Here is a 57,671-nt window from a genome sequence, read left to right on the forward strand (position 1 = left end):
GCACGCGCTCGATAATTTCACCGGAGGTGCCGGTAATCAACGACAGCGCCACCGTGGGGAAACGCTGATGGTAGGCGGCAAGCAACGCGGGCAGGCGCGTGGCGGCGGTGCTCTCCATCGAGCCCAGCGCAAAATTGCCGCCGGGTTCGCCGCTATGGGTCATACTCATCGCTTCTTCGCTGAGCGCCAAAATCCGCTGCGCATAGCCGAGAAAGTTGTGGCCCATCGGCGACAGGCGTAAACGCTGCTTCTCGCGGATAAACAGGTCGGTGCCCAGCTCCTGTTCGAGTTGGCGCAGGCGGGTGGTCAGGTTGGACGGCACACGGTGAAGCACTTCCGCGGCACGCGCCAGCGAACCCGTTTCGGCCACCGAACAGAACATTTTCAGCTGGGTCAGATCCACTATTTCTCTTCCCGTAAGCAACTTGGTGATTATTATTCACTTTCCGTGAGTGTAACCATCAGGCAGGATAGCTGCAACACTTTCCCGGCACTGAGGCCGGATTGAACTGAATCAAGGGAGTTACTATGGCTTTTCGCGTCGCGTTTAGCGCGTTTCTGTCGCTGGTGGTGGCGATGGGGATCGGCCGGTTCGCCTTTACGCCACAGGTGCCGCTGATGATTGATGAACATCAGTTATCGCTGACCAGTGCGGGCGTGGTCGCCGCTTTTAACTATCTTGGCTATCTCTGCGGTTCGTGGAACGCCATGCGGGCAACGCAACAGGTTGAGCTGCGCCTGAAGCTAGGGATCTGGGGCGCGGTAATACTGACGCTGCTGTCGGCCTGCGTCACCGGTCCGTGGCTGCATGGGATTATTCGCTTTTTTATCGGCTGGGCCAGCGGCTGGGCGATGGTATTGATTGCGGCGTGGAGCAATGAACAGCTGCACAAGCTGGGACGGCCTGGCCTGAGTGCGGCGGTGTTTGCCGGGCCGGGCACCGGGATTTTCCTCAGCGGCATGCTGGCGGTGATTCTGCATTCACATCAGGTCAACGCCGCCTGGGCCTGGTGTGCCTATGGGGTGCTGGCACTGCTGCTGGTGCTGTTAATCGCCCGTAACCTGCCGCGCCGGGGAAAACTTCATCGCCCGGAAACGGCACCGGAGCCGCTGGTGCTGACCTCAGGGCTGAAAAAGCTGGTCTGGAGCTATAGCCTCGCCGGATTTGGCTACATCCTGCCCGCCACTTTTCTGTCGCAGATGGCGGCTTCCCGTTTTCCCGGCAGCCCGGTTTCACAGTACGTCTGGCCGATTTTTGGCGGCGCAGCGGTGCTCGGCATCCTCTTAGGCATTGCGACCCGGCATTATGGTAACGCCAACAGCCGGTTGGCTCTGGCGCTGTGGGCGCAGGCCATCGGCGTATTCTGCGCCGATATCATTCCAGGCATTACCGGGCTGGCGTTGGGCGCGGCGTTGATCGGCGGCGGCTTCCTCTGTGTGGTGCAGCTTTCTTTGCAGTATGCCCGCGAGCTGGCACCGCGCCATACGCGCTACATGGCTGGACTGCTGACCACCGGTTACGCGGTGGGGCAACTGGTGGGGCCGCTGCTGTCGGCTATCTCGACCGCGTTGACCCATCAGCTCGAGCCCGCGCTGTACGTCGCCGGGGCAGGGCTGGTGGTCGCCGGTGCGCTGGTCTGGCGGCGCGATCCGGCCGCAGAGTGAAACTGTTTCACCGCTGTTTAAATTGATTCACTGGATTAACGGCGCATTGTGTACCAAAATACCGCCTCAGAATTTATGCCGGTCCCGTTCGGGGCCGGAGTTTCATCTGCTGGAGAAGAATCACCATGGCTGCGTTAAGTCAGGAAGCCGCACTCGTTCACCAGGCGCTGTTAGCCCGTGGACTGGAAACCCCGTTACGCCCACCTGCGCGTGAAATGGATGACGAAAGCCGTAAACGTCTGATTGCCGGTCATATGACCGAGATCATGCAACTGCTCAACCTCGATCTGGAAGACGACAGCCTGGCCGAAACACCGCACCGCATCGCCAAGATGTATGTGGATGAAGTGTTTTCGGGTCTGGATTACGGCAACTTCCCGAAAATTACCGTCATCCAGAATAAGATGAAGGTGGATGAGATGGTGACAGTGCGTGACATCACGCTGACCAGCACCTGCGAACACCACTTTGTGATCATCGATGGTAAGGCGACCGTGGCCTATATCCCGAAAGACACGGTGATTGGCCTGTCGAAGATCAACCGCATCGTGCAGTTCTTCTCGTCACGTCCGCAGGTTCAGGAGCGTCTGACGCAGCAAATTCTGGTGGCACTGCAAACCCTGCTGGGCACCAATAATGTCGCGGTCTCCATCGATGCCGTGCATTACTGCGTGAAGGCGCGTGGCATCCGTGATGCGACCAGCGCCACCACGACCACCTCGCTGGGCGGATTGTTCAAATCCAGCCAGAATACCCGCCAGGAATTCTTGCGTGCGGTACGTCATAGCTAAGGTTTAAACAGAGATCCCCGGCATGCCACGTATTCATACTCTGGATTTTATCCGTGGCCTGGCCATTCTGGGGATCCTGCTTCTCAATATTGTCGCCTTTGGGCTGCCGTCGGCGGCCTATCTTAATCCTGCCTGGCAGGGAACCCCGCCGCCGCTAAGCGAAATCATCACCTGGGCCGCGACCGATCTGTTTGCCCAGGTTAAATTCCTCTCGCTATTTGCGTTGCTGTTCGGCGCCAGTCTGCAACTGTTACAACCACGCGGTAAGCGCTGGCTCCAGTCACGCCTGATCTGGCTGATGGCGATCGGGCTGTTGCACAATCTGCTGTTATGGGATGGCGATATCCTGCTGGATTACGGCCTGGTCGGGCTGGCCGTCTGGCGGATGATCCGCGACGTCAGTTCTTCCCGACTGCTGCTGAATACCGGGGTGATGCTGTACGTCGTCGGCAGCGGTGTGCTGCTGATCCTCGGGCTGGGCACCGGGCCGGAGCCTAACAGCTCGTGGCTACCCGGCATGGCCAACGTGCAGTACGAAACCTTCTGGCATATTCAGGGCGGATGGCAGGCGATTCAGGGCCGGATGGACCGCTTTAGCGGCAGCCTGATGGCGCTGGCGGCGCAATATGGCTGGCAACTGGCCGGGCTGATGATGATAGGTGGCGCGCTGATCGGCAACGGCTGGCTGAAGGGTGAGCGCAGCCTGCCACAGTATCGCCGCAGCGCGGTAATGCTGATCTCCCTTTCGTGGCTGATTCAACTCCCCGGCTTGTATCTGCAATGGAGCACCGGCTGGAGTTTCCGCTGGGCCGCTTTCTTCCTTCAGGTGCCGCGCGAACTCGGCGCGCCGTTGCAGGCGCTCGGTTATGCCGCCTTGTGTTACGGCTTCTGGCCCACGCTCAGCCGGCTGAAAATGACTCACGCCATCAGCTGCGTGGGGCGGATGGCCTTATCCAACTACCTGTTGCAAACCCTGATTTGCACCACGCTGTTCGATCGTCTCGACTTATTTAACCAGCTGGACCGACTGCAGTTGCTGGCGGTGGTGCCTGCAGTGTGGGCGGTCAATATCCTGTTGTCAGTGCTGTGGCTGCGTTACTTCCGTCAGGGCCCGGTTGAATGGCTGTGGCGTCGACTCACCGAACTGACGGGCGGTAAGCCGCTGAATCGGGCTGAAGGATGACATCCGTCACAAATGTTGCTGATTTGTATGTAACCGTTTTCATCAGTGTGACGAGATTCACGTAGCCCCGCGTTGACCCCTGCCAGAATAGCCCCCAGAACACTGTGTCAGGAAGGGCTATGCAAATCTTATTCTCCACCGGTAATCCCCTATGATTACCATTCGTGATGTGGCCCGAGAGGCCGGCGTATCGGTAGCAACGGTGTCCCGCGTGCTCAATAACAGCGCCGCAGTGACCCCTGAAACCCGCGAAATCGTTCTGAATATCGTAGAAACGCTGGGCTACCGGCCGAATGCCAATGCGCAGGCGCTGGCCACCCAGGTCAGTGACACCATCGGTGTGGTGGTGATGGACGTTTCCGATCCCTTCTTTGGTGCGTTGGTGAAAGCGGTGGATACCGTTGCCCAACGCATGCAAAAACATGTACTTATCAACAACTCCTACCATCAGGCAGACAAAGAGCGCCATGCGATTGAAGTGCTGATCCGCCAGCGTTGTAACGCGCTGGTGGTACATGCCAAGGCGCTGGGCGATGAAGAACTGGGTTCATTAATGGATCAGGTTCCCGGCATGGTGCTGATCAACCGAACCGTGCCCGGCTATGCCCACCGTTGCGTCTGTCTGGACAATATCAGCGGCGCGCTGATGGCGACCCGCATGCTGCAACAGCAGGGCCACCAGCGCATAGGTTATCTGGGATCCAGTCATCCGATTGAGGATGTGGGCGAACGTCGCCAGGGCTGGCAGCAGGCGCTGGCAGAGCAGGGCGTGACGCCTTCCGAGAGTTGGATCGCCAGCGGCGAGCCGGATATGCAGGGCGGTGAAGCGGCGATGGTTGAGCTGTTAGGGCGCAATCTGCACCTGACGGCGGTGTTTGCTTACAACGACAGCATGGCTGCCGGTGCGCTTGCGGCATTGAAAGATAACGGCATTGCGGTGCCACAGCATTTATCCGTGGTCGGCTTCGACGACATCCCAATTTCCCGTTACACCGACCCTCAGCTGACGACAGTACGCTATCCCATTGTTTCTATGGCGAAACTGGCCACTGAGCTGGCGCTGAAGGGTGCAGCGGGCGAACTGGATGAAACGGCACAGCACTGCTTTATGCCGACGCTGGTTCGCCGTCATTCCGTCGCCACACGGCAAAATGTGGCCCCGATCACTAACTCAACCGATTCTGCGGTGTAACCGTTTTCAATCTGTGAGTAAATTCACAGTTAATTAACATCAGCTTCTCTATGATGACAGTAACTTACAAAGGGTGAAACATTATGTAACGTTGATGGGGCCAGCTATAGCGGCAACCTCACCCCTTGTGAAACAGTTTATTACACAGCTTTCAGGAAGCGTTACCGTACAGGGAAGTCGGGTTTGATTTAACAAATAATCGGCTTTGCGTAACGTTTCCACCTTATGCCTTGCCGGAAAAATAAACGTCGGGTCCTCCCCTTACAGGAGCGCACCGGACGTTGCGTAAGACCCTACAAAAAAACCGGAGATACCATGAATAAGAAGGCTTTCACGCTCACTGCCCTGGTTGCCAGCATGATGTTTGGTGCAACAGCTCACGCTGCGGACACCCGTATCGGCGTGACCATCTACAAATACGATGACAACTTCATGTCTGTCGTACGTAAAGACATTGAGAAAGATGCGAAAGACAGCCCGGGTGTGCAGCTGTTGATGAATGACTCACAGAACAGCCAGTCTACCCAGAACGACCAGATCGACGTACTGGTTGCTAAGGGCGTGAAGGCGCTGGCCATCAACCTGGTTGACCCGGCAGCAGCGGCCGTGGTGATCAGCAAAGCGAAAGCCAACGAAATCCCAATCGTGTTCTTCAACAAAGAGCCAACCGCGAAAGCGCTGGCCAGCTACGACAAAGCTTACTACGTCGGCACTGACTCTAAAGAGTCAGGCGTTAAGCAGGGCGAGCTGATTGAGAAGCACTGGAAATCGACCCCAGGTTGGGATCTGAACAAAGATGGCGTGATCCAGTTCGTGCTGCTGAAAGGCGAGCCAGGTCACCCGGATGCGGAAGCCCGTACCAAATACGTTATTGATACCCTGAACAAAGACGGCCTGAAAACGCAGCAGCTGCATCTTGATACCGCCATGTGGGACACCGCTCAGGCGAAAGATAAGATGGATGCCTGGTTGTCTGGCCCGAACGGTAACAAAATCGAAGTGGTTATCGCCAACAACGATGCGATGGCAATGGGTGCGGTAGAAGCGCTGAAAGCACACAACAAATCTTCTGTACCGGTATTCGGTGTGGATGCCTTGCCAGAAGCGCTGGCGATGGTGAAATCGGGCGCAATGGCCGGAACCGTGCTGAACGATGCGGAAAACCAGGCCAAAGCGACCTTCGAGATGGCGAAAAACCTGGCAGCGGGCAAGCCTGCGACCGAAGGCACCAACTACAAGCTTGACGGCAAAGTGGTTCGCGTTGCTTACGTGCCGGTTGATAAAGAAAACCTGTCTCAGTTCGTTAAATAATAAGCGTTACCTGTACCGGGCGCAGCGTGCTGCGCCCACTCCCAGGCTTGCTATCGGGCTCGCCTGATTTCACGCCACTTTCAGCCGGGTAGAATTATGGGCAGTGATAAAGTGCCAACACAGCGCGAATATCTGCTGGAGATGACGGACGTCAGTAAGTCATTTCCTGGGGTTAAAGCACTGGACAATGTGAATTTAAAAATTCGCCCCCACTCTGTTCACGCCCTGATGGGTGAGAACGGCGCAGGGAAGTCCACGTTATTAAAATGCTTATTTGGCATTTACAGTAAAGATACGGGGAGCATCCTTTTCCAGGGCAAGGAAATCGATTATAAAAGTTCGAAAGAGGCGCTGGAAAACGGCGTTTCAATGGTTCACCAGGAATTAAACCTGGTTCTGCAGCGCACGGTGATGGATAACATGTGGCTGGGACGTTACCCACGTAAAGGGATCTTTGTCGATCACGATAAAATGTACCGTGATACCAAAGCCATTTTTGATGAACTGGATATTGATATCGATCCGCGCGACAAGGTAATTAACCTTTCCGTCTCGCAGATGCAGATGATCGAAATCGCCAAAGCGTTCTCCTATGATGCCAAAATCGTGATCATGGATGAGCCAACGTCGTCGTTAACGGAAAAAGAGGTGAACCACCTGTTCACTATTATCCGTAAACTGAAAGATCGTGGCTGCGGCATTGTTTATATCTCACACAAGATGGAAGAAATTTTCCAGCTGTGTGATGAAATTACCATCCTGCGTGATGGTCAGTGGATCGTGACTCAGCCGCTTGAAGGGCTGGATATGGATAAGATCATCTCGATGATGGTAGGGCGTTCGCTGAACCAGCGATTCCCGGATAAAACCAACGTCCCGGGTGAGACTATCCTCGAAGTGCGTAACCTGACTTCTCTGCGTCAGCCGTCGATTCGGGATATCTCGTTCGACCTGCGCAAAGGTGAGATTCTGGGCATAGCGGGGCTGGTAGGCGCGAAGCGTACCGACATCGTTGAAACCCTGTTTGGTATCCGTGAGAAGTCTGGCGGCACCATCAAGCTGCACGGCAAAAAGATCAATAACCACAGCGCTAACGAAGCGATCAACCATGGCTTTGCGCTGGTGACCGAAGAGCGTCGTGCGACCGGTATTTACGCGTTCCTGGATATCGGCTTTAACTCGCTGATCTCCAATATCCGTAAATATAAAAACAGCATTGGCCTGCTGGATAATAACCGGATGAAAAGTGATACCCAATGGGTGATTGACTCAATGCGCGTAAAAACGCCGGGCCATCACACCTCAATTGGTTCACTGTCGGGAGGGAATCAGCAAAAGGTGATTATCGGTCGCTGGTTATTAACGCAGCCGGAAATACTAATGCTGGATGAACCGACGCGCGGTATTGACGTCGGGGCGAAGTTCGAAATCTATCAGTTAATTTCAGAGCTGGCGAAGAAGGATAAAGGCATCATTATTATCTCTTCTGAAATGCCAGAGCTCTTAGGCATTACCGACCGGATTCTGGTAATGAGTAACGGCATGGTTGCGGGCATAGTAGAAACAAAAACGACAACGCAAAACGAAATCTTACGTTTAGCATCGTTGCACCTTTAATAGGGTAAGGGCTGTTACCATGAAAGCAGTGAATAAAAAAAGTGCACTCACCTGGTTAAAAGAAGGTGGGATCTACGTTGTGTTGCTGGTACTGCTGGCAATCATTATTTTCCAGGATCCAACTTTCTTAAGTTTGATGAACCTGAGTAACATTTTAACCCAGTCTTCCGTGCGTATTATTATTGCATTGGGCGTGGCCGGGTTAATCGTCACCCAGGGTACTGACCTGTCAGCCGGCCGTCAGGTGGGTCTGGCCGCGGTGGTTGCCGCCACGCTGTTGCAGGCGATGGACAATGCCAACAAAGTCTTCCCGCATATGGACACGGTGCCAATTCCATTGGTGATCCTGGCAGTCTGCGTGATCGGCGGCGTCATTGGTCTGGTCAACGGCCTGATCATCGCTTACCTGAAGGTGACGCCATTTATCACCACGCTGGGTACGATGATCATCGTTTACGGTATTAACTCCCTGTATTACGACTTTGTCGGTGCCTCACCGATTGCCGGCTTTGACGAGAAGTTCTCGACCTTTGCCCAGGGCTTTGTGCGCTTAGGTGATTTCAAGCTGTCTTACATCACCTTCTATGCAGCGATTGCGGTGTTCTTTGTCTGGGTGCTGTGGAACAAAACCCGCTTTGGTAAAAACATTTTTGCCATCGGCGGTAACCCGGAAGCGGCACGTGTGTCAGGTGTTAACGTTAACTTCAACCTGATCCTGATTTATGCGCTGTCGGGTGTGTTCTACGCCTTCGGCGGGATGCTGGAAGCGGGCCGTATCGGCTCGGCAACCAACAACCTCGGCTTTATGTATGAGCTGGATGCGATTGCGGCCTGTGTGGTAGGTGGCGTGTCGTTTGCCGGTGGTGTCGGTACCGTGGCAGGTGTGGTAACCGGTGTGCTGATCTTCACCGTTATCAACTACGGTCTGACCTATATCGGCGTTAACCCTTACTGGCAGTACATCATTAAGGGCGGCATCATCATCTTCGCCGTGGCACTGGATTCACTGAAATACGCCCGTAAGAAGTAACCCTTCTCCGGCAGACAAAAGGTCAGGCAGCGCAAGCTGCCTGACCTTTTTTATTGCCAGTGTGTCTGCCCGGGTTTGATCTGACCAAATGCGCATCTCAACCTCACCGTAGTTTGCCCATGGCGTTGAATGAGAATAATTTATAACCCGAGTAACTCCGTTGCATGCTGGGGTTATTGGAGTTATTATTCTTGCGCCAGGACGCAATGGGGTAAAAGGATGGATAGCAGGACGTTAATCGCTGAAATCAAAGCTGACGGTTGGGAACTGATTAGGGTAAATGGAAGTCATCATCATTTCAGGCACCCCACCAAAAAAGGGGTAGTGACTATCCCCCATCCAAAGAAAGATTTACCCATAAAAACGATAAAGAGTATTAAGAAACAAGCGGGGATGTAATCCTCGTTTTCATCGAGAGAGGGTAATTCATGCTATATCCAATTGCTATTGAGAACGGTGACGAGCACCATGCTTACGGCGTGACCGTGCCAGATTTGCCCGGTTGTTTTTCTGCCGGAGAAACGTTAGAAGAAGCCGTGAACAATGCCAAAGAGGCGATTACTGGACATATTGAATTGCTTATCGAGCTGGGTGACGATATTCCGGCCGTATCCTCCCTGAGCGCTCTTGTTGCCGATAGTCAGTATGCTGGCTATACCTGGGCGCTTGTCGATGTGGACCTGGCCCGGCTCTTAGGGGGCACTGAGAAAATCAACGTGACTTTACCGAAGTCACTTATTGACCGTATAGATCGCTGTGTGGCCACACACCCTGAGTTTAAAAGCCGTTCTGGTTTCCTTGCTCAGGTGGCGATTGAGCGTATTGCGAAAGGCGTTTAACCCTCCCCATTTCAGCAAAAAGGTGCCTCAGTGCCCTGACTCTTCGATTAAATCTGCTATTACGGCCCGGAAGGGACTTCGGCTGGCTGTGCGGGTGAGGGCGGCGCCGGTTTTGGCGAGTCAGGCTCTGCGGGTTTGCCACTGTCTTCAGGCGGTTGCGGCGGCGTTTGCTGCTGCTGAAGTTTGGCAGCGGCGGCAGCTTTCGCCTGAGCCTCAAGCTTCTCCTGCAGCTCCAGCAGTTGCTCAGGCGTGACCGCCGGATAGCTTTGCGTATCTTCCGGCACTTCCACCCGCGCTGGTATCGGGATCAGCGGCCCGAGGAAGTGCGGCTCGCGCTTCATCACATACAAATCGGCCAGCGCGCCCAGCCGCGCACCGACTTCGCGAACCCGGATATTCAGCATGTTTTTCGGCGAAGGAACCGCGTAACACTGTGCCTGAATACCCATATGCAGGGCGATAAACAGCGCGCGTTCGCAGTGGAAGCGTTGGGTGATTATGATGAAATCGTTGGTATCGAACACTTTGCGGGTACGCACAATCGAATCCAGCGTCCGGAAACCGGCATAATCCAGCACGATATCGGCCGGATCGACGCCGGCGGCGATCAGATCCTTGCGCATGGTCATCGGTTCGTTGTAGCTGTGCAGGGCATTATCACCGCTCAGCAACAGGTAATTGACCTTGCCGCTGTTATAGGCGTTCAGCGCGCCCTGCATGCGATACAGGTAGTATTGGTTGATGCCGCCGCCGCGATAATATTTGGCCGTACCGAGCACCACACCGACCTGGCGATGCGGCAGCGATTTCAGATTTTCGTAGATATAGGGAGCGGTTTTCCAGCTCATCCAGCGATCGAGGCCGAGCGCGGTCAGTACCATCAACGTCATGATGATAATCAGACCATAAATCAAGCGTTTTACCATGCCAGAGAGCGCTCAGACTTGCAGAAAAAGGGTGAATCAAGGCTACTTGACCCGGCGGGGTGAAGCAAGCAACAGCGCACCGGTTGGCGGATTTTCGCACAAATCGCCGGAAGAAAAGGGCAAAGTTGAGAGCCGGGTGCAGAAAGCACCCGGCCGCGATCAATCAGATTGAGGTCCGACGATAGTTACGGTATTGCGGCAGCCAGAAATTGGCCGCAATTGACTTGGACAGCACGTCTTCAGAGGTAACGACCGCCACGCCTGCTAACTGTGCGGCTTTGCCGACAGCCATAGCGATCAGTTTCGATACGCCCTGGATATCTTTCACTTCTGGCAGCACCGGGCCGACGCCATCGTTAACCAGCGGTGAGCAGTCGGCTAAGGCACGGCTGGCGGCCATCAGCATGCTGTCGGTGACGCGGGTAGCGCCGGACGCAATCACCCCAAGGCCAATGCCCGGGAAGATATACGAGTTATTGCACTGGGCGATAGGGTAGGTTTTCTCTTTCCACATCACCGGAGAGAATGGGCTACCGGTTGCCACCAGCGCGGCACCATCGGTCCAGGCCATAATGTCCTGCGGCGTGGCTTCAACCCGTGACGTCGGGTTGGACAGCGGCATGACAATAGGGCGCGGGCAGTGCTTATGCATCTCGCGGATAATCTCTTCGCTGAACAGACCCGGCTGGCCGGAAACACCGATCAGGATATCCGGCTGGGCGTGACGCACCACGTCCAGCAGCGAAATGGCGTCGGAGCTGGCATGCCAGTCCGCCAGGTTTTCGCTTTTCTGCACCAGCTTGCTCTGGAAGTTCAGCAGGTTAGGCAGCTTGTCGGTCAGCAGACCGAAGCGGTCCACCATAAACACGCGGGCGCGGGCTTCTTCATCGCTCAGGCCTTCGGACTTCATCTGCGCGATAATTTGCTCGGCGATGCCGCAGCCGGCAGAACCTGCACCGAGGAATACCACTTTCTGCTGGCTCATGGTGCTGCCCGCCGCACGGCTGGCGGCAATCAGCGTGCCCAGCGTAACGGCGGCGGTGCCCTGAATATCATCATTGAAGCAGCAAACTTCGTCACGGTAGCGTTCGAGGATCGGCATCGCATTTTTCTGTGCGAAGTCTTCAAACTGCAGCACCACGTTCGGCCAGCGGCTCTTCACCGCCTGAATGAACTCGTGGACGAAGTTATCGTACTCTTCGCCGGTGATGCGCGGATGACGCCAGCCCATATACAGCGGGTCATTCAGCAATTGCTGGTTGTTGGTGCCGACGTCCAGCACGATTGGCAAGGTGTACGCCGGGCTGATACCGCCACAGGCGGTGTACAGCGAGAGCTTACCAATGGGAATGCCCATGCCACCGATGCCCTGGTCGCCCAGGCCGAGAATGCGTTCGCCGTCGGTAACCACGATCACTTTGACATTCTGCTTGGTGGCGTTTTGCAACATATCTTCGATGTTGCCGCGGTTCGGATAGGAGATAAACACGCCACGGGCACGACGATAGATTTCGGAGAAGTGTTCACAGGCCGCGCCGACGGTGGGGGTGTAAATAATCGGCATCATCTCTTCAAGATGGTTGTCCAGCAGACGGTAGAAGAGGGTTTCGTTGGTGTCCTGGATATTGCGCAGATAAACGTGTTTGTCGTTATCGTTTTTGAAGTCCTGAAACTGCTTCCAGGCACGCTTGGCTTGCTCTTCGATGGTTTCCACCGTTTCAGGCAGCAGGCCGCGCAGGTTAAATTCATTTCGCTCTTCTACAGAGAAGGCGCTTCCCTTATTCAACAACGGGAATTCCAGCAAAATAGGGCCGGCATAAGGAATATACAGCGGTCGTTTACTTTCGTATTCGAGTTCCATGCAATCAATACTCATTCGGATCGGGATGTTGTGGGCCAATCCTAAAATAATTAGTCTGAAAGTACAGCTTTTGTTAACGGGTTATAACAAAAGGAACGGTTTTTATTCAATTTTTGCGAAAGCTGAACAGGATGCAGCGTAACGCTGCATCCTGGCGTGGAAGGGATCAGTCCAGCGGAACGGTGGTCAGATTGGCGCAGCCCAGCGCGTGCAACGTCGCCTGAGTTGCCTGGCGCTGAATGACCCTGGCATCTGGCGCTTCTGCCAGCACCGCGCGCTGAATGGTCAGCACATCATGGCCGGCAAGGCTGAGCAGGTTGAGGGCGGCTTGCAACGGCGGCAGGCTGGGGTTGAAGGCGGCATTTTCCGCGTAGCTACCGGCGAAGATCGCGCCGTCTGCGGATTGCAGCGCCACGCCGCTCCAGGCCTGAGTATAAGGTGCATGACTGCGGTTGGCGGCCTGCAGCGCGGCCTGCGTCAGCGCATCGCCTTTGATGCTCAGCTGGTGGTCGACATCATCCAGCAGCAGCGTTTTGATCTCCAGATCGCGCGGGCCGAAGGCATCGGGCAGATAGTCTCCCAGCGTGGCCGGTGCGCGGCCCGGAAGATGAATGTTCAGCGCGGTGCCGCTGTTTAGCTCATTCATAAACTGGCGGCAGTGACCGCAAGGCGTGTAATTGACGGTGATGGCTTCCAGCGAGGCTTCGCCGCGCATCCAGGCGTGGGTGACCGCACTTTGTTCGGCATGCACGGTTTGCTGCATGGTCGCGCCAACAAACTCCATATTGGCACCGAAATAGAGGTGTCCGCTTTTGCCTCTTGCCAGCGCGCCAACATTAAAGTGGGAGAGGGGCGCCACAGCGCAGGCGGCAGCCAGCGGCAGCAGGGCAAAAGCCAGCTCACGATCGTCCAGGCCAGATGCGGATTTAACGTCAGCCACCTGCTCTGGCGTCAGGAATGCCTGAAAGTCAGCAGCGGAAAGGATCGGCAGCAGGGCGGTTTGCAGGGCTGTCGGCAGCGTGGCAAACGCGGCTTGAAAACGTGGGTGCATTATCGGGCCTCTTTAACTGGTTCGGCCGCTAAGTGTAGCGGGCAGTTGCTGAGTTATATGTGATTGATATCACGCAAGCAATGCAATTTATGAAAGCGAATTACAAAATGCGCGACGCATCGCAAATTTTAACCCCAAAGGTGCATCAGCAACGGGAACAGGAACGGCGCCAACAGCGAGGTAATAATCCCGCAGATCACCAGCGCCAGCGAGCTGTAAGCCCCTTCCTGATAATCCAGTTCCGCACAGCGCGCGGTGCCCAGCGCATGGGAGGCGTTGCCAATCGCCAGCCCGCGCGAAGGCTTGCCGGTAATCTTCAGCAGGTTCAGCAGCATATGACCAAATACCGCTCCCAGCACGCCGGCGATCAGCACACAGATCGCGCTGATTGCCGGAATGCCGCCTAAGGTGCCAGATACGGCCATCGCGATCGGCGTGGTGACCGACTTCGGCATAATGGTGGCGGCAATCTGCGGCGTGGCACCCATCCACAGCGCAATCGCCGTCCCGGAGACCATCGCCGTCATGCTGCCCATAAAGCAGACGCCAATAATCGACTTCCAGCGCGCGCGGATCTGATGCATCTGCTCATACAGCGGAATGGCTAACGCCACGACAGAAGGCTGAAGAAGATGGTTAAGCACCGAACTGCCCTGGAAATAGCGCGCATAGGGCATCTGGATCAGTAACAGCAGCGGGATGATCACCGCCATCGATACCAGCAGCGGATTGACCAGCGAGATTTTCACCTTTGCCGCCACGCGACGTGCGGCAAAAAACACCATCACCGTCAGCGGCAGTGACCACCAGATATCACTCATCGCCGGCTCCTGGTTTGATCAGCGGACGGCTGTGTAACCGGTGTGACACCAGCCCGACGGTCAGCAGCACGATAAAGGTACTCAGCACGCAGGAGACCACAATCGGGCCAAACTGCGCGCTCAGAATATCGGTGTAGCTCATGATGCCGACGCTGATCGGCACAAACAGCAGGCCCATATAGCGGATCAACAGGGTGCTGCCGGGTTTCACGTAGTCCACCGGCAGGATCTGCAATGCCAGCAGACCAAACAGGATCAGCATGCCAATAATGCTGCCGGGGATCGTCACGGGCAGCAGGCCAGCCAGGGCTGTTCCGGCATAAAGACAGAGGTAAATGATGACAAAGGCGCGAAGATATTGCCAACCAAGGGACAGGGCGGTACGCATGATAAGCTCCTGGTTTTAAGAACGTTAATCATACGATGAAATGCTAAAACGTGCTATCGGTCACACTGGGCAGAAGAGACAAACAAAAAAGGGGCGAACCTGGATTCGCCCCTTAAACATCTTAACGCAACGGGAAGTTATTTAACCTGCATACCCGGCTGAGCGCCGCTGTCGGCACCGAGGATAAACAGATCTTTGCCGCCAGGGCCGGCAGACAGCACCATGCCTTCTGACACGCCGAAACGCATTTTGCGCGGTGCCAGGTTGGCCACCACCACGGTCAAACGACCTTCCAGCACCGATGGGTCTGGATAGGCGGCGCGAATACCGGAGAAGATCTGGCGCGTTTCGTCGCCACCCATATCCAGCACCAGACGAAGCAGCTTGTCAGAACCCTCCACCAGCTCAGCGGTTTTGATCAACGCCACGCGCATATCCACTTTGGCAAAGTCATCAAAGCTGATGGTGTCGCCAACGTCGGCATCGGCTGAAGCAGCCGCTACCGCAGGTTTTGCCTCGGCGGATTTTTTCGCTTTGCTGTCTGCAACCGCAGGCGCATTGGCCACCGCAGCATCTTCTTTCGAGGCTTCAATCAGCGCGTTGACTTTGTCCATCTCAATGCGGCTGTACAGCGCTTTAAAGGCCGAGATTTTATGGTCCAGCAGCGGCTGCTGAATGCCATCCCAGCTCATTTCCACATTGAGGAACGCTTCGGTGCGTTCAGTCAGTGATGGCAGCACCGGTTTCAGCCAGGTCATCAGTACGCGGAACATGTTGATGCCCATCGAGCAGATCGCCTGCAGATCGGCATCGCGGCCTTCCTGCTTGGCGACAACCCACGGTGCCTGCTCGTCGACGTAGCGGTTTGCCACATCGGCCAGCGCCATGATTTCGCGCACGGCACGACCGAACTCGCGGCTGTTCCAGGCTTCGCCAATGCTGGCGGAGGCATCGGTGAAGGTTTTGTACAGCTCAGGATCGGCCAGCTCCGCGGAGAGTTTGCCGTCGAAACGCTTATTGATGAAACCGGCGTTACGGGAAGCCAGGTTCACCACTTTGTTAACGATATCGGCGTTCACGCGCTGCACGAAATCTTCCAGGTTCAGGTCAATATCGTCAATGCGCGAAGAGAGCTTCGCGGCGTAGTAGTAACGCAGGCTGTCTGCATCCAGGTGCTGCAACCAGGTGCTGGCTTTAATAAAGGTGCCGCGAGATTTTGACATCTTCGCGCCGTTTACCGTCACATAACCGTGTACAAACAGGTTGGTCGGCTTACGGAAGTTGCTGCCTTCCAGCATCGCTGGCCAGAACAGGCTATGGAAATAAACGATGTCTTTACCGATAAAGTGGTAAAGCTCGGCATCGGAATCTTTCTTCCAGAAGGCATCAAAATCGATGTCGCCGCGCTTGTCACACAGGTTTTTGAACGAGCCCATATAGCCAATTGGCGCATCCAGCCAGACGTAGAAGTATTTGCCTGGCGCACCCGGAATTTCGAAGCCGAAGTAAGGCGCATCGCGGGAGATATCCCACTGCTGCAGGCCAGACTCGAACCATTCCTGCATTTTATTCGCCACCTGCTCCTGCAGCGCGCCGGAACGGGTCCAGGCTTGCAGCATGGCGCTGAACTCTGGCAGGTCGAAGAAATAGTGCTCAGAATCACGCATCACCGGCGTCGCGCCTGAGACCACCGACTGCGGATTGATCAGCTCGGTCGGGCTGTAGGTCGCGCCGCACACTTCACAGTTATCGCCGTACTGATCGGGCGATTTGCATTTCGGGCAGGTGCCTTTAACAAAACGGTCCGGCAGGAACATGCCTTTTTCCGGATCGTACAGCTGTGAAATGGTGCGGTTCTTGATGAAACCGTTCTCTTTCAGACGGGTATAGATCAGCTCGGACAGCTCACGGTTCTCGTCGCTGTGCGTCGAGTGATAGTTATCGTAGCTGATGTCAAAGCCAGCAAAATCTGTCTGATGTTCCTGACTCATCTCAGCAATCATCTGCTCAGGCGCAATACCCAACTGCTGAGCTTTCAGCATGATTGGCGTACCGTGTGCATCGTCCGCACAGATGAAGTAAACCTGATTGCCGCGCATTCGCTGGTAACGGACCCAAATATCTGCCTGGATATGCTCGAGCATGTGGCCGAGATGAATGGAACCGTTGGCGTACGGCAGTGCGCACGTTACCAATATTTTTTTCGCGACTTGAGTCATAGTAAGACTTGCTATACCTGTTTTAAAAGGGGGGATAGATGGTAACCGAAAGGCCGTCCCTGCGTAAACAATCCCGCGATCTCACCGCCGTTTTTTAAGGCCGGTAACATCACCGCCTGCCACTTCTGATATGCTTAAACCCATCTGAACCCATTAAAGAACTGATAAAGAAAACAAGGAGCCGGGATGACGGTACAAGCTCAGGGTCAACATTCACCGGAAGCGCTGCGTGCGATGGTGATGGGCACATTGACCACTTTTGAACATCCGACGCTGAAGCATAACCTCACCACCCTGAAGGCGTTGCACCACTGCGCGTTGATGGACAATACCCTGCATATTGATTTGGTGATGCCATTTGCCTGGCATAGCGGCTTTGAAGCGCTTAAAGAGTCGACCAGCGCCGAGCTGTTACGTCTGACCAGCGCCACCGCCATCAGCTGGCGCTTGACGCACGATATAGCCACGCTGAAAAGAGTGAAAAATCATCCCGGTGCCACCGGCGTGAAGAACATTATTGCCGTCAGCTCGGGCAAAGGTGGCGTGGGCAAATCCAGCACCGCCGTCAATATGGCGCTGGCGTTGGCTGCTGAAGGAGCCAAAGTCGGGCTGCTGGATGCCGATATTTATGGTCCTTCGATCCCCGACATGCTCGGCACCCGTGATGAACGCCCAACCTCGCCAGACGGCACGCATATGGCGCCGATTATGGCGCACGGCCTGGCAACCAACTCGATTGGTTATCTGGTGACGGACGATAACGCCATGGTCTGGCGTGGGCCGATGGCCAGCAAAGCGCTGATGCAACTGCTGAACGAAACGATGTGGCCGGACCTCGACTATCTGGTGCTGGATATGCCGCCGGGTACCGGTGATATTCAGCTGACGCTGGCGCAGAATGTGCCGGTGACCGGTGCGGTGGTGGTGACCACGCCACAGGACATCGCGCTGGTGGATGCCCGAAAAGGTATCGTGATGTTTGAGAAGGTTAACGTCCCGGTATTAGGTATCGTTGAGAATATGAGTATGCATATTTGCAGCAACTGCGGTCACCACGAGGCTATTTTTGGCAGCGGCGGGGCGGAGAAATTAGCAGAGCAATACCATACGCGCCTGCTGGCCCAGCTGCCGCTGCACATTACGTTGCGTGAGGATCTGGATGATGGACAGCCAACGGTGGTGCGTCGTCCGGATAGTGAGTTTACGGCGATGTATCGCCAACTGGCCGGTGCGGTGGCTGCCCAGCTTTACTGGCAAGGGGAAGTGATCCCTGCCGATATCGCCTTCCGCGCGGTCTGAGTCACCTTCTCCCGGTTTCATCGCCGGGAGAGCGTTCAGCGCACAAAATGCATCAGCCAGTACTCACCGTGTTCACTCTCGCCGTCAGAAATTATCGTCCAGCCATGCCGTTGATAAAAGGCCACCGCATGATGATTGGCCTTCATGCATTTCAACGCGCCGGTGGAGGTGAACGCCGCCTGCACGGCGGTCAGCAACAGGCTGCCCACGTGCTTTCCCTGCCAGTCGGGGTCGATAAACAGGCTGTGCAGAAAATTATCGTTAGGTAACACCGCCGCAAATCCGAGGCGGTGACCGTTGTCTTCCGCCACCAGGATGCGCTCGCCCAGCGTGACCCGATCAAAATCTTCCAGCGCCCAGTCACTGCCATCCAGCCAGTGCCAGTTTGCCTTGCGCGACGCAAGAAACAGCGTGCGCAGGAAAGGGCGGTCGGCCTCAGTAAAGGGACGAACGTTCACGACTGGCTCCGGCGCGCGCGGGGATTATCAGACCGGCTTGACATGCCGTTCGCCATCAAGCCCGGTGCCGCGATAGTCGTAGTCAATTTTTCCGGCCTCAAACAGCTCATCAAGCACCTTAAAATTATCCGGTGGCGTCACGTTGCAACGGTGGTTAAGCGTGGTGTCGAGGATAGAAAACCCCCGATCCCCGCGTGAAATCTGTTTCAGGTATTGCAGCATCTTCAGCGCTGCCACGCTGATGCCGTACTGTTCATTAAGCGGTCTGGTCATAATGCGTTGCGTATTGTCTCGGCTCAGGACGGGATGATGCCCAAGAGTAGCGTATTGTTGGCCGTTAGCCAAAAGAGTCCTTGGGCGAAGTTGACGCTTTCCCATCTCCAGGCCAGTGTAAAGAGATTGGGGTTTCATAAGGAAGGCGCAATGACCGCCAGTCAGGACACACAAGAAAATACGCTTAGCCTGCCGGTACTTGCCGCCGGCGCGCTGGGGGTGGTATTTGGCGATATCGGCACCAGCCCGCTGTATACCTTAAAAACCGTGCTCTCTTTGTCGGGCGAAGGACCCACGCCGGAGGTGATCCTCGGGCTGCTGTCGCTGCTGTTCTGGACCATGGTGATGATCACCTCGGTAAAGTATGCCCTGTTTGCGATGCGCATCGATAACCATGGCGAAGGCGGCATTCTGGCGCTGATGTCGCTATTAGTACGAAAGGATAAACGGCGACCGCTGGTGCTGTTTGCCGGGCTTTTTGGTGCGGCGCTGATCTATGGCGACGGTGCGATCACGCCAGCGATCTCGGTACTCTCTGCCCTTGAAGGGCTGACCATCATCCTGCCGGAATCACAACCCTGGATCCTGCCTGGCGCGGTGGTGATCCTGCTGGCGCTGTTTGCCATTCAACCGCTGGGCACGGCGAAGATTGGCAAAGTCTTTGGTCCGATTATGGCGCTGTGGTTCGCGGTTATCGCCGGCCTGGGCATCTGGGGGATTGTGCAGCATCCTGCGGTGCTGGTGGCGCTCAACCCGATGTACGGTATCGACTTTCTCTTCTCCAACGGCATCGTCAGCTTTCTGGTGCTCGGCGGCGTATTCCTTTGCGTCACCGGTGCGGAAGCGCTGTATGCCGATATGGGCCATTTTGGCAAAAAGCCGATCTGGCTGGCCTGGTTTGCTATCGTCTTTCCCAGCCTGCTGCTCAACTACGCCGGACAGGCAGCGTTACTGCTTTCAGGTGCTGACGTGACGCAAAATATCTTCTTCCGGCTTTGCCCGCCGGTATTACAAATCCCGCTGGTGATCCTCGCCACTCTCGCCACCATCATTGCCAGTCAGGCGATTATCAGCGGTGCGTTTTCCATGACCCGTCAGGCAATTCAGCTAGGCTGGCTGCCGAGGCTGCGGGTTAAACAGACTACCGAAGAGAGCTACGGGCAAATCTATATCGGGGCGATTAACTGGTTGCTGATGGTGGTGACCATCTTTCTCGCGGTGTTCTTCAAATCTTCCGACAAGCTGGCAGCAGCCTATGGCATCGCCGTGTCGCTGACGATGATCATGACCTCCGGGCTGTTGTATGTTGCGATGCATGAGGTGTGGCGCTGGAACCGGCTCACCAGCCTGCTGATTGCCGGCGTGTTCTTTGTCATCGACCTGTGCTTCCTGGTCGCCAATATGAGTAAGGTGTTCGAGGGTGGCTATATGCCGCTGATCCTGGCGCTGGTCGTGTACGGCGTAATGCTGCTCTGGCACCGCGGCGTGGAAGCGGCGAGCAGGGCGGTGCACGAAAAATTTATTCCGGTGGACGACTTCCTGGCCATGCTGGAAGAAAAAGCCATACCCAGAGTACCGGGCACGGCGGTGTTTCTGACGCGGGAGAAAGAGGGCACGCCGCCGGTGATGCAGTGGCAGGTGAAGCGAAACGGCTCACTGCATGGGCACGTGCTGTCGCTGACGATCGCTATCGACAACGTTCCGCGCATCAATGCCGACGAGCGCTTAACCGTCACCCAGCTTGCGCCGGGCTTCTGGCACGCGCTGGCGGTGTATGGCTTTATGGAGCGGCCCAACATCCCTGCACTGTTACGCTATCCGCAACTGGATAACTGCGAGCTGGATACCGAGCATGTCACCTATTATCTGGGCCATGAAAACATCATCCCACGCGAAGGTAGCGGCGGCCTGCCGGCCTGGCAGCGCGTGATTTTCAGCTGGATGGCGCGCAATGGCATGCATGTGACCGACTACTACTACCTGCCCAGTGACCGTGTGGTGGAGATCGGTCGCCGCATCCCGGTGTAGCGGTGGAATGTTGATCTGATTAACGCCTGGGGGATGGTAAAGAAAAGCGCCATCCCGTAATCTGGCGGCTGAAAGCACGTAGTAAATGACTCGGGGTGCCGTTTCTTTCCAAAGAAAGGGCTGAGAAAAACCCGTCGAACCTGAACTGGATAATGCCAGCGGAGGGAAGTCAGATGCCTGACCGCATCGCCTTCTTGATCGCCGGTTGGGAGTTGTACCATGAACCAACCTCATACCTTTGTCGCGGCGGATGCCGTGGCGTCGCTCCACCTCTTCCGTGAAAAATCGCCGTTAATTCACTGCCTGACCAACGATGTGGTGCAGACTTTTACTGCCAACGTGTTGCTGGCGCTGGGCGCATCGCCGGCGATGGTGATTGATCCCGACGAAGCCGCGCAGTTCAGCGCCATTGCCGATGCCGTGCTGGTCAACGTCGGCACGCTCACCCATTCCCGCAGTACAGCGATGCTGGCCGCTGTGCACGCGGCCGGAAAGGCGCAGCGTGCCTGGACGCTGGATCCGGTTGCCGTCGGCGCATTGACCTTCCGCACTGAATTCTGTCAGCAGCTGCTGGAACACCGTCCTGCGGCTATTCGCGGCAACGCCTCGGAAATCATGGCGCTGGCGCGCCAGGCAACCTCCGGGCGCGGCGTCGACAGCCTGCATGACTCGGCGCTGGCGCTGGACGCCGCTCGTCTGCTGGCCAGCACCACCGGCGCTATCGTTGCGGTCACCGGGGAAACGGATTACGTCACCGATGGCCAACGGGTGCTGGCTGTGGCTGGCGGTTCGCCGTTGATGACCCGCGTGGTCGGCACCGGCTGCGCGTTGTCGGCGGTGGTGGCCGGATTTGCCGCGCTGCCTGGCGACCGGTTAACGCACGTTGCCAGCGCCTGCCGGATAATGAGCCTGGCAGGCGAACGCGCGGCGATGGCGGCAGCGGGTCCCGGCAGTTTTGTTGCGCTGTTCCTCGACGAGCTGTTCACTCTGGAGGTTCAGGGATGAAGCGCATCAACGCACTGAGCATTGCCGGAACCGATCCCAGCGGTGGCGCGGGCATTCAGGCCGATCTGAAAACCTTCTCGGCGCTGGGTGCCTATGGCACCACCGTGATCACCGCGCTGGTGGCGCAGAATACCTGTGGCGTGCTGTCGGTTTACCGCATTGAGCCCGACTTTGTCGCGGCACAATTACATTCCGTGCTGAGCGACGTGCGCATCGACAGCGTAAAAATCGGCATGTTAGCCAGCAGCGATATCGTCAAGGTGGTGGCTGAAGGACTGAAGGCCTCGTCCGTGCCGTGGATTGTGCTGGATACGGTGATGCTGGCGAAAAGTGGCGATCCGCTGCTTTCGCCGACGGCGGTTGCCACGCTGCGTGAGTGCCTGTTGCCGCACGTTTCACTGATCACGCCAAATCTGCCGGAAGCGGCGGCGCTGCTGGAGTGTCCGGTTGCCACTAACGAAGATGAGATGCGGCGACAGGGAAGGGCGCTGTTAGCGCTGGGTTGCCAGGCGGTGCTGATGAAAGGCGGACATCTGAGCGATGCCGAAAGCCCGGACTGGCTGTTCAGCCGCCAGCTGGAGCAGCGTTTTACCGCGCCGCGCGTGCCAACAAAGCATACCCATGGCACCGGCTGTACGCTTTCCGCTGCGCTGGCCGCGCTGCGACCCCGGCATGATAACTGGGTGTCGACGGTGCAGGACGCCAAGGGCTGGTTACAGGGCGCGCTGGAGCAGGCCGATTCGCTGGAAGTCGGCAAGGGCATCGGCCCGGTGCACCATTTTCATCGCTGGTGGTAGCGGACGATCAGGGCGTCGAGCACTCGGCGGGCGCGTCATTTGCTGCCAATCCACTCTATTTCGATCCAAAGAACATCGTCGAGCTGGCCATCGAGTCGGGCTGTAACTGCGTGGCCTCCACTTATGGCGTGCTGGCCTCGGTGTCGCGCCGTTATGCGCACCGCATTCCGTTTATGGTCAAACTGAACCATAACGAAACCCTCAGCTATCCCACGCAATACGATCAGACCCTGTATGCCAGCGTCGATCAGGCCTTTAACTTAGGGGCGGTTGCCGTGGGCGCCACCATCTATTTCGGTTCTGAACAGTCGCGTCGTCAGCTGGAAGAAATCTCCGTCGCCTTTGAGCGCGCTCATGAGCTGGGTATGGTCACCGTACTGTGGGCCTACCTGCGTAACAATGACTTCAAGAAAGAGGGTGTGGATTACCATGCCAGCGCGGATCTGACCGGTCAGGCTAACCATCTGGCGGCCACCATCGGTGCCGATATCGTCAAGCAGAAGATGGCGGAAAACAATGGTGGGTATAACGCGGTGAAGTTCGGCTCAACCGACGAGCGCGTTTACAGCAAATTAACCAGCGACAACCCGATCGATTTGGTGCGTTACCAGCTGGCAAACTGCTATATGGGCCGTGCCGGGTTAATTAACTCGGGTGGCGCAGCGGCAGGTGAAACCGATACCGCCGAGTCAGTGCGCACCGCGGTGATCAACAAGCGTGCGGGCGGTATGGGGCTGATTTTGGGCCGTAAAGCCTTTAAGAAATCGATGAAGGATGGCGTGGCGCTGATCAATTCGGTGCAGGATGTCTATCTGGCGAAAGACGTCACCATTGCTTAATCGCTAACGATAAGGGGTTGACAATGATTAGCCCCTTATCTTTCACCCTATGTGATTATTTTGTTACAAACTATCGATGCTTAAGCCTCTCCACTCGTGCCTGAAAATCGCTAAAATAGCGCTTTAGTCTGACGTGAGCCGTGAAGTAAATAATGAAGTGGTTATCTAAAAATGCGTGGTTATTTGCCGTTAAAACCTGCATTGCCGCCTTTATCGCCTTATATATCGCGCTGAAACTAAACCTGGATAAACCGGCCTGGGCCATGGTCTCGGTTTACGTGATTTCACAGCTGTATTCTGCCTCCACCCTGTCGAAAGCCTTGTTCCGCTTTCTTGGCACCGTGCTGGGCGGGATCTTTATCTTTCTGATCTACCCGATTACCGTTACCCATCCGATGCTGTTCAGCCTCTGCGTTTCGCTGTGGGTTGCCTGCTGCCTGTATCTGTCGCTGCATGACCGCACGCCGAAGAGCTACGTGTTTATGCTGGCAGGCTACAGCGCGGCGATCATGGGCTTTGCCGATGTCACCACGCCGCTGTCGATCACCTATACGGTGATTTCCCGTATCGAAGAAATTACCGTGGCGATTATCTGCAGCAGCCTGGTGCATATGCTGGTTTTCCCGGTACGGATGCGCAATCTTTTGGAAAACAGCGTCAGTAACTGGTTCGACACTGCAAAGAATGTCTGCACCGAACTGCTGACCATTGAATCGAAAGAGAGCTCGCCCGAAAGGGATCAAATCCTGGTGCAGATGGCGAACTATCCGGTGGCGGTTGAAACCCTGATCACCCATTGCGTGTATGAAGGCGACTCCGCGCGCAAGCTCATCCGTCTGGTCAGCGCGCAGTATCAGCATCTTTCCTATCTGATCCCAACGCTGACCGCGATTGAGAAGCGCCTGAGCCTGCTGGCGGAGCAGGGCATCACCTTCCCGGATTTTGTCGCCGAGTCGTTCAGTCACTTCCTTGTCTGGCTGAACAGCCCGGAACAAAGCGGGCAGGCACAGTCAATTGAGGCAGATATCACTGCCTCGCAGGAGCAGATCAAAGCGCTGTATGGCCGCGGTGAAATGAACGCGGAAGAAGGTTTGTTGCTGATTGGGTTACTGGAAAGGCTGCTGAATTTTATCCGCATAGCCGATTCCTATTTCAACGCCCGCGAGCGCGTCAGCCAGCTGTTGCCGGAGAAAAAGCGCGGCAGGCTTAAGCTGATCAGGAAGCACCGCGATAAAGGGCTGATCCTGCTATCGGCCTTCACCGCGTTCACTGCCACGATGATCGGCTGTATTTTCTGGATTGGCACCGGCTGGAAAGATGGCGCATCGACGCCGATGATAGCCGCGGTTGTCTGTTCGTTCTTCGCGGCGATGGACAGCCCGATCGCTTCGATGAAGGTGTTTCTGAAAGGGGTGTTGATCGCCATTGTGATCAGCGTGCTGTACGTCGGGCTGCTGATCCCGATGACCGTAACCTTTGAATCACTGATTATCTGTCTGGCGCCGGGACTGCTGGCGCTGGGACTGGTCATCGCCAATCCGTCGACCAACTTTATCGGGCTGATTATCGCCACCCAGATCCCCGGTTTTATCGGCATGACGCACGATTTGCAGCCCGACCTGCTGTCGATCCTTAATGCCTCGATCTCAACCGTGGTGGGCATTTTACTGGCGGTGCTGGTCACGGCCATTATCCGTAACAGAAGGCCGGCCTGGTCTGCCAGACGCGTGTTGCGTAAAGGGATTAAGGAACTGCTGCAGTTCACCGGCGAAATCAAAATCAACGCTTCTTCGCTGCTGTCGCGTCAGCAGTATGTCGCCAGCATGATCGATAAAATCAACGTCATCCTGCCGCGTAACCGCATCGATCCTTCGCCCGGCGTGGCGCTGGGGGGCAATCTGATTACCGAAATCTGGCTTGGGGTGAACTGCTACGATTTTTACGCCAGGCATCAGGCGATTATCAAAGACCATCAGCTGGAAACCGATGCGGTGATGTTTGAGATTAATCAGTACTTTAAAAAGCGGCTCAAGGATATTCACCTTGAGCCGCCGCAATCGTTGCTGATGGAGTTGAATCAGCTGCTGGTTAAGACCGAGGCATTGTGTCGTGCAGATATGGCGCTGTTCAGGCCGCTGTTCTATCTGTTCAATATCCGCATGGCACTCTATCCGACGCAGAGATGGCCAGCGTTATAGCGGCTTTTCAAACCACTCGCTGTTTTGCTCAGCAATCGGCGTGATGGAGAAAATCATCTCCTGAAGGTGACGGCGCAGGGCGTGCTCGGCGCCGTCGACATCTTTGGCAACCAGCGCCTGATAAATCTCCTGATGTTGCTGGATCAGGCTTTCCGGCGGGGAGACTTTGCTTAACGTCAGGAAGCGCACCCGATCCATGGCCGCTTTAATGTTTTCGACCGTTTCCCATGACAGCTCGCAGTTTATGCTCTGCGCAATCAGGCGATGGAACTCATCATCGAGCAGTAAAAAGGCCTGGCTGTCATGACGCTCAGCGGCCATTTTCTGCAGCTGAAGATTGTGTTCAAGCTGGGCCAGCGATTCGGCAGAGGCCTCGACAGCCGCCCGGCGGATCACCGCCACTTCTACCGCTTCACGGATAAAACGTCCATCCGCCACGCGCTTGGCCGAAATTTTGCGTACGAAGGTACCGCGCTGGGGCAAAACCTGCACCAGCCCAGCTTCGGCAAGCTTAATAAAGGCTTCACGCACCGGCTGGCGTGAAACGCTGAACCGCGAGGAAACCTCTTTTTCTGACAGCAGCGAACCCGGTGGGATCGCGCAGGTCACGATGTCCTGGCGCAGGAATCGGTAAATTTGCTGATTTACCGGTTCGTTGGCGGTAATGATATAAGCGGTAGACATTGAGTAATATCCCTATACCTTCTGGACGAAAGTCTAAGTCTAAACAGGGCGCTGGCTCTTCGCCAGCGCTTATTCGCTTAAGCCTGCGTCAGGGCAATTTTTACCGTCTCTTTGGCGCCTTTTTCGCGTAAAAGCTGATAGAAATGGTTCACTTTTGCGACGAATGCCGGTTCAGCGGCCAGATCTTCGCCAAATACCGCTTTTAACGACAGCAGGGCGGCAATCCGCGCCTCGCCATCCGCCGTTTCTGCAACGCGTTGCGCCAGCCGATCGCGCATCGGATCGCGGATTTCAATCGGCTGACCCTGCTCATCAACACCGCCGACATAACGCATCCAGCCCGCCACGCCCAGCGCCAGTAAGTCGTAGCTGCCGCCATGCTTCAGGTGCCAGCGAATGCTGTCCAGCCAGCGCTGGGGCAGTTTTTGTGAACCATCGTTAGCGATCTGCGCGGTGCGGTGTTTAATCGCCAGGTTTTCATAACGGGCGATCAGCGAGTTGGCATACGCCGGCAGATCGACGCCTTGAGTGCTCAGGGTGGGCGCCTGTTCGTCCAGCATCAGACTCAGGGCGGCCTGACGATAGTAGGGGTCAGCCATACAATCACTGATGTGCTCATATCCGGCCAGATTACCGAGGTAAGCGAGGAAGGAGTGGCTGCCGTTCAACATGCGCAGTTTCATCTCTTCAAATGGCAGCACGTCGCTGACCAGCTCTGCACCGGCTTTTTCCCATTCAGGACGGCCGCTGACAAAGTTGTCCTCAATCACCCATTGCAGGAAGGGTTCGCACACTACGCTGACCGGATCGTCGCAACCGAGTTTGTCGCGCATCGCCGCATGGGTTTCGTCCGTCATCGCCGGCACAATGCGATCGACCATGGTGGAAGGGAAGGTGACGTGCTGCGCAATCCACTCCGCCAGTTCGTGACTCTGTTTTTCCGCCAGACCAAGCACCACGTTGCGGGTAACGTGGCCATTTTCCGGCATGTTATCGCAGGACATCACGCTCAGCGGCGGCAGGTTGCGTTCGCGACGACGGACGATGCCGGCAAGGATAATGCCCGGCAGGGAAGTGGGGGCGTCGGGATGAGCGAGGTCATGGACAATCGACGGGTGCGCCAGATCCAGCTTGCCGCTGGACGGTTCGTAGCAGTAGCCTTTTTCGGTCACCGTCATCGAAACGATTGCCACGTCCGGCTGCGCCAGCGCTTCAATTACCGCATCAATGCCGTCTGATTTGCCATGCAGAGCGTCCTTCACCACGCCAATCACCCGCAGCGCCATCTGGTCACCGGACATTTCGGCCACGGTATAGCAGTAATCCTGCTGTTTCAGGGCCTGAATTAGTTCGCCGCTGTTGAGGTTAACTTCGCAGTACCCCCAGTCACTGCCGCGTTCGCTGGCCAGTCTGTCGCTACAAACGGCCTGATGTGCACGGTGAAAGGCACCAAAGCCGATATGCACCATGCGCGTTTTGAGCTTCTGGCGGTCGTAATCCGGGCGGACCACGTCCGCAGAAAGATGGTCAAGTGAAAGCATCAATAATCCCTTCTGTTACGGCGCGGGAGAACCCGCGCTGAATGTCACACTGAAACCGCTTTATTTTGCGTCTTCGGGCTTTTGATAACAAAGAACACCAGTACTGCACCGAGTGCTGCGACCGCGCCCGCCAGCACAAAGGCGCTGTCGAACTTGCCGGTGTGGTGGACGATATAGCCGGTCACAATCGGGCCGACAATGCCAGACAGGCTGCCGATCAGATGAATGAATCCGCTGATCCCGCCGACGCGGCTTTTGTGCACCACATCCTGGATAATCGCCCAGTAGATGGCACCGGTGATGTACAGGAAGAAGATCGAAACCGACATCAGCGCCACGGCTGGATAGGTCCCTTTTACAGAACCTGCCAGCGCCACACAAATAGCAGCGGCCAGCAGCGAGACGACCAGCACAATTTTTCGTGAAAGCAGCAGCTTACCGGTGATTTTAAAGATTTTATCGGAAATCAGTCCGCCGAGCGCCAGGCCAACGAAGCCGACGATCCACGGGATCATGGTGGTGATACTCATCGATTTGATATCGAGGTTGTGCGCCTGCACCAGGTAAGCCGGGAACCAGCTCAGGAAGAAGAACAGGATGTAGTTGTAGCAGAAGAAGGCAAATGCGGTAACCAGGATAATCGGCTGGCGCAGGTAGTAACCCAGGCCGTGAGCCGCCTGCGCTAACTCATCTTCCGGCGTGGTTTGTTCTTCTTTCAGCTTGGCAATCAGGGCACGTTCATCCTGACTAACGCGACGGCTTTTCAATGGGTTATCGGAGGCAATCAGGAACCAGGCAATCATCCAGACGATGCCGACCGAGCAAATGATGATGAACGCCGGACGCCAGCCGAATGCCAGTGCCAGATAGCCGATGATTGGGCCAGCGACCGCGCCACCGAGAGGCGAGCCGGCGCTGAGGAAGCCCATGGCCGTGGCGGCCTGTTTTTTCGGGAACCAGCCGTTGATGGCTTTGTTCGCCGAGGCGCAGATCGGGCCTTCAGCCATACCAAACAGCACGCGCAGGATCAGCATTGACCAGAAGCCGGTTGCCACCGCCGTCAGGCCGCAGAACAGAGACCACAGGCCAACCGCCACGCCCATCACGATGGTCGGGCCGAACTTGTCGGTCGCCAGGCCACCGATGAAGTTGAAGATGGCGTAACCGAAGAAGAAGCTGCCGAAAATCAGGCCGAACTGTTCGGCATTCAGCATCAGATCTTTTTCGATCATCGGTACCGTCAGCGAGAGGGCAACACGATCGAGGTAATTGATCATGTAGACCATAAACAGCAGAAGTACGATAGTCCAACGTAGGTTTTTGAACATAGTAATTCCTTGATTATTCTTATAATAGTGGTGACTTTTCTTGCCGGTGAGGCACCGGCAAGCCCGGGTTTATTCCACGGCTAAGATGACTTTACAGCAGCTACGTGGATCTTTTTCGAACAGCGTCATCGCGTGTTCAATTTCTGCGAGAGGGAAGTAGTGAGTGACCAGCTTTTCTGGCTGGATCAGGCCCTGTTCCATCCAGCTAATCACTTCAGGGAAGCGATGGCTGTTGAGACGTGAGGTAAACAGTGACAGTTCCTTGCTGGTCAGGCTTTGCTGAGTAATCGAGCAGGCTTCACCCGAGAAGCCCAGCAGGCCGATACGTCCGGCAGGCGAGGCCAGCGCAGCGGCTTCCGCGAGGATTGCCGGATGGCAGGCGGCGTCAATGATAAGCGTCGGCATTTCGCCTTCGAGCTGAGCAGCCAGCGGGATTTCACTGTTATTCAGCACCACGTCAGCGCCATTGGCTTTCGCCATCGCAAGGCGTTCTGGCAGGCGGTCCGCCACAATCACTTTGCGCACCTTATAGACGCCTTTCAGCACCTGAATCGCGGTTAATCCCATTGGGCCGGATCCAAAGATCAGCGCGACGTCATCAGGCTGCGGCTTAAGGAAAGCGGTGATGTTCGCGGCGATGGTGAACGGTTCGACCAGGCTGGCGAGTTTGTCCGGGATGCTTTCCGGCAGCGTATAGGCATTGGCCGCAGGAGCCACCGCATACTCACTGAACCCGCCATCGCGATGCACGCCAATCACCTGCAGTTCACTGCAAACGTTAGGGCGGCCGATGGAGCACGGGTAGCAATGGCCACAGCTGACCACCGGATCAACGGCGACGCGTTCGCCGATACGGGCCGCATCGACACCTTCACCCACCGCATCAATGCGGCCAAAGAACTCATGGCCGATGACGCGAGGATAGCGGGCAAACGGGTTATGGCCATGCCAGATATGCACATCCGATCCGCAGATGCTGGCGTACTGAACTTTCACTCTGACTTCGCCAGCGGCAGGAGTCAGTTCAGGACGATCCTGGACCTGCAATTCACCCGGGCGTTCGATGACGATGCTTTTCATGGCATTTCCTTATGGACTTAGTATGCTGAAAAAATACGCTCTGGCGTACTACCATACAAGGTGCCAGTGTCGGATGTTCGACGGGGATCACATTTGTTACTGAGGGTGGTGGGTTTGGGGGAGATTGTTAATTGCTAAGGCGGGGACTAAGGGATTAAGGGCAAAGAGGGCTTCGGTGTCATGGCGTCCGCATAGTGCACGTTATCCGAGACGCCGTGAACCCATCCCTGGGGGCTTGGCTGCCGCTTCCCTGCGGCAGACACTCGGCTAACGTGCACTATGCTGCCACCTTATAACATCGGCGTTTTTGTTCAGGTTGATGGTCACACAGGTCAAGAGCAAGGGTAGTGAAAATGCAGTTTATGGAAGATGAGAGGGTTAGATTTTTGTGGGGATTCTTTTGTTAAGGGCAAAGAGGGCTTCGGTGTCAGGGCGTCCGCATAGTGCACGTTATCCGAGACGCCGTGAACCCCTCCCTGGGGGCTTGGCTGCCGCATCCCTGCGGCAGACACTCGGCTAACGTGCACTATGCTGCCACCTTATAACATCGGCGTTGTGAGCTAATTGAGGGGATACACAGGTCAAGGGCAACCGGAAAGTCGATGGCGAAATGAACAGCGACATGGGAAGGGATAACGATGTTGGTTTGGGTATAGATGTTGATTTGTGTGGCCCTTATCAAACAGGCAACAATGAAGCTTAGGGGAAGGGAGAGCAGGGTGATAGCAAAGCATCAGCGGCAGGGATGCCGCTGCTGAGCCCCCAGGGATGGGTGCACGGCGACTTTGCGTTCACCCTGCTCTTCCTGAGCAAACCACCAGATCAGCAAGACAACTTGCTAACGCTCAGCAGTCAAATCTCCCTGAGCAAACCACCCGATCAGCCAGACAACTTGCTAACGCTCAGCGGTCAAATCTCCCTGACCTTGGCACCAGCCAGGCAGGCAACTTATCCCTAAACCCTAACCCTATGCCAGCAGCTCGCACGACGGCGGCAGACGGCAGGCGATGGCGGCGGGCATCACTTCAATGTGGAATGATTTTCCACTCAGCGGTTCGCCGTCGAGGTTAAAAGTCATCTCGTGCGGCGCGGTGATGTCTAACCACGGCAGAGAGGCGCGAATGATATTGGGATTGTCATCATCACCCCCGATCACCGAATTTAACAGCGTTGGCAGGATCTCTTTGGAGGTGACAATGCTGACCTCAATCTTGCCATCATTGATCAGGGCGGCCGGGCACAACCTCTGACCGCCACCCGCCTGACGTCCATTACCGATGCCGATCACCAATGCATCGCCATCCCAACGGAAGTCCGGGCCGCTCAACTCGCAACTGTCTGCTTTTAGCGTATCCATACGCATCAGCCCATGAATAAAGTAGGAGACGCCACCCAATGCGGATTTCAGCTTTTCCGGCGTTTCGGTAGTGATGCGGGTGCCAAAACCACCAGTGGCCATATTGATGAAATAGTGCGTCTGATTTACCCGTGCCAGATCGATCGGGGTCGCTTTGCCGACGATCGCCAGCCGTAACGCATTCTCCATCTCCTGCGGAATACCGGCAGAGGTGGCAAAATCATTGGCGGTGCCTAACGGGATAATGCCCAACACCGGGCGCTGTGAGGCATCGAGTTTCGCCAACGCCGTGGCAATCTCATTGATGGTGCCATCGCCGCCGCCTGCTACCACGGTCTCAGCCTGAATTGCTACGGCTTCGCGCACGTAACGCTCGCCGTCTCCGTGTTCCCAGGTGACGCGGATCTCAATGGGATAACCTTCCTTGCGCAGCGTAAAAATGGCTTCACGCAGGTCTTCATTGCCTGCGCCTTTGCCGTTCAGTATCACCAGCGTAATTGGTTGTTCCATGTCTGTTTTCCCGTCAGTGCTGACCCGTTCAGGCCCAAAAGTGCTTCAGTTATAGCACATTTTGCACCCTCAACGAAAAACCAGGCCGCGCAGGCAAAAGAAAGCCCGTCCGGGGGAGCCGGACGGGCCAAGGAGGTGGTTCCTGATAAAGACTGCCGTTTCGAATTCTCGTTTTTGACAAGGCGCATTCTAGCCAGAAAAGGCCTGGGGTTATGTGATCAAATTCTAATAAAAGTAACCCGAAGTAACTTTATTGCGCTAGCCGGTGCGACCTTCCATCCAGTCTGGAACAATCAACGGGCAGCCGGATCGGCGTAAGCCGTTGATCCAACTGCATCGATCGCCGGTTCTGCCGATGAATCCGGGAAGTTACGCATTAACAGTGCGAACGTCAGATCGATATCTTCCGGCACGCTGATCCAGACAAAATGCCCGTTGCCAGGCGCGACGAGAGTGGGCTGAAGCTTGGTGTTTTCCATCTCAGGCAGATCGAAATTAACGTTTCCTGCTGGGGTCATCAGCTCAAGATTGTCGCCGACGCTGAACTTATTCTTCACCTCAACCAGCACTTTGTCTCCGCGACGCTCACCGGTAAATTCACCAACGAATTGCTGACGGTCAGAGGCAGAATGGCCATAGTCATAATTCTGGTAACTGTCGTGGGTGTGACGGCGCAGGAAACCCTCGGTGTAGCCGCGATGCGCCAGACCGTCCAGCGTGCCGAGCAGCGACTCATCAAACGGCTTGCCCGCCGCGGCATCATCAATTGCCCGGCGATACACCTGGGCGGTGCGCGCGCAGTAGTAATGCGACTTGGTGCGGCCTTCGATCTTCAGCGAATGCACGCCCATTTGCGTCAGACGACCAACATGCGCCACGGCGCGCAGGTCTTTCGAGTTCATAATGTAAGTGCCGTGCTCATCCTCGAAAGCGGTCATCTGTTCGCCAGGGCGCATCGCTTCTTCAATCAAATAGACTTTGTCAGTTGGCTGACCGGCGCCGAGTGTGGGCTCAACGGTCTTCACCGGGATCGGCTGGTATTGCTGCACGATTTGCCCAACATCATCCACCTTGCCTTCCTGCACCTTGTACTCCCAGCGGCAGGCATTGGTGCAGGTTCCCTGATTGGGATCGCGTTTGTTAATGTAGCCGGAAAGCAGACAGCGGCCTGAATAGGCCATGCACAGCGCGCCGTGCACGAAAATCTCCAGCTCCATTTCAGGCACCTGCTCACGGATCTCGGCGATTTCTTCCAGAGACAGTTCGCGCGAAAGGATCACGCGCGTCAGGCCCATCTGCTGCCAGAATTTTACCGTTGCCCAGTTCACCGCGTTAGCCTGCACCGAAAGATGCACGTCCATCTGCGGAAAGGCGTCACGCACCAGCATAATCAGGCCCGGATCGGACATGATCAGCGCGTCCGGGCCCATCTCGATCACCGGGCGCAGATCGCGAATAAAGGTTTTCAGCTTGGCGTTATGCGGCGCGATATTTACCACCACATAAAACTTCTTACCCAGCGCATGCGCTTCGTTAATGCCCAGCGCCAGGTTCTCGTGGTTGAATTCGTTATTACGCACCCGAAGGCTGTAACGTGGCTGGCCGGCATAGACGGCGTCAGCGCCGTAAGCGAAGGCGAAGCGCATGTTTTTCAGGGTGCCGGCGGGGGATAATAATTCCGGTTTCACTATGAGTATCTCTTTAGGTTACCCAATGTCTTTCGGGCTGCAGCTGCGTTGGCTGCTCAGCTCCACCCCAGTCACTTACTTCAGTAAGCTCCTGGGGATGAAGCTGCTTGCCGCCTTGCTGCAACCCGAAATCCAAATGGGTAAGAGTCGGCAGTAAAAAGGGGCAAAAAACGTCGAATGATTGGTTTCTGTTTAGAAACGATAAAGGCCGTCAGTGACGGCCTTACAAAATTTGCGGGAATTGTAGAGGTTGGGATGGGGAATGTAAATTGACCTAGATCAAACGGCAGACATCTGCTTCCCAGCGGTAACCCATACCGTAGACCGCGCGGATAAAGGGCTGGTCGGAATCCAGCAGCTCCAGTTTACGGCGCAGGTTTTTTATATGGCTGTCGATGGTCCGGTCGGTGACCACGCGGTAATCATCATAAAGATGGTTAAGCAGCATTTCCCGGGAGAACACCTTGCCAGGCTCCTGAGCCAGCGTCTTTAGCAGACGAAACTCAGCAGGCGTCAAATCGAGTGGGCCCTGGTCCCAACTGGCCTGGAAGCGATTTTCATCGATGACCAGCAGTGAGGCTTTCTGCGCTTCTTCCGGCGTCCGCTTGCAGCGTTTGAGAATGGTTTTAACCCTGGCCACCACTTCACGCGGGCTGAACGGTTTGCAGATGTAATCATCCGCACCGATTTCCAGCCCAAGCAGACGATCGATCTCTTCGGTTTTGGCAGTGACCATCATGATCGGCAAATCGGAGAAACGGCGAATTTCGCGGCAAACCGTCAGGCCATCCATGCCGGGTAACATCAGGTCCAGCAGGATCATGTCCGGCGGCGTCTGTTTTACCCAGTCCAGCACCTCATCTCCACGCAGAAGATGGTGGGTGCGATAATTGGCCGCCTGAAGATAATCCACCATCAGCTGGCCAAGTTTGGGTTCGTCTTCAACCACTAAAATCAGCGGGGCAAGCGTTTCCTGTTCCATAACACTCATCTGCTTAACAAGAGGTGACACACCTCTTTAGTTAGTATTGCAGGGTAAGTGTACCGTAATTTTCAGTCCTCCGGCATCGGAGTGGTCCGCAACAATGCTGCCGTCGTGAGCTTCAACGATGTTCTGACAGATAGCCAGCCCTAGCCCGGAGCCGCCGCTGGCACGATTTCGCGAACTTTCCGCACGGAAGAATCGCTCGAAAATTTGCTGCCGCTGCTCGTCGGTGATCCCCGGACTGGTATCCTCGAAATGCAGGATCTGCTGGTCCGCTTGTGACACCAGCGTGACGGTCAGACCGCCGCCGGCATCGGTATAGCGCAGGCTGTTTTCCATCAGATTGGTAAATAACTGCATCAGGCGATCGGGATCGCCAAACAGCGGAGCCTGCTCCGGCAGACGGAGATCGAGCGAAAGATTATGGCTCTGATAGCGGCCGTTGAAGTTGCTCGCCACCAGTTCCACCAGCGGCACCAGGTCCGTTTTGCATTTGCGATAAGCGAGGGCACCTTCATCAGACAGGGAAAGCTGATGCACATCGTCCACCAGCTTGGTCAGCGTACTGACTTCTCCCTGTAAGGAAACAATCGACTCCGGCGTCAGCTTGCGCACGCCGTCCTGAATCGCTTCAAGTTCACCGCGCAGGATCGCCAGCGGCGTCCGCAGCTCATGAGAGATATCGGCCATAAAGGCGCGGCGCATACTCTCGTTTTTCTCCAGCGTACTGGCCAGCCGGTTAAAGTCCTGCCCCAGCCGGCCCAGTTCATCGCGGCTGTTGGCCTGCACCCGGCTGGTAAAGTCGCCGGCGGCCAGCTGATGCGTGCCTTCCACCAGCCGCTTAACCGGCGCAAGCAAGCCCCGCGACATCAGCCAGGTGACCAGCGCGGCCAGCAGCATCGCCAGCCCCGAGATGATCCAGCTGGTGCGCTTCTGCTGCTGATCGAAGTTGATATCCGCGCTGCGGGTCAGGCGCTCAGGCGGCGAACCGATCACCCAACCGACAATGTGCCCGTCGCTGGTGGTGATATTGCGGCGCGACCCCTCGGGCGGCACCGGGCCGCGCGGGCCAATCATCACGTGATATTGCTGATCGATAATCCAAAACTGTGTCCGCCAGCCGTGCGGCGGAAGCTGAGAGTTGGAGTCCGGATTTTGCTCCAGCGAATGCAGGATCTGAAACACCAGCTTGTTATTGTGACGCAGGAAATCCCAGTTGCCGTGCTGCTCATACTGATCGGACAACGCATCGCTCAGCATCACCAGCCGCTGCTCGTTGCCTTTCTTGATGTAATCAATAAAGCCATGCTCAAAGCTCAGCCGCACGCCCCAGTGCATGGTGACCAGCACCAGCAGGCAGGTGGAAAAAATCGCCGCGAACAGCTTGGCGGTGATGCCGATACGCAATTTTGCAAACATTAAGACTTCCTCTTGCGGCTCAACACCACGTTTTTACTGACATCCAGCGGCACGCGCCAGAACACCAGCGCGGGCAGAACGATCACCACCGCCATGCACAGATAAGTATAAATAAAGGCCTGATGCACCGCCGCGCTGTCAGTCACCGCCTGATGACCAAAGGTCCCCAGCATCAGCCCGGCCACCGTCACGCCGATACTCATCGACAGCTGCATGATCATCGACAGCAGACTGTTGCCGCTGCTGGCGAGATCGTCCGGCAGCTCTTTCAGCGTCAGGGTATTCATCGAGGAGAAGCGAATGGCATTGACCATGCCCTGCAGGAACAGCACGACCGGCAGCAGGTAATCCCAGCCCATCAATGCCACCGCCGGGAATAACAGCACCACCAGCGCCAGGCCAATGGTGGCGCCCACCAGCACGTTACGGTAGCCAAAGCGGTTAACGATCTGCACCACGATGCGCTTCATCCCCATATTGCCGAGGACCATCGGGATCATCATCAGCCCGGCATGGAACGGCGTGTATCCCATGCCCACCTGCAGGAAGATCGGCGTCATAAACGGCAGCATGCCGCTACCGATGCGACCGGTAAAACTGCCTAACAGCCCAATGGAATAGATGCGGTTATCAAACAGCTTCAGGCTGAACAACGCCCGCTCGTTGCCTCGGGCGTGCATCAGATAGAACAGCAATGAGAACACGCCAATCAGGATAAACAGACAGAGCAACAGCGGCGAAACCCCTAAGCCCCGTTGGCCGTCGAGGGCCAGCGTTAAGGTTGCCATCCCTGCGGCCAGCAGAATAAAGCCGAGAAAGTCGAATTTACGTGGCGGCAGGCTCATATTTTTCATCAGCATCAGGGTCGCAATGGCGCCAATGATGCCCACCGGAATATTGATCAGGAAAATCCAGTGCCAGCTGGCGTACTGCACCAGCACGCCACCCAACGCCGGGCCGAGCAGCGGGCCGACCTGGCCCGGCAAGGTCACAAAGGTCATCGCCGCCATATATTGCTCGCGCGGGACCAGCTTCATCACCGTCAACCTGCCGACCGGCACCATCATCGCGCCGCCAATGCCCTGTACCACACGCGCCATAATCAGTTGATCCAGCGAGGTGGCCATTGAGCAAAACAGCGAGCCGACGCTGAACAGAATGATGGCGCTGAAGAACACGTTCCTCACCCCGAACCGGTCGGCCAGCCAGCCGCTGACCGGCAGCATCACCGCCACCGTCAGCACGTAGGAGACGATCACCGAATGCATATTCAGCGGGTTCTCGTTCAGGCTTACCGCCATCGAGGGCAGGGCAGTGTTGACGATGGTGGTATCCAGCGCCTGCATAAAGAAGCCGAAGGCAACGATCCACAGTTGCCAGCGCACGGTGGAAGGAAGCGTATTCATAACTGGACGAGTTCCTGACGTGGCCGGCGACGCAGTTTATCCATATACAGATAAACCACCGGCGTGGTGTATAGCGTTAACAGCTGGCTCATCACCAGCCCGCCGACAATGGTAATCCCCAGCGGCTGGCGCAGTTCTGCCCCATCACCGGACGTCAGCACCAGCGGCAAGGCACCTAACAGCGCCGCCAGCGTGGTCATCATGATTGGCCTGAAGCGCAGCAGGCTCGCCTGGAAAATCGCCTCGCGGGCGGTCAGGTTGCCGTTACGCTGCGCCTCCAGCGCAAAATCGACCATCATGATGGCGTTCTTTTTGACGATACCGATCAGCAGCAGAATGCCGATCAGTGCAATCAGACTGAACGGCGCGCTAAACAGTTCCAGCGCCAGCAGCGCGCCCACACCTGCGGAGGGCAGCGTGGAGAGGATGGTCAGCGGATGCACGTAGCTTTCATACAGGATGCCTAACACGATATACACCGTGGCGATGGCGGCGATAATCAGCCACACCTGGCTGTTCTGGCTTTGCTCGAAGGCTTGCGCAGTACCGGCAAAGCTGCCCCGCACCGAGGTCGGCACGCCCAGCGTGGTCATGCTGCGGTCAATGGCATCGGAAGCCTGAGAAAGCGACACTCCTTCTGGCAGGTTAAAGGAGATGGTCGAGGCAGCCGACAGTCCCTGATGATTTACCGACAACGGCGCGTTGGCCGGGAGCCATTTGGCAAAGTAAGAGAGCGGAATGGCTTTGCCATCGTTGTTAATCAGGTACATCAAATCCAGCGAGCTGATGTCCTGGGTGTAGCGCGGATCCACTTCCATTACCACTTTGTACTGATTGAGCGGCTGATAAATGGTGGAAATCTGCCGCTGGCCGAAGGCATTGTTCAGCAGGTTATTGGCATCCGTCACGTCAATGCCCAGTCGGGTCATGGTTTCACGATCGTAGGTCAACGCCATTTCCGAGCCTTTATCCTGCTGATCGGAGTTCACATCCGCCAGCTCCGGCAGCGCCGCAAAAGCCTCGCGAATTTTCGGCTCCCAGATCCGCAGGTCGTCGAGATTGTCTGACAGCAGCGTGTACTGATACCCGGCATTCGATTCCCGTCCGCCCACCCGCAGATCCTGTACCGCCATCAGATACAGACTCGCGCCAGGTTCTTTGGCCAGCTTGATGCGCAGCCGGGCAATCACTTCCTGCGCATTTTCACTGCGCTCGCTTAACGGCTTAAGGGAGATAAACATCGATCCGCTGTTGGTGCGCGAGCCGCCGGTAAAGCCGACCACGCTTTCCACCGCCGGATCGTCGCGGACAATCTTCATAAAGCCTTCCAGCTTGCCGCGCATCGCCTGGAACGAAATGCTCTGATCGGCCTGAATAAAGCCCATCACCCGGCCGGTATCCTGCTCGGGCATAAAGGTTTTCGGGATGGAGATATACAGATAAACCGTCAGGCCGATGGTGGCGAGAAACACCAGCAGCGTCCAGCGGGAGTGATTGAGCACCCAGTTTAGCGAGCGGCCGTAGCCTTGCTGAATGGCGTTGAGCACGCGGCCAAAGCCCCGCACCCGGCCTTGCTCGCGTTGCGGATGCGCGCGCAGCAGCCGGGCGCACATCATCGGCGTCAGGGTAAGTGAAATCACCAGCGATATCGCTATTGATACCGACAGCGTGACGGCAAATTCCTTAAAGAAGCGGCCAATCAGCCCGCCAAGCATCAGCAACGGCAGGAAAACGGCAATCAGCGACAGGCTCATCGACAGCACGGTAAAACCCACTTCCCGCACGCCCTGTAACGAGGCCTGCAGCGGCTTCATACCCGCTTCCACATGGCGGGAAATGTTCTCCAGCACCACGATGGCATCATCCACCACAAACCCGGTGGCAACGGTCAATGCCATCAACGACAGGTTATTCAGGCTGAAGCCGCACAGATACATGGCGGCAAAGGTGCCAATCAGCGACACCGGCACGGCCACCGCCGGAATAAGCGTGGCGCGACCCGAGCGTAAAAAGGCAAACACCACCAGGATCACCAGCCCGACCGAGATCGCCAGCGACTGTTCCACTTCTGCCAGCGAGGCGCGGATTGTGGGCGAGCGATCCTGGGCGATTTCCAGATGGATTGAGGCCGGAATGATATTGCTGAGTTCAGGCACTTCGGCGCGGATACGGTCAACCGTATCGATGATATTGGCTTCGGGCAGCTTGCGGATCAGCAACAGGATTGCCGGTTTGGCGTTCGACATCCCGGCGTTGCGGACGTCCTGAACCGAGTCGGTGACGTTAGCCACATCCTGCAAACGCACTGCCGCGCCGGCATTGTAATGCACCACCAGCGGCTGATAATCCGCCGCCTTTTGCAGCTCGTCGTTGGTTTTCAGTTGCCAGCGCTGCTGATGATCTTCAATCGCGCCCTGCGGTCTGCGCTGGTTGGCATTGGCGATGGTTTCGCGAATCGCATCCAGCGAGACGCCCTGATTAAACAGCGCCTGCGGATTGAGGTCGACACGCACCGCAGGCAGCGAACTGCCGCCCACGGTCACATCACCCACACCGTCGATTTGCGACAGCTTTTGCGCCAGTTGCGTAGAGGCGTAGTCATAAAGCTGACCCTGGGAATAGGTGTCCGAGGTCAGCGCCATAATCATAATCGGGGCGTCGGAAGGGTTGGCCTTGCGGTAGGTGGGGCGGCTGGGCATCCCGGTAGGCAACAGGCTTTGCGCGCCGTTGATCGCGCCCTGAACATCCCGTGCGGCACCGTTGATATCGCGATCGTAATCGAACACCAGGATGATGCGGGTGCTGCCCAATGAGCTGGTGGAGGTCATTTCACTGACGCCCGCGATACGTCCCAGCGAGCGTTCCAGCGGGGTGGCCACTGACGACGCCATGGTTTCCGGCGAGGCGCCGGGCAGCGACGCACTGATGACGATCACCGGGAAATCCACCTGCGGCAGCGGGGCGACAGGCAGCAGTCTGAACCCCAATACGCCCGCCAGCAGGATGGCGATGGTCAGTAGAATCGTCGCCACCGGGCGATGGATAAACAGCGCGAAAAACCTCACTGCGCTTCCTCCTGCCTGAAGCGACGACGGGTAGCGTGAGCCAGTCGGTCAAACAGCAGATAAATCACCGGCGTGGTAAACAGCGTCAGTACCTGGCTGACCACCAGACCGCCAACCATCGCCACGCCCAGCGGACGGCGCAGCTCTGCACCGACGCCGGTACTCAGCATCAGCGGCAAGGCACCCAGTAATGCCGCCAGCGTGGTCATCAGGATCGGGCGGAAACGCAGCAGGCAGGCCTGATAAATCGCGTCATACGGCGCCATACCTTGTTCCCGCTCGGCGGCCAGCGCAAAGTCGATCATCATGATGGCGTTTTTCTTCACGATACCTATCAGCAGAATGATGCCGATAATGGCGATCACATCCAGCTCGTGACCGCTCAGCATCAGTGCCAGCAGCGCGCCCACGCCCGCGGTTGGCAGCGTAGACAGAATGGTAATCGGGTGGATAAAGCTTTCATACAGCACGCCAAGGACGATATACATCGCCACGATTGCCGCCACGATAAGCCAGATGGTGCTGGACAGCGCCGCCTGGAAAGCCAGCGTGCTGCCCTGGAACTCGGTCATGATCTCCGACGGCATTGCCAGATCCTGCTCGGTTTTGCTGATGGCATTGACCGCCTGTTCCAGCGAGTAACCGTCGCGCACGTTGAACGAGAAGGTGGTTGAAGGGAACTGATCGAGATGGTTAATGCTCAACGCCCCATGACGCTGCTCAACGGTGGCGATCGCGCTCAACGGTACCACGCCGCCAGAGGTGCTGTTCAGGCGAATGCCATCCAGCGCGGCAAGGCCTGGCGTGGCTGAGGTGTCATGCTCCAGCACCACGCGATACTGATTGGCCTGGGTGTAAATGGTGGAGATCAGACGCTGGCCAAAGGCGTTATACAGCGCGTTATCCACGTCGGCCATGGTGATACCCAGACGGCTGGCGTTATCGCGATCCACTTTGATATAGGCTTCCAGCCCCTGATCCTGCCAGTCGCTGCTGACATCTTTCAGCTCCGGCAAGGTCGACAGCGCAGTAATCAGTTTCGGCACCCACAGGCTGAGGGATTCGAGCGAACCGGCCTGCAAGGTAAACTGATATTGCGTGCGGCTGACCGTGGTATCAATGGTGAGATCCTGCACCGGCTGCAGGTAGAGATTCACGCCGGGCAATTTGGCTATTTCCGTCTGAAGTCGGTCGATCACCACCGGAATGCGGTCATCACGCTGATCCAGCGGTTTCAGGTTGATCTGCAGTCGCCCGCTGTTCAGCGCCGGGTTGGTGCCGTCGACGCCGACGAAAGAGGTCAGGCTTTGCACCGCCGGATCCTTCATGATGATTGAGGCAACCTGCTGCTGGCGCTGCGCCATATTGGCGTAGGAAACCGATTGTGGAGCCTGCAGCGTGCCCTGGATGATGCCGTTATCCTGCACCGGGAAGAAGCCTTTCGGAATGGTGATCCACAGCAGCACGGTGATCGCCAGCGTGCCCAGCGCCACGCCTAGGGTTATCCACGGATGATTCAGCACCCGGCGCAGAAAATGCCCATAACCGGCAATAATGCGGTCAAACATCGCTTCACTGGCGCGCGAGAAGCGGTTCTGTTTGCGTAACGACTCCACGCTCAGCATGCGCGCGCACATCATTGGGGTCAGGGTCAGCGACACCACGGCGGAAATCAGAATGGAGATCGCCAGCGTCACGGCAAATTCACGGAACAGCCGACCGACGATATCGCCCATAAACAGCAGCGGGATTAACACTGCAATCAGCGAGAAGGTCAGGGAAATGATGGTAAAGCCAATTTCGCCCGCGCCTTTTAGCGCCGCGGCCATCGGCTTTTCGCCTTTCTCAATATAACGGGAGATGTTCTCGATCACCACGATCGCATCATCCACCACAAAGCCGGTGGCGATGGTCAGCGCCATCAGCGTCAGGTTGTTGATCGAGAAACCCAGGAAATAAATCACTGCGAAGGTGCCGACCAGCGACAGCGGAACGGCAACGGCCGGAATGATGGTCGCCGGCACGTTACGCAGGAACAGATAGATGATCATCACCACCAGCGCAATCGCCAGCATCAGCTCAAACTGCACGTCATGCACGGAAGCGCGGATATTGGTGGTGCGATCGGTCAGGACTTTGACCTCAACCGATTTTGGCAGTGAGGCGGTCAGCGACGGCAGCATCTGGCGAATACTGTCGGCGGTGGTAATGATGTTGGCGCCAGGCTGACGCTGGATATTCAGCACAATGGCCGGCTGACGATTGGCCCATGCGCCGAGCCAGCTGTTCTCCGCACCCTGCTCAACAGTCGCCACATCGCGCAGCCGCACGGCTGAGCCGTTCTGATAGGCGACGATCAGCTGACGGTAATCCTCAGCGGATTTCATCTGATCGTTGGCCGACAGCGTGATTGAACGCTCGGGGCCGTCAAGGCTACCTTTGGCGGAGTTAACGTTGGCATTCGCGATCGCCGTGCGCACCGTTTCACTGTCCAGATTCAGGGCTGCCAGCGCCTGCGCGTTGAGCTTGACCCGCACCGCAGGGCGTTGACCGCCGGCCAGCGTCACCAGACCGACACCCGAGACCTGAGAGATTTTCTGCGCGACCCGCGTTTCCACCATATCCTCAACCTGGGTCATCGGCATGCTGGTGGTGGTGACGGCAAGGGTCATGATCGGCGGATCGGCCGGGTTAACCTTGCTGTAAACCGGCGGATTGGGCAGATCGGACGGCAGCAAATTGGTGGCGGCGTTAATGGCGGCCTGCACTTCCTGCTCGGCCACATCCAGCGGCAGCGTCAGCTGGAACTGCAAAGTGACCACCGACGCGCCGCCGGAACTCTGCGAAGACATCTGCTTCAGCCCGGACATCTGGCCGAACTGGCGTTCAAGCGGGGCGGTAATCGACGAGGTGACCACATCCGGGCTGGCACCCGGATACAGCGTCACGACCTGAATGGTGGGATAGTCGACTTCCGGCAGGGCTGAAACGGGCAGGGCACGGTAGCCCAAAATACCGGCCAGCAGGATCGCCACCATCAATAGCGTGGTGGCAACCGGGCGGAGAATAAACTGGCGGGACGGGCCGCCGGTAGAGCTCGGTGGCATAACCTGCATCAGGAACTGGCTCCTTTAGACGGCAGAGCGCTTTTTCCTGAGGTCAGCGGCGTGGCCTGCGGTGCCACCACTTCCACTTTGGTGCCTTCGGTCAGGCGGTCAATGCCGTCGGTGACGACACGCTCGCCCGCATCCAGTCCGGCGGTGACCACCACTTTCTGGCTATCCTGTAAGCCGGTAGTGATCAGTTTTTTACTGACTTTATCCTCTGCGTTGACCACCCAGACAAAGTTTCCTTCATTGCCCATTTGAAGTGCCGCAGCCGGGATCACAATCGCATCCTCCAGGGTGTTGACCTTCAGGCGGGCGTTCACGAACTGATTGGGGAACAACATATCGTCGTTGTTACCGAAGCGCGCCTTCAGCTTAACCGTGCCGGTGGTGGCATCAATCTGGTTATCCATGCTGAGTAACGTGCCGCTGGTCAGCAGTTTTTTATTGCTGCGGTCCCAGGCTTCTACCGGGATTGGCTGGCCGCCTTTTTGCGCCATCAGGATGGTGCTGATGTCATTTTCCGGCAGGCTGAACACCAGATCGATCGGATGCGTTTGGGTAATGACCACGATGCCGGTGGTATCGCCGCTGGTAATGTAGTTGCCGACGTCGACCTGCTTGAGTCCGACGCGGCCAGAGATAGGGGAGGTGACGCGGCTGTAAGTCAGATTTAACTGGGCGCTGGCGACGCTGCCTTCATCGGCTTTAATGGTGCCGAGGGTTTCGCTGACCAGCGAGCGCTGGGTATCCATTTCCTGCTGCGAGACCAGATTGGTTTTTGCCAGCTTCTCGTAGCGGGCCAGATCGCGGCGGGCATTTGCCAGCGTGGCCTGGTCTTTTGCGAGCTGTCCCTGCGCCTGAGTGAGGGCGACTTGATAAGGACGCGGATCGATTTCGGCAATCAGCTGACCGGCCTTCACTTCCTGACCTTCGGTAAAATGCAGCGCCATCAGGTCGCCATCGACCCGGCTGCGCAGCGTGACGGTGTTGGCGGCGGTGACGGTGCCCAGTCCGGAAAGATACTGCGGCACGCTCTGGCGCACCGCTTCGGCTGCCTGCACCGGGGATAATGCGGCAGTGCCACCATGACGGCCCCCGCCTTTACCTTCACCGCCCTTATGCTGCTGAGCGTCAGCGGTTTTTTCCGGGGCAGCGCTGCTGTGGCTGCTGTGCCACCAGTACCAACCGCCAGCGGCAACCGCTGCGATAATCAGGATCGGCAAGATTTTGAGGGAACGGCGTTGTGCAGTCATCTTGGTGTCAGCTCTCCGGTGCAAAAATTGTGTCCACGAGGGCCAAAAACGGGGCCCAGAATTTTTCTATTTTAGCGGGTTTATCAACCGCAAAAGTGAAGGAATTAAGGATAACCGTTCAGCTGGTGTAAGTATTCCTGTCGCGCACATCTTTTGCCACAAATCGTCGAAGCGACGCCGGGGATGTTTGCTACGCTCTAAGTCACGTGAGAAACAATTCATATTCAGGAGAGTAATGATGAGTCAATCAGAGCACCGTTCACTGGGCCGCACCGGCATTCAGGTTCCTACCTTAACCTTTGGTGGCAACGTATTTGGCTGGACTGTCGATCAAAAAACGTCTTTCTCCCTGCTGGATGCGCTGGTAGAAAAAGGGCTGTATTTCATTGACACCGCTGATGTGTATTCCCGTTGGGCGCCGGGTAATGAAGGCGGCGAATCTGAAACCATTATTGGTAACTGGCTGAAGCAGAGCGGCAAACGCGACAAAATTGTGCTGGCGACCAAAGTTGGGATTGAGATGGGGCCGGGGAAAACCGGGCTGGCACCGAAATACATTCGCCAGGCGATTGAAGACTCGTTGCGTCGCTTGCAAGCCGACAGCATCGACCTGTATCAGGCACACCGCGACGACAGCGATACGCCGCTGCAGGAAACGCTGGCGACCTTTGATGCCTTAATTAAAGAAGGCAAAGTGCGGGCGATTGGTGCCTCCAACTATTCGGCAGAACGCCTGAGCGAAGCGCTGAAGGTCAGTGAGGATAATGGCTTCGCGCGTTATGAAACCTTGCAGCCTGAATACAATCTTTATGACCGTGAAGGCTATGAAAGTGGTCTTGAGCAGGTTGCCAAAGATAATGGCCTGGCGGTGATCAACTATTATTCGCTGGCCAGTGGTTTCCTCAGCGGGAAATACCGTAAGCCGGAAGATGCCAGTAAAAGTCAGCGTGGTGCAGGTGTGGTCGAGAAATATCTGAACGAGCGCGGCTTACGCATTATTAAGGCGCTGGATCAGGTGGCGGAATCCACCGGTTCAACTCCGACGCAGGTGGCTCTTGCCTGGCAGATTGCCCGCCCGAGTATCACCGCCCCAATCGTCAGCGTCACCTCACTCACTCAGCTTGATGAGTTAACGAAAGCCGCCGCGCTCAAACTGAGCGACGACGACATCCGTGAACTGTCAGAAGCCAGCAGCTACTGAGCTTAGCGGAACATCACCTGCGCCCAACGGGCCAGACCGGCGGTGACGGAACCAAAGTCATCGCCGCTCGCCAGCGGAATGTCCGGCAGCTGCTGTTGCAGTGCCTGACGCAGCACCGGTGAACGGGCGCTACCGCCGGTCAGATAGATCACATCAGGACGGGTGCCGCTGGCATCCAGCGCCATTTTCACCTGTTCCTGAATCCGCTCCAGCGGCTGCGCAATCGCCGCTTCCAGCCCCTGAACACTTATCGCCGTCTCCAGCGACTGCTCAATAAAGGCCAGTTGCGTGGTGACGTTGGCTTGCTCAGACAGCGCAATTTTGCTCTCCTCAGCCGCGCGCACCAGGCGATAGCCCAGACGCTGCTGCCAGACTTTCAGCAGACGCTTCACTTTCTCTGGCTCACGCGCATCGCGGATCAAATCCAGCAGCAGCTTTTTGCTGGCGGTGGCGTAGAAATCGCTTTGGGCAGGAACATCATTAATCGCCACGGCGTTCCACCACGGCAGAGCAGGAAGGGCAGTGCCTTTTTCCGTCGCGCCGCCTAATCCCAGCAGAGGCATCAGCTCCTTAAAGGCCAGCATGATATCCAGATCGTTCCCGCCTACGCGGCAACCGCTGTGCCCTAACAGGCTGGCACTGCGATCGGATTTGTCATGCCATTCCGGGCCCATCAGCAGCATCGAGCAGTCAGTGGTCCCGCCGCCGATATCGACCACCAGCACCCGCGTTTCCTGTTTCAGCGTCGCTTCAAACTCCAGGCCTGCGGCAACCGGCTCAAACTGGAATTCAACGTCTTTAAAACCGGCACGGCTGGCGGCACGCGCCAGAATACCCTGCGCCTGACGGTTGGCTTCATCCCCGCCCAGGCCCTGGAAGTTGATCGGACGACCAATCACTGCCTGGGTGATGCTTTGATTCAGATTCTGTTCCGCCTTCTGACGGATGTGCAGCATCATGGCGCACACCAGATCCTCGAAGAACGCCACCTGCTGCGGCTTTAGCCCGTTGGCACCGAGGAAGGATTTCGGCGACTTAACGAACCAGACATCTTCCGGATCGGCCATATATTGCGCCAGCGACGCCAGTCCAAACTGGACGCTGTTGGGGGTGACCTCAATATCTTCTTCGCGGTTAAAGGCCAGCGCACGGCGTAAAATGGCCTGGTTATCGGCTTCAGGTGTCGGCACCTGATGATGGCGGAATAACCACTCACTGACCGCATCGCGGGTCGGAGCACAAAGCATGGAGGGCAATAAGGTAGAACCTTGCTCCAGCGGCAGCAGTGCAGGCACACCGTCTTTCATAATGGCGACCGAGCAATTTGCTGTCCCGTAATCAAAGCCAATAAACATTTATCCCCCTCAGCTGGAAAAAAGGGGGCGACTTTAGCCCAGGCCCGCATGGAGAGCAAGAACCCATGCGCAATTTATCGCAAAGTGGCGGCACTAGGCCTGATCTTCGTAGTGATTGAGCTGCCAGGGATTGAGGGTGCGCAGGCGTTCCGGATCGTACACCGCCAGCTGCCCCCGCCCGTTGTGCTTGGCGCTGTAGCAGGCCAGATCGGCCTGAGCCAACACGTCGCTGACCGTATGGTTTTCCTTATTGAGTAAGGTGATCCCGGCGCTGGCGCCGACGCGGTGCAGACGGCCTTCCCACAAGAAGTGGTAGTCGTTCACCGCGTTAACGATGCGGGCGATCACTTCCTGCGCCTTATCCTGCGGGCAATCCAGCAACAGAATGCCAAACTCATCACCGCCCAGGCGGGCGAGGAAATCATTGCTGCGCAAATGACGTTGCATCACGCCAGATATTTCACGCAGCAAGGCATCGCCGGCGGCATGACCGGAGGTATCATTGACCGCTTTGAAGCGGTCCAGGTCGACAAACACCAGCGCATGATCTTTTTGCAACAGGCTTGGTGAGAGCAACAGGCTGTCGAGCCTCTGCTCAAAGCTGACGCGGTTGGGCAGGCTGGTCAGCACATCGTGAGAAGCGCTGTAGGTCAGACGACGCATCATTTCGCGCGAGGTGCTGACATCGCGTATCACCATCACGCTGCCGATGTTGTCACCTTCCAGCGTTTTCAACGGCATGATGCTGTAGTGGATATCGTACTGACGGCCCGCGCTGTTATGCAGCACCAGTTCCTGATCTAAATCCGGCGTTGATTTGGTTTGCGGCAGTTCACACAGCAGCAGACTTTCCAGCTGTGGGCCTTTGTGGCCCTGGGTGATGCGCAGAATATCGTTGAGCGGCTTGCCGACAGCATGTTCCTGCGCCCAGCCGGTCATGCTTTCGGCGACCGGATTCATAAAGATGACCCGCATCTCTTCATCGGTACTGATCACCCCTTCACCGATCGCATCCAGCGTAATGTGCATGCGCTCTTTTTCCTGGTAGAGCGCATCGGTCAGCTGGCGGATAGCGGTGATATCCTGGTTAATTCCCAGCATACGTTCCACATCGCCTTTCTCATCCAGCACCATATTGGCCTGGCTGCGGATGTAACGAAGGCCGTCATCGGTTTCAATACGGAATTCAATATCAATCGGTGAGGAGGTTTTTACCGCCGTATCGAAGGCATCAATCGCCGGCTGCCGATCGGCGGGCAGCAGGCTGTTAGCCCAGGTGAGATAGGTCGCCTGGCCATTTTCCGGCAGGTCATAAATGCGGAACATACGTTTGTCCCAGCTCATTTTGCCGGTCACCAGGCTCCATTCCCACACGCCAATGCCGCCCGCTTCATTCGCCAGCGTAATGCGCTGCATCAGGCGGCGGTTGACCTCTTCGGTGGTTTTCAGGTCGGTGATGTCTTCAATCTGCGAGATAAAATAGAGCGGCAGCTGCTCGCTGTCCCGCACCAGCGACACGGTGAGCCGCGCCCACAGAATCTGCTGATCCTTACGCAGATAGCGCTTTTCCATACTGTAGGTTTCAATGTCGCCCAGCAGCAGCGCGTTAAGCTGAAGCAGGTCCGCGTCAAGATCCTCCGGGTGGGTGATCTGCTGGAAATCCATCTTCTTCAGCTCTTTTTCCTGATAATCCAGCAGCTTGCAAAGGGATTTATTGACCTTCAGCCATTTACCTTCCGGCGAGACCAGCGCCATACCAATGGCAGAGAACTCCATCGCATGGCGAAAACGCGTTTCGCTCTCCGAGATATGCTTTTTCTCTTCACGGAAGGAGTGCATGACCAGCGCCATCATATGGCTTGGGATCAACGCCATCAAGAACGGCAGCCAGACGGAACTGGCCAGCGGCCAGCGGCTGTTGAGCTGAATATCCAGTAACCCCAACGCCAGCATTACCGTCATCATCGACAGCGTGGCCAGGAACACCACAAAGGCCTCGAAGCGGGGCAGGCGCACGGCGCTGTAGAACAGCACCACAATCACAAAGGTGAACGGCCACGGCAGGTAGCGCAGCGAGCAGTAACAGAGCACCAGCGTTACCAGCAGGGTCAGCAGCGTTTCAAACAGCACATTCTGATGACGGGCGCGCTGGAAATAATCGTTATTCCACAGCAGGCAAACCGGGCCCAGTGCCAGCATGCCAATCATTTCCGACACCACCCAGGTGGAGAAGAAGCGGAAGCTGCTGTGCCCAGAGCTGCTGAGCACCCAGGCCGCCAACAGGCCGCCCACCAGCGGGGTAAACATACCCACTGTCACCATCATTTTGCTCCAGCTCATCAGGGAGCCAAGCGGCGACTGGCGATCGAGCATCACCCGCAGTAACGATCCGCCAATTATTGCCTGGGTCAGGTTGATCAGCGGATATTTGACGTTGGCGATCCCAGGACCGATCACCAGCGAGTTGGCGAGGGAAACGCCGATAAAACAGCTCAGTAAGGCCAGCGGCAGGGAGGTAAGAGGCAGGCGAAAGATCACCATGGTCATCAGGGCCGTGGAGAACCACAGCGGGGAAATCTGGCCACTGACTTTAATCAGCTCTAAGCAGAACAGCGTTAACGCAAAACTCAGGCCGCCCAGCATGAAGGTCTGAGGCCAGCGGAGGGTGATGCGCTTTACAGAAAAAAGGGTGTCAGTCGTCATTCAAAAATCCAGCGTGGCGCCGGAGGTTTAGATCAACCGAAGGCGCAATCTACGTTACATCAGCGATGCTAACATAACCGTTTATGAATGCTTGCGGTAATTCAAAAGATAGCGGTATTCGGGCGATTGACCTGCATTTTTTCGCCCGATTCCGCTTAATGGTGGGATTACTGACGGAGTTTGAGCAACTCAGCGCGGGTCCAGGCATGGTCGATACCGGAAAGCTGCACCGAAAAGCGCTGCAGGAATTGCTGGGTGGTCGCCAGGCGGCCGTGACTCATCAGCAGCAGTGGCAACAACAGCGCGATGCACAGCTGGGTGGCGGAAAATCCCTGCAGCTCCGAACGACGCTGGCTGACCAGGAACGCGGTGCTCAAGGTAAAGCCGAGGATCAGACCGGCAACCACTTCGCTGGTGGAGTGGTAGTTCAGCACCAGACGGGAGGCGCCGACCATCAGCGGGATCAGGTAACCCACCACCACCGCGCAGGTGCGCCAGGCCGGCTTAAGACGACCGCTGAGTAACCACAGCATGACCGGCCACAGGGTGGCGGACATGGCGCTGTGGCCGCTGAAGCCGGTGAAATTAAAGCGTGCGCTGCCAATGCCGTATCCGAGGAAGGCGATTTTAGACAGGCTGACGATGGCACCCGCGGCGCAAAAAGCCAGCGCCCAATACCAGACGGCGCGACGGTCGCTGTTTTTCCAGGTAATCAGAATGGCCATAATGACCGCCGTGGGGATCAACAGCATGCTGTCGCCGAAATAAGTCAAAATATGCAAAATATGCCAGGACACCGTGTTTCCTTCTTACTGTGTTACCGAGCCGGGCCAGCGTGAGCAGGGGCGGTATACAGATAACTTATTGATTATGCACTTCACGCCTGGCGAAAGCTGCCCGGCTTAAAATGTGAGCTTGGTCTCATTGTTACCAGTTTAACGGGCATTGCCAGGCACGGCTAACGGGAAAGTCCTAAAAGCATTTCCGCGCTTTTCTCTGGCATCAAACCCCCGAAATCCTTATAATTACGCGCGAAATCGTCCTCTCCTTTGTCTCAGACAACCAGTAATCAGGTCTTTAATTTTATGACTGACAAGTCGCACCAGTGCGTCATCGTAGGTATCGCCGGCGCATCTGCCTCGGGAAAAAGTCTTATCGCCAGCACACTGTATCGCGAAGTGCGCGAACGTGTGGGTGATGAAAATATTGGCGTTATCCCCGAGGATGCGTATTACAAAGACCAAAGCCATCTGACCATGGATGAGCGGGTCAAAACCAACTACGATCACCCCAGCGCGATGGATCATAGTCTGCTGCTGCAACATCTGCAGAAGCTGAAAGCCGGTGAAGCGATAGACCTGCCAGTATACAGCTATGTTGATCATACCCGTACTGCACAGACTGTTCAGCTGAAGCCAAAAAAAGTCATCATCCTGGAAGGGATCCTGCTGCTGACCGACGCCCGTCTGCGCCAGGAGATGAACTTCTCTATCTTCGTCGATACGCCGCTGGATATCTGCCTGATGCGGCGTATGAAGCGCGATGTGAATGAACGTGGCCGCTCGATGGATTCGGTCATGGCGCAATATCAGAAAACCGTTCGTCCGATGTTCCTGCAGTTCATCGAACCTTCCAAACAGTATGCTGACATTATCGTGCCTCGCGGCGGAAAAAACCGCATCGCCATCGATATTCTGAAGGCCAAGATCAATCAATTCTTCGAATAGCCGACAGGGAATTTTATCCATGAGATTATGCGACCGCGATATTGAAGCCTGGCTGGACAATGGCCAGCTGGAGATCACCCCACGTCCACCGGTCGAACGCATTAACGGTGCGACCGTTGATGTGCGTCTGGGGAATCAGTTCAGAACCTTCCGCGGGCACACCGCGGCCTTTATCGATCTCAGTGGTCCAAAGGATGAAGTCAGTGCGGCGCTGGATCGCGTGATGAGTGACGAGATTGTCCTGCCGGAAGGCGAGGCGTTCTTCCTGCATCCGGGCGAACTGGCGCTGGCCGTGACGCTGGAGTCGGTCACGCTGCCGGATAATCTGGTAGGCTGGCTGGACGGACGCTCCTCACTGGCGCGTCTTGGGCTGATGGTTCACGTCACGGCTCACCGCATCGATCCGGGCTGGCAGGGCCGAATTGTGCTGGAGTTCTATAATTCAGGTAAGCTGCCTCTGGCACTGCGTCCGGGTATGCTGATCGGCGCACTGAGTTTTGAACCGCTGTCCGGCCCGGCTGCGCGGCCGTATAACCGCCGCACCGATGCCAAATACAAAGGGCAGCAGGGCGCGGATGCCAGCAGGATCGACAAAGATTAGAATAATCTGGCCCGTCAGCGTCTTGCCACTGGGTAACCGTGACGGGAATAAGGGGAAGGCATGAGACGATTTATTACCACGCTGGCTATTTTGCTGGTGGTAATTGTGGCCGGAATGACTGCGCTGGTGTTATTGGTTAATCCCAACGATTTTCGCGGTTACATGGCTCAGCAGGTTGAGCAGCGCAGCGGCTACCGTTTAGCGCTCAATGGCGATCTGCGCTGGCATGTCTGGCCGCAGCTGAGCATTCTTTCCGGTCAGATGACGCTGACCGCGCCGGGTGCCAAACAGCCGGTGGTCAGCGCCAGCAACATGCGTCTTGATGTCAGTCTTCTTCCGCTTATTTCTCACCAGCTGTCGGTGAAGCAGGTGATGCTGAAAGGGGCGGTGTTCAATCTCACCCCGGACAGCGAAGCGCAACGTCCGGCTAATGCGCCCGTCGGCCCGGCGGGGAACAACCCGGACGAAGGCGTGACCCATGGCTGGAAGTTTGATATTGCCGAACTGCGCATTGCCGACAGTTTGCTGATCTGGCAACAGGATAACGGCGAGCAGCTCAATCTTCGTGATCTCAACCTTCAGCTATCCCAGGACAGTAAGCGTCAGGCGCACATTGAGCTGAGCAGCCGTATCAATCGCGATCAGCGCGAACTGCTGCTCAACCTCAACAGCGATCTGGACGTCAGCCGCTATCCTCAGCATCTCACCGCCGCCATTAATCAGCTGGATTACCAGATGACCGGTGCCGACCTGCCGAAAGACGGGCTGAAAGGGCAGATGAAAATGCAGGCCGAGTGGGCGGGAGATAATCAGGCCTTTAGCCTGAAAAATCTCTCACTGACCGCCAATGACAGCCAGCTTGATGGCAGCGCCAGCGGCATGCTCGGCGCCCGTCCGCAGCTGAATGTCGACCTGCACTCACCGTTGCTCAATATGGACTCCTTATTGGGTCTGGAGCCGGACAGTGCCGACGGTGGCCAGACGGTCCAGGCGCAACGTTCGGGCCCTGGCCCGGTCATTTCCCGCCCGGTTGAGCATGATAATGCTAATTCGCCGCTCAATGCGATGGACGGCAACGTTGCGCTAACGGTCGATAAAATGCGCTGGCGGGGCATGGATTTCGATCAGGTTAATCTGCGTGCGTCGAGTAAAGGTGGCTTGCTGAATCTGGCGACCTTAAGCGGTAAAGCCGGCAGCGGTGACTTCTCTCTGCCAGGCAGTATTGATGTGCGCACGGCTGAGACGATGGTTAAGTTGCAGCCGACGTTAAAAAACATTGCCGTGGCACCGCTGCTGAAAGCCTTTGCTCTGCCAGCTTCCCTTAGCGGCGATCTGTCGCTGGCCGGAAACTTCAGCGGCTCTGGCCTGACGGTGCCTTCCTTTAAGCAGGCCTGGCAGGGTAACGCTGAGCTGACGCTGGATAATGCCCAGATGGCCGGGCTTAACTTCCAGCAGATGATCCAGCGCGCGGTAGAAAGAAACAGTAATCGGGTTCGTGGGCCGGCCGATGCGGCGAAGGAAAACAATCTGCAGCAGATTAAAGGTAACGCCTCGCTCAATAACGGCTTACTGACCTTCCCTGGATTGCAGGGACACTCCTCGATGCTGGATTACAGCGGCAAAGGGCAGGTCAACCTGGCGAGCCAGCAGGCGGACATGACCTTCGGTGTAACGGTGACGAATGGCTGGCAGGGCGATGATGAGCTGGTGAAACGCCTGCAGTCGACGCCGGTGCCATTGCGCATTTACGGGCCGTGGTCTGGGCTGAACTACTCATTACAGGTCGACCAGGTGCTGCGCCAGCAGCTGCAGGATGAAGCGAAAAAACGGCTACAGCAGTGGTCGGATCGTAACAAGAGCAGCGATAAAAACAGCTCAGTACAGAAACTGCTTAAAGACATGTAGCAGGAGCCGGGAAGTTGCTCAGACTTCGTAATCCGGCTCTTCAGTCACCGCCAACGGAATGATTTGCACTTTCTGGACGCGGTGGCTGTCTACCTGCAACGTACGGAACAGGAAATCCCCCACCTGAATCTCTTCCCCTTGCTGCGGCACCCGCTGCATATGCTCCATCAGTAACCCTGCCAGCGTGTGATATTCCCGCTTCTCATTCAGCGGTAACTCCAGATACATCACCAGGTCGTCCAGCGGCATATGGCCATTAGCCGTCCAGCTGCCGTCGGTATTTTGCTGAATGTCGTAGCGCGGATCGATCGCTTCACCTTCATTAGGCAGGTTGCCGGCGATGGTTTCCATCACGTCACTCAATGTCACGACCCCTTCCACCGAGCCAAACTCATCCACCACAAAGGCGAAATGCGTCCGTGCGGTGCGAAATTGCTCCAGCGCGGGCAGTAAGGTGAGCTGTTCGGGGAACACCAGGGGCTGGCGGATCAATGCCCTGATATCCAGACTGTCCCCGTGCAGGGACTGTTTCAGCAGGTCGATAACGTGCACCACGCCAAGCGGATCGTCACTGTTATCGGTCACCACGATGCGCGTATGTTGATTCAGATCGAGCAGTGACATGATTTTCTCAGGCGACTCACTGAGGTCCACATGCTCAACATCATGGCGCGAGGTCATAATGCTGCTGACCGTGCGCTGGCCCATGCCGAGCACCCGCGCAATCATCATCCGCTCCTGCTTATTGAAAATCGCCTGGCTTTCAATATTGTCGGCCACCAGTGCCGAGGTCTGCGAGTCCAGTTCGGCCGGTTCATGATTACCGCGTAATAAACGCAGCACCGCTTCTGCGGTTCTCTTCCTTAATGGCGAGGTCGATGAAAGGAAGCGGCGACGGTTAAATTGCGCCAGCTGATTCAGCGCTTCGATGATGATGGAGAAGCCAATCGCGGCATAAAGGTAGCCTTTTGGAATTTCATAGCCAAAACCGTCAGCGACCAGGCTGAAACCAATCATTAGCAGGAAGCTAAGACAGAGGATGACGATCGTCGGGTGTCCATTAACAAATCTTGTTAATGGTTTGCTGGCCAGAAGCATCAGGAAGATGGCCACAATCACCGCGGCCATCATCACCGCGAGGTGATCCACCATGCCGACGGCGGTGATCACCGAGTCCAGTGAAAACACCGCATCCAGGACCACTATTTGCGCGACAACCGGCCAAAATTTAGCACCACGCTTTTGTGGGTTTTCATCCTCATCCTTGCCTTCCAGCCGCTCGTTTAATTCCATGGTGGCTTTGAACAGTAAGAAGATCCCGCCAATCAGCATGATCAGGTCACGTGCACTGAAAGGGTGCCCGATCAGTGTGAAAAGCGGCGTAATAAGGGAGGAGATCCAGGAGATAGATGCCAGCAGCAGCAACCGCATCACTAATGCCAGCAGCAGGCCGGTTACACGGGCTCTGTCGCGCAGGGCAGGGGGGAGTTTTTCCGCCAGGATGGCGATAAAGACAAGATTATCAATCCCCAGGACCAGTTCTAAAACGATAAGGGTGACCAGTCCAGCCCAGATAGAGGGATCGGCGATCCATTCGAACATTACGCACACACCTGCAAAGATTGAAACAGTTGAGATGATGATAGTGAATCGGCAGCGATTCAACAAATAATCGGAAGAGTCAGCTGAAGTGAAAGCTCAGTTTATCGTCACTGGCGGGATAATCATCAAATGAATTTACTAAGATAAATCCGGAGTATTTTGCTGCCGGAGTTTTCAAGACTATTCGCATAGGTTGTGAGCGGAAATTCGGTGATACTTCTCGGCTGACGCAATCCGTTCAGGATTAATCTTAAGAGATCGAATTAATCTGAATTTTATCCAGAAGGGGGAGAGTGTATGCAAGGTATAGACTGGAACGAAAGGTAGTCTTAATCCTAAAAGACAGTGCGGGCAGGGACAGCCTCTTGTAAACAGGCCAGTAATAACTAGTATAGCAACGTGTTAGTAAATGTCTGCGTTAATGACGCAATTTGCGCAGTAACGGCGTCTTAATCTCTTTTTATGTGAACAGCAACACGTTAAGACGGCAAACACGTTAGCCTGAGCCCGGAGAGGACAGGATAAAAACAACAAGGTAAAGCAGCGTTACAGCGCATTGGCAGCTACAAGCCAGGGGCGGTAGCGTGCCAGACCAGGAATGGGCGGGCAAGCTGGGGTGTCACTACCGTTGTTGTTGATTTTACATGTCAATTCTCTTGTCGCTCTGCCAGTTACGATGACCTTTAACACGACTCCCAAATACGTTTCCTGTGTAATAAATGACGTGAGTAAAAAACACGCAATTATTTTCAGTGGTGGAAATTAATAAATCACAGGCTTCCGAAGAAAAAATTAAGAGTTAACTATGCGCGATATAGAGTTCACCTTTAAAGGGTTGTTAATTAAACTATCACTGGCACTTTCAGATTTAGTCTTTTTTAATGCCTCTTTGTTTATTGCAATCTTGTTGATTAATGCATTGCCCGGAAATCTTCTGAGCGATATTTCTCTACAAGCGCTGCAGTTAAAAATAGCGACACACATTATTCTCTCTGTGGTCTGTATCTTTTGGTTCTGGGTTCGCCAGCGCCACTATACTTATCGCAAGCCATTCTGGTTTGAGTTAAAAGAAATATTCAGAACTATTCTGATTTTCTCGGTGATCGACCTGTCGATTACCGCATTATCCAAATGGGAAATGTCCCGTTGGATTTGGGTCACAACCTGGATTCTGGCGTTAATCTTAATTCCAATTGGCCGCGCCATCGTGAAGCGTATTCTTAACCACTACGGTCTGTGGAAAAGACAAACGATTATTATCGGTAGCGGCAAAAACGCCGAAGAAGCCTACCTGGCGCTGCAAAGCGAAGAGGTGATGGGTTTCGATGTTGTGGCCTTCTACGATGTTGATGGCGGTACG

Annotated in this window: 44 protein-coding genes, 1 pseudogene and 1 riboswitch (2 of these 46 running past the window's edge); of the genes and pseudogenes, 20 read left to right on the forward strand and 25 right to left on the reverse strand. The window is 56.2% G+C overall.

Annotated elements, in window-relative coordinates:
• Nucleotides 1-403 carry the 5' portion of a putrescine utilization regulator PtrR gene (gene ptrR / locus AC0IXH_RS02115; protein ID WP_471719869.1) on the reverse strand. Its footprint begins 491 nt before the window's first position, so the window shows 403 of its 894 coding nt (coding positions 1-403); its start codon is at nt 401-403; the stop codon falls past the left edge of the window.
• 125 nt (nt 404-528) lie between these two features.
• On the opposite strand from ptrR, the gene AC0IXH_RS02120 reads away from it, so the two are divergent.
• The 9 genes from AC0IXH_RS02120 to AC0IXH_RS02160 all read left to right on the forward strand — a co-directional run bounded on the left by AC0IXH_RS02120 (nt 529) and on the right by AC0IXH_RS02160 (nt 9,628).
• The gene (locus AC0IXH_RS02120) at nt 529-1,665 is read left to right on the forward strand and encodes a YbfB/YjiJ family MFS transporter (RefSeq protein WP_471719870.1); all 1,137 of its coding nucleotides are present in this window, start codon (nt 529-531) and stop codon (nt 1,663-1,665) included.
• Between the two features lie 125 nt (nt 1,666-1,790).
• Nucleotides 1,791-2,456: a GTP cyclohydrolase I FolE gene (gene folE / locus AC0IXH_RS02125; protein WP_013203003.1), complete on the forward strand. Its 666-nt coding sequence runs from the start codon at nt 1,791-1,793 to the stop codon at nt 2,454-2,456.
• A gap of 22 nt (nt 2,457-2,478) precedes the next feature.
• Nucleotides 2,479-3,639: a DUF418 domain-containing protein YeiB gene (yeiB, locus tag AC0IXH_RS02130; protein ID WP_471719871.1), complete on the forward strand. Its 1,161-nt coding sequence runs from the start codon at nt 2,479-2,481 to the stop codon at nt 3,637-3,639.
• 151 nt (nt 3,640-3,790) lie between these two features.
• Entirely contained in the window at nt 3,791-4,831 is a 1,041-nt protein-coding gene (gene galS / locus AC0IXH_RS02135) for an HTH-type transcriptional regulator GalS (protein WP_013203001.1), read from the forward strand.
• 315 nt (nt 4,832-5,146) lie between these two features.
• Nucleotides 5,147-6,142 carry a galactose/glucose ABC transporter substrate-binding protein MglB gene (mglB, locus tag AC0IXH_RS02140; protein ID WP_013203000.1) on the forward strand — a complete coding sequence of 332 codons (996 nt, stop codon included), beginning with the start codon at nt 5,147-5,149 and terminating at the stop codon, nt 6,140-6,142.
• A gap of 96 nt (nt 6,143-6,238) precedes the next feature.
• A complete protein-coding gene (gene mglA, locus AC0IXH_RS02145; protein ID WP_013202999.1) occupies nt 6,239-7,759 on the forward strand; it encodes a galactose/methyl galactoside ABC transporter ATP-binding protein MglA in 1,521 nt (506 codons plus the stop codon).
• A 19-nt stretch (nt 7,760-7,778) separates the two neighbouring features.
• Nucleotides 7,779-8,789 carry a galactose/methyl galactoside ABC transporter permease MglC gene (gene mglC, locus AC0IXH_RS02150; protein ID WP_013202998.1) on the forward strand — a complete coding sequence of 337 codons (1,011 nt, stop codon included), beginning with the start codon at nt 7,779-7,781 and terminating at the stop codon, nt 8,787-8,789.
• Between the two features lie 219 nt (nt 8,790-9,008).
• Nucleotides 9,009-9,188 (forward strand): type II toxin-antitoxin system HicA family toxin, encoded by a 180-nt coding sequence (locus AC0IXH_RS02155; RefSeq protein WP_105760677.1) that lies wholly within the window; start codon nt 9,009-9,011, stop codon nt 9,186-9,188.
• A 29-nt stretch (nt 9,189-9,217) separates the two neighbouring features.
• Entirely contained in the window at nt 9,218-9,628 is a 411-nt protein-coding gene (locus tag AC0IXH_RS02160) for a type II toxin-antitoxin system HicB family antitoxin (RefSeq protein ID WP_013202996.1), read from the forward strand.
• A gap of 59 nt (nt 9,629-9,687) precedes the next feature.
• Here AC0IXH_RS02160 and sanA read toward each other — a convergent pair whose 3' ends face one another.
• From sanA to metG, 6 genes are all read right to left on the reverse strand, one after another.
• Nucleotides 9,688-10,554: an outer membrane permeability protein SanA gene (sanA, locus tag AC0IXH_RS02165; RefSeq protein WP_338574327.1), complete on the reverse strand. Its 867-nt coding sequence runs from the start codon at nt 10,552-10,554 to the stop codon at nt 9,688-9,690.
• Between the two features lie 163 nt (nt 10,555-10,717).
• Complete coding sequence (locus AC0IXH_RS02170) at nt 10,718-12,415, reverse strand: NAD-dependent malic enzyme (RefSeq protein ID WP_013202994.1); 1,698 nt, start codon at nt 12,413-12,415, stop codon at nt 10,718-10,720.
• A gap of 166 nt (nt 12,416-12,581) precedes the next feature.
• On the reverse strand, nt 12,582-13,466 hold the full coding sequence (gene cdd, locus AC0IXH_RS02175) for a cytidine deaminase (protein ID WP_471719872.1): 885 nt from the start codon (nt 13,464-13,466) through the stop codon (nt 12,582-12,584).
• A gap of 128 nt (nt 13,467-13,594) precedes the next feature.
• Nucleotides 13,595-14,287: a CidB/LrgB family autolysis modulator gene (locus AC0IXH_RS02180; protein ID WP_013202992.1), complete on the reverse strand. Its 693-nt coding sequence runs from the start codon at nt 14,285-14,287 to the stop codon at nt 13,595-13,597.
• Complete coding sequence (locus AC0IXH_RS02185) at nt 14,280-14,675, reverse strand: CidA/LrgA family protein (protein ID WP_471719873.1); 396 nt, start codon at nt 14,673-14,675, stop codon at nt 14,280-14,282. The genes AC0IXH_RS02180 and AC0IXH_RS02185 overlap by 8 nt, the downstream gene beginning before the upstream one ends.
• Nucleotides 14,676-14,812: 137 nt before the next feature.
• Complete coding sequence (metG, locus tag AC0IXH_RS02190; protein WP_041692067.1) at nt 14,813-16,894, reverse strand: methionine--tRNA ligase; 2,082 nt, start codon at nt 16,892-16,894, stop codon at nt 14,813-14,815.
• A 186-nt stretch (nt 16,895-17,080) separates the two neighbouring features.
• Here metG and apbC point away from each other — a divergent pair, with 186 nt between their 5' ends.
• Nucleotides 17,081-18,193 carry an iron-sulfur cluster carrier protein ApbC gene (gene apbC / locus AC0IXH_RS02195; RefSeq protein WP_105760680.1) on the forward strand — a complete coding sequence of 371 codons (1,113 nt, stop codon included), beginning with the start codon at nt 17,081-17,083 and terminating at the stop codon, nt 18,191-18,193.
• Between the two features lie 35 nt (nt 18,194-18,228).
• Here the strand turns inward: apbC and AC0IXH_RS02200 are convergent, their stop codons facing one another.
• On the reverse strand, nt 18,229-18,651 hold the full coding sequence (locus AC0IXH_RS02200; RefSeq protein ID WP_013202988.1) for a GNAT family N-acetyltransferase: 423 nt from the start codon (nt 18,649-18,651) through the stop codon (nt 18,229-18,231).
• Between the two features lie 27 nt (nt 18,652-18,678).
• Complete coding sequence (locus AC0IXH_RS02205; protein WP_013202987.1) at nt 18,679-18,924, reverse strand: hypothetical protein; 246 nt, start codon at nt 18,922-18,924, stop codon at nt 18,679-18,681.
• A 150-nt stretch (nt 18,925-19,074) separates the two neighbouring features.
• On the opposite strand from AC0IXH_RS02205, the gene AC0IXH_RS02210 reads away from it, so the two are divergent.
• The 5 genes and pseudogenes from AC0IXH_RS02210 (at nt 19,075) to AC0IXH_RS02230 (ending at nt 25,791) form a co-directional block, all read left to right on the forward strand.
• On the forward strand, nt 19,075-20,952 hold the full coding sequence (locus AC0IXH_RS02210; RefSeq protein ID WP_346594088.1) for a potassium transporter Kup: 1,878 nt from the start codon (nt 19,075-19,077) through the stop codon (nt 20,950-20,952).
• 81 nt (nt 20,953-21,033) lie between these two features.
• A riboswitch (TPP riboswitch) is annotated at nt 21,034-21,136 on the forward strand.
• A 35-nt stretch (nt 21,137-21,171) separates the two neighbouring features.
• Nucleotides 21,172-21,957, forward strand: a complete 786-nt coding sequence (gene thiM, locus AC0IXH_RS02215; RefSeq protein WP_013202985.1) for a hydroxyethylthiazole kinase — start codon at nt 21,172-21,174, stop codon at nt 21,955-21,957.
• The gene (thiD, locus tag AC0IXH_RS02220; protein WP_471719874.1) at nt 21,954-22,754 is read left to right on the forward strand and encodes a bifunctional hydroxymethylpyrimidine kinase/phosphomethylpyrimidine kinase; all 801 of its coding nucleotides are present in this window, start codon (nt 21,954-21,956) and stop codon (nt 22,752-22,754) included. Before thiM ends, thiD begins: the two co-directional genes overlap by 4 nt.
• Before the next feature lie 5 nt (nt 22,755-22,759).
• A pseudogene (locus AC0IXH_RS02225) lies at nt 22,760-23,593 on the forward strand (class I fructose-bisphosphate aldolase); the annotation flags it as partial.
• A gap of 152 nt (nt 23,594-23,745) precedes the next feature.
• Nucleotides 23,746-25,791, forward strand: coding sequence for an FUSC family protein (locus AC0IXH_RS02230; RefSeq protein ID WP_471719875.1), 2,046 nt, complete (start codon nt 23,746-23,748; stop codon nt 25,789-25,791).
• On the opposite strand, the gene AC0IXH_RS02235 is transcribed toward AC0IXH_RS02230, so the two are convergent.
• The 12 genes from AC0IXH_RS02235 to AC0IXH_RS02290 form a co-directional block, all read right to left on the reverse strand.
• Nucleotides 25,786-26,475, reverse strand: a complete 690-nt coding sequence (locus tag AC0IXH_RS02235) for a GntR family transcriptional regulator (RefSeq protein WP_013202981.1) — start codon at nt 26,473-26,475, stop codon at nt 25,786-25,788. The genes AC0IXH_RS02230 and AC0IXH_RS02235 overlap by 6 nt on opposite strands.
• A gap of 77 nt (nt 26,476-26,552) precedes the next feature.
• Entirely contained in the window at nt 26,553-28,016 is a 1,464-nt protein-coding gene (locus tag AC0IXH_RS02240; protein WP_346594090.1) for a mannitol dehydrogenase family protein, read from the reverse strand.
• Between the two features lie 44 nt (nt 28,017-28,060).
• A complete protein-coding gene (locus AC0IXH_RS02245) occupies nt 28,061-29,344 on the reverse strand; it encodes an MFS transporter (protein WP_134824575.1) in 1,284 nt (427 codons plus the stop codon).
• A 69-nt stretch (nt 29,345-29,413) separates the two neighbouring features.
• Nucleotides 29,414-30,424 carry a Zn-dependent oxidoreductase gene (locus AC0IXH_RS02250; protein WP_346594092.1) on the reverse strand — a complete coding sequence of 337 codons (1,011 nt, stop codon included), beginning with the start codon at nt 30,422-30,424 and terminating at the stop codon, nt 29,414-29,416.
• A 967-nt stretch (nt 30,425-31,391) separates the two neighbouring features.
• Entirely contained in the window at nt 31,392-32,291 is a 900-nt protein-coding gene (gene yegS, locus AC0IXH_RS02255; RefSeq protein ID WP_013202976.1) for a lipid kinase YegS, read from the reverse strand.
• 293 nt (nt 32,292-32,584) lie between these two features.
• The gene (trhP, locus tag AC0IXH_RS02260; RefSeq protein WP_471721108.1) at nt 32,585-33,982 is read right to left on the reverse strand and encodes a prephenate-dependent tRNA uridine(34) hydroxylase TrhP; all 1,398 of its coding nucleotides are present in this window, start codon (nt 33,980-33,982) and stop codon (nt 32,585-32,587) included.
• 271 nt (nt 33,983-34,253) lie between these two features.
• Nucleotides 34,254-34,961 carry an envelope stress response regulator BaeR gene (gene baeR, locus AC0IXH_RS02265; protein ID WP_013202974.1) on the reverse strand — a complete coding sequence of 236 codons (708 nt, stop codon included), beginning with the start codon at nt 34,959-34,961 and terminating at the stop codon, nt 34,254-34,256.
• Nucleotides 34,962-34,997: 36 nt separating this feature from the next.
• Nucleotides 34,998-36,383: an envelope stress sensor histidine kinase BaeS gene (gene baeS, locus AC0IXH_RS02270; RefSeq protein WP_471719876.1), complete on the reverse strand. Its 1,386-nt coding sequence runs from the start codon at nt 36,381-36,383 to the stop codon at nt 34,998-35,000.
• Complete coding sequence (gene mdtD, locus AC0IXH_RS02275) at nt 36,383-37,789, reverse strand: MFS transporter (protein ID WP_338574346.1); 1,407 nt, start codon at nt 37,787-37,789, stop codon at nt 36,383-36,385. Before mdtD ends, baeS begins: the two co-directional genes overlap by 1 nt.
• Nucleotides 37,786-40,854, reverse strand: coding sequence for a multidrug efflux RND transporter permease subunit MdtC (gene mdtC / locus AC0IXH_RS02280; RefSeq protein WP_471719877.1), 3,069 nt, complete (start codon nt 40,852-40,854; stop codon nt 37,786-37,788). The genes mdtD and mdtC overlap by 4 nt, the downstream gene beginning before the upstream one ends.
• Complete coding sequence (locus tag AC0IXH_RS02285; protein WP_053144143.1) at nt 40,851-43,970, reverse strand: MdtB/MuxB family multidrug efflux RND transporter permease subunit; 3,120 nt, start codon at nt 43,968-43,970, stop codon at nt 40,851-40,853. The genes mdtC and AC0IXH_RS02285 overlap by 4 nt, the downstream gene beginning before the upstream one ends.
• Nucleotides 43,970-45,217 (reverse strand): MdtA/MuxA family multidrug efflux RND transporter periplasmic adaptor subunit, encoded by a 1,248-nt coding sequence (locus AC0IXH_RS02290; RefSeq protein ID WP_471719878.1) that lies wholly within the window; start codon nt 45,215-45,217, stop codon nt 43,970-43,972. Before AC0IXH_RS02290 ends, AC0IXH_RS02285 begins: the two co-directional genes overlap by 1 nt.
• A gap of 238 nt (nt 45,218-45,455) precedes the next feature.
• Here AC0IXH_RS02290 and AC0IXH_RS02295 point away from each other — a divergent pair, with 238 nt between their 5' ends.
• A complete protein-coding gene (locus AC0IXH_RS02295) occupies nt 45,456-46,418 on the forward strand; it encodes an aldo/keto reductase (RefSeq protein ID WP_471721109.1) in 963 nt (320 codons plus the stop codon).
• Nucleotides 46,419-46,420: 2 nt separating this feature from the next.
• Here the strand turns inward: AC0IXH_RS02295 and yegD are convergent, their stop codons facing one another.
• The 3 genes from yegD to AC0IXH_RS02310 all read right to left on the reverse strand — a co-directional run bounded on the left by yegD (nt 46,421) and on the right by AC0IXH_RS02310 (nt 51,273).
• On the reverse strand, nt 46,421-47,773 hold the full coding sequence (gene yegD, locus AC0IXH_RS02300) for a molecular chaperone (protein ID WP_151036972.1): 1,353 nt from the start codon (nt 47,771-47,773) through the stop codon (nt 46,421-46,423).
• A gap of 93 nt (nt 47,774-47,866) precedes the next feature.
• The gene (locus AC0IXH_RS02305) at nt 47,867-50,476 is read right to left on the reverse strand and encodes a diguanylate cyclase (protein ID WP_471719879.1); all 2,610 of its coding nucleotides are present in this window, start codon (nt 50,474-50,476) and stop codon (nt 47,867-47,869) included.
• A 167-nt stretch (nt 50,477-50,643) separates the two neighbouring features.
• Nucleotides 50,644-51,273, reverse strand: a complete 630-nt coding sequence (locus AC0IXH_RS02310) for a phosphatase PAP2 family protein (RefSeq protein WP_242600671.1) — start codon at nt 51,271-51,273, stop codon at nt 50,644-50,646.
• 288 nt (nt 51,274-51,561) lie between these two features.
• Between AC0IXH_RS02310 and udk the strand changes: the two genes are divergently transcribed.
• The 3 genes from udk to asmA are packed head-to-tail and all read left to right on the forward strand — an operon-like array spanning nt 51,562 to nt 54,709.
• Nucleotides 51,562-52,203, forward strand: coding sequence for a uridine kinase (gene udk / locus AC0IXH_RS02315; RefSeq protein WP_013202964.1), 642 nt, complete (start codon nt 51,562-51,564; stop codon nt 52,201-52,203).
• A 19-nt stretch (nt 52,204-52,222) separates the two neighbouring features.
• Nucleotides 52,223-52,804, forward strand: coding sequence for a dCTP deaminase (gene dcd, locus AC0IXH_RS02320; RefSeq protein WP_053144132.1), 582 nt, complete (start codon nt 52,223-52,225; stop codon nt 52,802-52,804).
• A 60-nt stretch (nt 52,805-52,864) separates the two neighbouring features.
• Entirely contained in the window at nt 52,865-54,709 is a 1,845-nt protein-coding gene (asmA, locus tag AC0IXH_RS02325) for an outer membrane assembly protein AsmA (protein ID WP_134824570.1), read from the forward strand.
• A gap of 18 nt (nt 54,710-54,727) precedes the next feature.
• Here the strand turns inward: asmA and AC0IXH_RS02330 are convergent, their stop codons facing one another.
• Complete coding sequence (locus AC0IXH_RS02330; protein ID WP_134824569.1) at nt 54,728-56,311, reverse strand: TerC family protein; 1,584 nt, start codon at nt 56,309-56,311, stop codon at nt 54,728-54,730.
• 805 nt (nt 56,312-57,116) lie between these two features.
• Between AC0IXH_RS02330 and wbaP the strand changes: the two genes are divergently transcribed.
• Nucleotides 57,117-57,671, forward strand: partial view of an undecaprenyl-phosphate galactose phosphotransferase WbaP gene (gene wbaP / locus AC0IXH_RS02335; RefSeq protein ID WP_013202960.1) — the beginning only. The gene runs 879 nt beyond the window's last position; only the first 555 of its 1,434 coding nucleotides appear in the window; it begins with the start codon at nt 57,117-57,119; the stop codon falls past the right edge of the window.

This window comes from Erwinia sp. AC075 (genome assembly GCF_979253995.1).

Bases quoted from the DNA above. Each gene is read 5' to 3' on its own strand.
- AC0IXH_RS02120 (WP_471719870.1), top strand. From the start codon at position 529: ATGGCTTTTCGCGTCGCGTTTAGCGCGTTTCTGTCGCTGGTGGTGGCG.
- folE (WP_013203003.1), top strand. From the start codon at position 1,791: ATGGCTGCGTTAAGTCAGGAAGCCGCACTCGTTCACCAGGCGCTGTTA.
- yeiB (WP_471719871.1), top strand. From the start codon at position 2,479: ATGCCACGTATTCATACTCTGGATTTTATCCGTGGCCTGGCCATTCTG.
- galS (WP_013203001.1), top strand. From the start codon at position 3,791: ATGATTACCATTCGTGATGTGGCCCGAGAGGCCGGCGTATCGGTAGCA.
- mglB (WP_013203000.1), top strand. From the start codon at position 5,147: ATGAATAAGAAGGCTTTCACGCTCACTGCCCTGGTTGCCAGCATGATG.
- mglA (WP_013202999.1), top strand. From the start codon at position 6,239: ATGGGCAGTGATAAAGTGCCAACACAGCGCGAATATCTGCTGGAGATG.
- mglC (WP_013202998.1), top strand. From the start codon at position 7,779: ATGAAAGCAGTGAATAAAAAAAGTGCACTCACCTGGTTAAAAGAAGGT.
- AC0IXH_RS02155 (WP_105760677.1), top strand. From the start codon at position 9,009: ATGGATAGCAGGACGTTAATCGCTGAAATCAAAGCTGACGGTTGGGAA.
- AC0IXH_RS02160 (WP_013202996.1), top strand. From the start codon at position 9,218: ATGCTATATCCAATTGCTATTGAGAACGGTGACGAGCACCATGCTTAC.
- sanA (WP_338574327.1), bottom strand. From the start codon at position 10,554: ATGGTAAAACGCTTGATTTATGGTCTGATTATCATCATGACGTTGATG.
- AC0IXH_RS02170 (WP_013202994.1), bottom strand. From the start codon at position 12,415: ATGGAACTCGAATACGAAAGTAAACGACCGCTGTATATTCCTTATGCC.
- cdd (WP_471719872.1), bottom strand. From the start codon at position 13,466: ATGCACCCACGTTTTCAAGCCGCGTTTGCCACGCTGCCGACAGCCCTG.
- AC0IXH_RS02180 (WP_013202992.1), bottom strand. From the start codon at position 14,287: ATGAGTGATATCTGGTGGTCACTGCCGCTGACGGTGATGGTGTTTTTT.
- AC0IXH_RS02185 (WP_471719873.1), bottom strand. From the start codon at position 14,675: ATGCGTACCGCCCTGTCCCTTGGTTGGCAATATCTTCGCGCCTTTGTC.
- metG (WP_041692067.1), bottom strand. From the start codon at position 16,894: ATGACTCAAGTCGCGAAAAAAATATTGGTAACGTGCGCACTGCCGTAC.
- apbC (WP_105760680.1), top strand. From the start codon at position 17,081: ATGACGGTACAAGCTCAGGGTCAACATTCACCGGAAGCGCTGCGTGCG.
- AC0IXH_RS02205 (WP_013202987.1), bottom strand. From the start codon at position 18,924: ATGACCAGACCGCTTAATGAACAGTACGGCATCAGCGTGGCAGCGCTG.
- AC0IXH_RS02210 (WP_346594088.1), top strand. From the start codon at position 19,075: ATGACCGCCAGTCAGGACACACAAGAAAATACGCTTAGCCTGCCGGTA.
- thiM (WP_013202985.1), top strand. From the start codon at position 21,172: ATGAACCAACCTCATACCTTTGTCGCGGCGGATGCCGTGGCGTCGCTC.
- thiD (WP_471719874.1), top strand. From the start codon at position 21,954: ATGAAGCGCATCAACGCACTGAGCATTGCCGGAACCGATCCCAGCGGT.
- AC0IXH_RS02230 (WP_471719875.1), top strand. From the start codon at position 23,746: ATGAAGTGGTTATCTAAAAATGCGTGGTTATTTGCCGTTAAAACCTGC.
- AC0IXH_RS02235 (WP_013202981.1), bottom strand. From the start codon at position 26,475: ATGTCTACCGCTTATATCATTACCGCCAACGAACCGGTAAATCAGCAA.
- AC0IXH_RS02240 (WP_346594090.1), bottom strand. From the start codon at position 28,016: ATGCTTTCACTTGACCATCTTTCTGCGGACGTGGTCCGCCCGGATTAC.
- AC0IXH_RS02245 (WP_134824575.1), bottom strand. From the start codon at position 29,344: ATGTTCAAAAACCTACGTTGGACTATCGTACTTCTGCTGTTTATGGTC.
- AC0IXH_RS02250 (WP_346594092.1), bottom strand. From the start codon at position 30,424: ATGAAAAGCATCGTCATCGAACGCCCGGGTGAATTGCAGGTCCAGGAT.
- yegS (WP_013202976.1), bottom strand. From the start codon at position 32,291: ATGGAACAACCAATTACGCTGGTGATACTGAACGGCAAAGGCGCAGGC.
- baeR (WP_013202974.1), bottom strand. From the start codon at position 34,961: ATGGAACAGGAAACGCTTGCCCCGCTGATTTTAGTGGTTGAAGACGAA.
- baeS (WP_471719876.1), bottom strand. From the start codon at position 36,383: ATGTTTGCAAAATTGCGTATCGGCATCACCGCCAAGCTGTTCGCGGCG.
- mdtD (WP_338574346.1), bottom strand. From the start codon at position 37,789: ATGAATACGCTTCCTTCCACCGTGCGCTGGCAACTGTGGATCGTTGCC.
- AC0IXH_RS02285 (WP_053144143.1), bottom strand. From the start codon at position 43,970: ATGCAGGTTATGCCACCGAGCTCTACCGGCGGCCCGTCCCGCCAGTTT.
- AC0IXH_RS02290 (WP_471719878.1), bottom strand. From the start codon at position 45,217: ATGACTGCACAACGCCGTTCCCTCAAAATCTTGCCGATCCTGATTATC.
- AC0IXH_RS02295 (WP_471721109.1), top strand. From the start codon at position 45,456: ATGAGTCAATCAGAGCACCGTTCACTGGGCCGCACCGGCATTCAGGTT.
- yegD (WP_151036972.1), bottom strand. From the start codon at position 47,773: ATGTTTATTGGCTTTGATTACGGGACAGCAAATTGCTCGGTCGCCATT.
- AC0IXH_RS02305 (WP_471719879.1), bottom strand. From the start codon at position 50,476: ATGACGACTGACACCCTTTTTTCTGTAAAGCGCATCACCCTCCGCTGG.
- udk (WP_013202964.1), top strand. From the start codon at position 51,562: ATGACTGACAAGTCGCACCAGTGCGTCATCGTAGGTATCGCCGGCGCA.
- dcd (WP_053144132.1), top strand. From the start codon at position 52,223: ATGAGATTATGCGACCGCGATATTGAAGCCTGGCTGGACAATGGCCAG.
- asmA (WP_134824570.1), top strand. From the start codon at position 52,865: ATGAGACGATTTATTACCACGCTGGCTATTTTGCTGGTGGTAATTGTG.
- AC0IXH_RS02330 (WP_134824569.1), bottom strand. From the start codon at position 56,311: ATGTTCGAATGGATCGCCGATCCCTCTATCTGGGCTGGACTGGTCACC.